This is a genomic window from Streptomyces massasporeus (assembly GCF_014648995.1).
GTDB classification, from domain to species: Bacteria; Actinomycetota; Actinomycetes; order Streptomycetales; family Streptomycetaceae; genus Streptomyces; species Streptomyces massasporeus.
This window is the reverse complement of sequence record NZ_BMSE01000001.1, coordinates 224,719-279,734: the sequence shown is the minus strand read 5'-3', so window position 1 is coordinate 279,734 and position 55,016 is coordinate 224,719. Positions and strand designations below refer to the sequence as shown.

Sequence of the window (55,016 nt, the reverse complement as noted above, 5' to 3'; positions counted from 1 at the left end):
ACCGGAGCGGGTCAAACCGCACGTGGACCAGGTGATGCGCTACCTCGCCGAGTACCAGCGCTGACCCGTACGACCGCGAGCGGTGGGCGGGGCCGAAGCCCTGCCCACCGCTCGTCCCCCGTTCCCGGCGCGGTCGCTACGCGGCGCACTCCGGGACGTTCGGCAGCCGGTTGTCCGGCGAGCTGATGTAGATGTTGGAGATGTAGCCGCCGTACTGGGGCAGATAGGCCCACCACTCGTTGGTGTAGGGCGGCACAGAGACCTCCTCGCCCCGGACCTGGCAGCCCACCAGCACCTCGACCCCGGCGGGCAGCTGCGTCATCCGGTCCCCGCCCGTGGCCGGCCCCCTGCGGACGTTCACGAACTCGCCCCAGGTGCCGAACCAGGTCCCGGCGGGCCGCTTCGCCCCCGGCACGTTCAGCGAGCGGGTCAGCCGGCCGATGTCGGTGTACGCCTTGCCGTACGAGGTGCCGACCGGGTGCAGCGTCAGCACGGCCACGATCGAGCGGTCGTTCGCGCCCACCGTGCCGGTGGAGTGCAGCGCGGGACGGGAGAGGTCCACGGCCGCGGCGGCCCGGGGAGCCGGGGCGGCCGAGTCCGCCTGAGCTCCCGAGGACGCGGCCTGGGAGCCGCACGTGCCCTTTGCGTACCTCCCGGACCAGCCCTGCTTCACCGCCCAGGGCTTGTCGAACGCCCCGGCGATGCCGAAGTGCTGGTCGAAGTGGTCGGTGGCCGAGCAGCGGGTGGAGCGGCGCAGGTTGTCCATGATGAAGTCACGGACGGGGGCGGGCGCCTTCTCCAGGATGTACCGGTAGATCGCCACGGTGTCCCGAGCGGAGAGGGCGGTGTAGCCCCAGAAGCCCGGGTGGTCGGCGGGCGGTGGCGCCGTGTCGCGCAGACCGAGCACGGTCCGGTCGGTCATCCGCTTGATGATCGCCGAGCCGCCGTACGTCGACCAGTAGTAGTCGGCGGCGTCGTCGTCGCTGCCGCGCAGCATCGGCTCCAGCCGGGCGCGGTCGGCCGGGGGGATGGTGTAGTCGGGCCCGCGGTCCCACAGGAAGTCCAGAGTCAGCAGGAGCTTGACGACCGAAGCGGACCGGAACTGTGCGCTGTCGTTGACCTGTTCGGTGAACCTGCCGGCCTCACGGTCGTAGACGGCCACGCCGGCGGTGACACCGGGCGGGATCTGGGCGGCCGCGGCGGCCCGGACGGCCTCGGCGGCCCGTCCCGTCCGGGGGTGTGCCGCCGCACCGCTCGTGAGTGACGCGACCGTGACGACGGCCGCGAGCGCGGCCGCGCCGCGCAGGAGCATGCGCATGGTTGCCCTTCCTGGATCGCCCGGGTGGTCCTACGGGGCCTTGGCCCGCGGCGCCACGATAGGAGCCCGGGTGCGACGGGCGGTCCTGACGTATGTCAGGGCCCCGCCCGGCGGGGGCGACCTGCGGCTTCGACCCTGATAAGTGTCAGGTGTCGGCGGTGCGGTGACGCCCCGTACGGTCACGACCAGCGAGCGACGGCCGGCCGGGGGCCGGTCGCCGCGCACGACCGCATCACCCGCCGACACACGAAAGAGGGCTCATGAGCCGCCGATCACTCACGACACTGCTGGCCGCGGGGGGCGCCGCCGCGGTGATGGCGCTCCTCCCGACCACCGCCCAGGCCCAGCCGTTCTCGGGCGGCAACTACGGAATCTACGGGCAGGAGGGGCAGTACCCCACCACCACGTTCTGCTCGGGTACGTTCCGGCAGATCGGAGCCACCAAGTACTTCGAGGGCATGGCCCTGAAGTACTTCTACTCCGACAAGTGCGGCTCGTTCGCCCGGATCGAGAACTCCCGGCCCGGCTGCGCGGCCGTGCTGCAGCGCTCCGACAACGGCGCGGGCCGCAACGACGGCTGGGTCTCCGAGACCGTCGACTCCGGCATCACCTACGCCTACACCAAGATGGGCAGCAACCTCAACGGCCGCGTCTCGCGCGCCCTGCTCTCGTGCGACGGCCACGACCTGGTGAACACCGGTTGGTACTGAGCCGCCCAACTCGCCGTACGGGGGCGGCCGGTGCTCCGGCCGCCCCTTCGGCGCGCACACGCCTGTGGCGGGCCACCGGTTTCCCGGTGGCCCGCCACAGGCGTGTGGAGGGTGCTGCGTGTCAGCAGTCCGGGACGCCGGCGATCTTCTCGCCGCCCCGGATGTACAGGTTGTTCACCCAGGCGATGTCGCTGCCCGAGAACTCCATGACGGCGGTCCACCAGTTGTTGGTGCCGACGGCCGGGTCGTGCACGGTCTGGCCCTGCGTCTGGCACAGGGCGTCGCCCCACCACTGCGAACGGACCGCGAGCCGCGGGGAGTCGGTGGTCGGCTGCTGGCGCAGGTTGACGTCGGTGGCCCAGATGTAGACGTCGGTGAGGGTCGGGTCGCCGTTGTTGGCGGCGGCCGGGGCAGCCTGGGCCGTGGTCGCGAGGCCGCCGACGGCGAGAGCGGTCACCGCGAGGCCCATGGCGGTACGGCTGATCAGTCGCTTCATGTGTGTCCCCCGAAGGACGAAGATGAGGATGGTGTGGCCGGAAGCGGTCCTGTTCCGGGTCCGCAGCACCCCGGGGCGGGCTGCTTGCCGACGTTCAGAACTGTAGAGAGCCCCGGAACCACACGGTCCTGACAATTGTCAGGATCAGTTCGGGACCCCGGGACGGGCCGCCCGCCCCGAAGTCCCGAACACGGCCGAAAACCGCTCGACGGCCTCCACGGCCGCTGTCTACGATCCACCGCGCGGCATCGCGTGCCGGTCACCGGCCGGGTGAGGCATGGAGGCGCCGCCGAGATGCCCGTGGAGGCATTCAACCGTGTCAGTCGAGTTCAACCACACCATCGTCCTGTCCAAGGACCGGCAGAAGTCCGCTCATTTCCTCGCAGAGATCCTGGGACTCGAGGTCGGGGCACCGACCGGGGTGTTCCTGCCCGTGACGACCGCCAACGGTGTCACGCTGGACTTCCTCACCATCGACGCCGACATCCCCATGCAGCACTACGCGTTCCTGGTCTCCGAGGAGGAGTTCGACGAGGCCCTGGCCCGTCTCGTCGAGGCCCGGATCCCCATCCAGGCCGACCCGCACGGCAACCACCCCCGCCGCATCAACCGCAACGACGGCGGCCGTGGTGTCTACTTCCTCGACCCGGCCGGCCACGGTCTGGAGATCCTCACCCGCCCGTACGGAACGGACCCGGCCTCCGCGTTGAACGGCGTCACGGAGGACGTGCCCGGGGCGGTCTGAGCCGCCCCGGCCGGGTCAGCCGCCGTCCGACTCGACCGCCGCGGGGGCCGGTTCATGGCCGGCCCCCGCGGCGTGGTCCCGGCGGGGCAGCAGCAACGGCGTGACCAGGAGCAGGACGCCGGCCACCGCGATCGCCGTGCGCGGAGTCGTCCAGGCGGCCAGTACGCCCCAGAGGGCCGTGACCGCCGCGGTGGTGGCCTTGCCGCTGGCCGACCAGGCGGACAGGGTGCGGGTGACCCGGCCCGTGGGGGTGCGGTCGAGACGGTGTGTGGCGAGGACCGGGTTGAACACGCCGCAGCAGGTGATCAGGCCGAACTCGACCACCATGACCCAGGCCAGGCCGGGCGCCCCGGGGCCGGTGAAGGCTAGGCCGACCGGCCAGCAGGCCCGCAGCATCCCCGTCGCGAGCAGGACCCGGTTCCGGCCATGGCGCGCGACGAGGCGTGGGGCCAGCCGGGAGCCGAGCAGGCCGCCGGTGCAGGGCACCGCGAACGCGAGGGCGTACTGCCAGGGCGCGAAGTGCAGGTCGTCCACCATGAGGATCAGCAGCGGGGGAGAGGCCGCCATGATCAGGGAGTTCACCAGAAGCGAGTTGAAGAAGAGCGGGCGCAGGACCGGGTCGGCCAGGATGTGGCGCCAGCCTTCCAGCAGGTCGCCGGCCCGGGTCACCGCGGGGCCCGGTCGTGGAGCGTGCTTCTCGGCGTCCCCGATCGCCCGGATGCCGAACGCCGAGACCAGGTAGCTCACCGCGTCGGCCACGACCGTCGTCACCGGACCGAACAGACCGATCGCGGCCCCGCCCAGCGGCGGACCGACCATGCTGGCGGTCCAGGTCGTCGCCTCGAACCGGCCGTTCGCCACGAGCAGGTCCTGCCGCGGCAGCAGGTCCTTCAGGAACGCCCCGGCCGCCGCGTTGAAGGTGATGTCGGCCGCCGCGACGGCCACCGACACCAGCAGCAACTGGCCGAAGCCCAGGCAGCCGAGCGCGAACGCCACGGGGACGCTCAGCAGCACCACGCACCGGACCAGGTCCGCCGTCATCATCACCGGCCGTTTGCGGCGGATCTCCACCCACGGCCCGAGGGGCACCGACACCGCCGCGCCGACCGCCGGCCCCACCGCCGCGAGCAGCGACACCTGCGTCGGCCCGGCGTCCAGCGCCAGGACCGCGATCAGGGCGAACGCTTCGAACGCGAGCCATGTGCCGGCCGTGCTGACCGCGTACGCGCCCCACAGCCACCCGAACCGCCGCCCCAGCGACCGCCTGCCCGCCATGTCCGGCGCACTCCCCGCTCTCCCGGACAACCCCGCGTTGTCCGGGAGTCATCCAAGCGAGAAGCGGGCGGGGCGGGCAAACAACCATCCGCCCCCGCACCACAACCAACCGTTGTGATGCGGGAGGCGGGGGGAAGGTCAGCGCTGGTACAGCCCGACCAGCGTCCCGTCCGCGAGCCGGCGCTTCTCCACCTCCGCGTGCACCTGGTCCGCACGCGGCGCGTCGGGCAGGACACACGGTTCGGACAGGGCGTAGAGCCGGAAGAAGTAGTGGTGGGCGTCGTCACCCGGCGGGGGGTGGGGGCCACCCCAGCCGTGCTGCCCGTAGCCGTTGACGAGTTCCGTGCCGCCCGGTGGGCTCTGTCCGGCCTCCACACCGTCGCTGTGCGGGTCGATGCCGACCACGACCCAGTGCGCGAACGTGCCCGAGGGGGCGTCGGGATCCTCGCACAGCAGGACCAGTTCGGCCGCGTCGTCCGGTACACCGCTCCAGGCCAGCGGCGGAGAGACGTTGGGTCCCTCGTACGCGTACCGGCGCGCGATGAACGAGTGGTCGTTGAACGCGTTGCTGCTGAGTTCGATGCCGGTCATGTGGCCCGGGGTACCCCCGAGGGCACCGGGGCACACGGTTCGGGACCCATTCCCCGGGTACCCGCCGGGGTGAGCCGGAACGAGGCGGCAGAGGGAGGAACCCGACGATGTCTCCCCTGGCAGAAGACCCCGCGGCGGACGTCCGGGAGGACCGGCGGGCCCCCGCCCGCACCGCCCGGCTGCGCAGCCGCATCCCCGAGCCGGACGAGGAACCGGACCTCCTCGGCCAGTACCTCGCGCAGATCTCCGCGACCCCCCTGCTCACCGCCGAGGACGAGGTGCGCCTGGCGCGGCGGATGGAGACCGGTGTGCGGGCGCTGGAGGAACTGGATCCGGCCGCCACCGGCGAACACGACCTCACGCCCGAGCGTCACCGGGACCTGGAGGAGCTCGTCCGTGACGGGCAGAGAGCCAAGGACCACATGGTCCGGGCCAATCTCCGGCTCGTGGTGTCGATGGCCAAACGGCACGCCCACCGCGGCCTGCCCATGCTGGACGTCATCCAGGAGGGCAACCTGGGGCTGATCCGGGCCGTGGAGAAGTTCGACCACACCAAGGGCTTCAAGTTCTCCACGTACGCGACCTGGTGGATCCGCCAGGCGATCGAACGGGGCCTGGCCGCGCACGCGCGCTCCGTCCGGCTGCCGATGCACGTCGTGGAGCAGCTGCAGAAGATCGCCAAGGTCGAGCGGCGGCTGCGGCTCGACCTGGAGCGCGAGCCGAGCGTCGAGGAGGTGGCCCGGGAGAGCGGCCTGGCCGAGGACAGGATCGCCTGGCTGCGCCATGTCGGACGGGACGCCGTCAGCCTGGACACGCCGGTGGACGACAAGGGCGAGACCGTCGTCGGCGACCTCATCGCCGACACCGAGGTGCTCCAGGCCCCGGAAGTGGCCGAGTTCCAGGCACTCGCCGAGGAACTCCGCGAGGCCGTCGGCACGCTCGCGCCCCGCGAGGCCATGATCCTCAGCCTGCGCTACGGGCTGCACGACGGTCACACCCGCACCCTCAACGAGGTCGCGCGGCGCGTCGGCCTGACCCGGGAGCGGGTACGCCAACTCGAGAAGGAGTCGCTGACCCGGCTGCGGGAGCCGGAGAACCGCGACCGGCTCGTGGCCTGGGCGGGCTGAACTCCCTGCGACCAGCCCGGGCAGGCCCGCTCTGCTGGCGGCCCCCCATCACGCGGCCGGCGCGGGAACGACCAGCGACCCGTCGGCCTCCTGCCGCACCCCTACCCCACCGCTGACCTGGTCCAGCGTGGCACGCAGCCAGGCACCGTCCTCCCGGGACGCGGGCTCGAGACGCATCCGCCGCACCCGGAACGGCACCATGCGCATCCCGGCCAGCCGTCCGCTGTCCGCCTCGACCGACACCAGGAACGCGAGCCGCAGGTCGTCGCGGTACTCCTCGTAACCGGAGATGCCCTCGTAGTCGTCGACGAAGTCGCCGCAGCCGTAGAGGATCAGCCGGTCCCGGTACACCTCCAGCGGGCGGGGATGGTGCGAGGAGTGCCCGTGGACGACGTCGACACCGCCGTCGATCAGCGCGTGCGCGAAGCGGACCTGCTCCCGGGGAACGCGATACCCCCAGTTCGAGCCCCAGTGCACCGACACCACGCTGATGTCCCCACCGGCCCGCCCCAGCCGCCGCAGCACGGTGCCGGCCGCACCGGACGAGAGGCGGGGAAGATACGCCACACCCGGCCGGTCCGCCGTGGCCGCCCAGTCGGCCGGGATGCCGCTGGAGCCCGCCCCGAGGGCGGACACCCGCAGCCGGCGGCCGCCGGGGAGCGAGATCACCGCGGGCGCGCAGGCCTCGTCGGTGTCGTGTCCCGCGCCCGCCGTCCGCAGGCCCGCCCGGGCCAGCGCGTCCAAGGTGTCCAGCAGGCCCGGCCTGCCGAAGTCCATGACGTGGTTGTTGGCGAGGACGGTCACGTCGGGCCGGGCCACGGCCAGCGCGGGCAGGTTCGCGGGGTGCATCCGGTAGTGGATCTCCTTGCCCGGTGCGAACGTGCCGCCGCCCGTCACGGAGGTCTCCAGATTCACGATCCGGGCGTCCGGGGCCGCCTCGTCCAGCACCCGTAGCGCCTCACCCCACGGCCACGACGGGTCCACGGGCGCGGGCACCGGCCCGTGCGCCGACTCCGCCAGCCGGACGTAGGACCGTGCGTCCGCGACGTACGCCTCCCGCAGTGCCGGGTCACCGGGGTGCGCGAGGATCTGGTCGACGCCGCGCCCGAGCATCACGTCACCGCACAGGAACAGCGTCACGACGCCGCCGCCCACCCCTCCACGGTAGGCGCACCCGGGCCGCCGGTGGCGGGCGTCGACCGTCACCGCTAGACCTGCCCGGGCCGCCGGGGTCAGGCGTCGACCGTCACCGCACACGACCACCCGTACGGATCCGGCCCGATCCGCAGCTCGTCCCACGCCACCGCCGTCGGCACCGCCCCCGTGATCTCCACGTCGGTGATGCCGGTGACGGCCAGCCGTACGTCCAGGCCGCCGTCGGCCTCGTCCGCCTCCACGTCCACGGGCACCTGCCCGTACGCCTCCAGCCGGAAGATGATCTCGTCCAGCAGCGAGGCGAGCAGGTCGTCGCTGCTCGCCTCGGGCAGCCGCACCCGGTCCACGGCGGTGGGCCGCACCCCGGAGACGTCCGCGAAACACTCGACCATCGCCAGGACGGCCTCCGCCAGGCAGTGCTCTCTGCATGCCGCCCACGCCTCGATCCGGATGTCCCCGGGATGCGGCACCGCCCGGTGCCCGCACTCGCCCGGCTGCCGCCCTTGCCCGCCGTCGCTCGTGTCACCGCCCATGAACATCGCCTGCCCGAGGCTCGCCCACCCATGCGGCCAAGGCACCGGACGGGTGAATCAGACGGGCTCCTCCGCCAGGTACGGCGGCGCCGGGTCGTACTGGATGTAGCGCCGCACGGCCCGCGCGTGATCCCGGCCGTGCAGCCTCCCGACCAGCCACAACGCGCTGTCGATCCCGGCCGAGACGCCCTGGCTGGTGACCAGGCCGCCGTCGACCACGTAGCGGGCGTCCCGGACCACCGTCACGTCCCCGCGCGCCTCCAGGGTGTCCTCCTGGCTCCAGTGCGTGGCCACCCGGCGCCCCCGGGCGGGCCCGGCGGCATGCAGCAGGAACGTGCCGGTGCACACGCCGTGCACCCAGGCGGCCCGCTCCGCCGTCTTGGCGATCCAGCCGGTGACCGCCGGGTTGTGCAGCTGGGTCTCACGCGCGCCCAGCCCGCCCGGCACGTGCAGCACGTCCAGCGGCGGATGGTCGTCGAAGGTGTGGTCGGGCAGCACGCGCAGGCCCTTGTTGCAGCGCACGGGGCCCGGGTGCTCGGAGACGAGCACGGCCGTGTCGCCGCTGTCCCGCAGCCGCGCGGAGACGGTGAAGACCTCCCACGGCCCCACGAAGTCCAGCTCCTCGGCATCCTCGAAGACCAGCAGGCCGTAGGTCGTCATGCGCTTGTTCCTTCCTCTGAGAGATCTGCGAGAGCGGCATCAGCTGCGCTGGTGGAGCGGAACCTGGCGCGGTAGTCCGACGGCGCGACACCGAGCCGGCGGTGGAACGTGCGGCGCAGGGTCTCGGCGGTGACGAAGCCGCAGCGCCGGGCGATGGCCTCGACCGGTTCGTCCCCGTCCGTCAGCGCCCGCCGGGCCGCCTCGACACGCACCCGCTCGACGTACGCCGCCGGCGGCACGCCGAGTTCGGCGGTGAAGCGCCGCTGAAGATGACGCGGGCTCAGCCCGGCGTGTGCGGCGAGACCCGCGATGTCGTGCCGGGCACCGGGATCGGCGTGGATCGCGCCGACGGCGGCCCGCACCGGGTCCGTCGCCGGCTGCCGCGACCACAGCGCCACGCTGAACTGCGACTGCCCTCCCGGGCGGCGCAGGAACAGCACCAGCCGGCGGGCCACCTCGTGCGCGACGTCCCGGCCGAGGTCGTCCTCCACGAGGGCGAGCGCCAGATCCATCCCGGCGGTCACCCCGGCCGACGTCCACACCCGCCCGTCCCGGACGAAGATCGGGTCGCAGTCCACGCGCACCTCGGGATGCTCCCGGGCCAGCTGCTCCCCACGCGCCCAGTGCGTGGTGACCCGCCGTCCGTCCAGCAGGCCGGCGGCCGCCAGCAGGAACACCCCGCTGCACACCGAGGCCACCCGCCGGGCGCCCGCCGCCGCGGCGGCGACCCAGGCGACGAGGGCCTCGTCCTCCCGGGCCCGGTCGACGCCCCGGCCGCCGACCACCACGACGGTGTCCGTCCCGGCCGGGTCGAGGTCCGTCACGCCGTGGGCGGCGTGCATGACCAGCCCGCTCACCGACCGGACCGGCCCCGCCCGGGTCGCCACGACCTCGCAGGCGTACCCGCCCGCGCTGTGGAACACCTCGTGCGGTCCGGTGAGGTCGAGCGGCTGGAAGCCGTCGAAGACGACGAAGACGACACGGCGATCGGTCACGCCCCTCACGCTCCACCGGCGCGCGGTACGGCGTCAACGACACGCACCCCACAGATCGCGCCATGGGACGTCCGTCGCGGTGTGGGTACCACGGGGACCGGGGGAGAGGAGGCTGACGATGAACTCCCGGACGGTCACCCTGCCCGCCGGCGGCGCGGACCTCACCGGCGACCTGGCCGTGCCCCCGGATGCCCGCGCGGTCGTGCTGTTCGCGCACGGCAGCGGCAGCTCCCGGCACAGCCCCCGCAACCGCGAGGTCGCCGCCGGTCTGCGCGCCGCGGGGTTCGGCACCCTGCTGATCGACCTGCTCACCCAGGAGGAGGAACACCAGGACGCCGTCACCGCCGAACTCCGCTTCGACATCCCCCTGCTGGGTCGCCGACTGGTCGCCGCCCTCGACTGGCTGGCGCAGGAGCCCGGCACCTCGGACCTGCCCGTCGTCCTGTTCGGCGCCAGCACCGGCGCGGGCGCGGCCCTGGTCGCCGCCGCGCAACGCCCCGACCGGGTACGGGCGGTCGTCTCGCGCGGTGGGCGGCCCGACCTGGCCGGTGACGCCCTGGACGCCGTACGGGCCCCGGTGCTGCTGATCGTGGGCGGCCGGGACACGCACGTGCTGCGGCTCAACGAGGAGGCGGCCCGGCGACTGCCCGGCCCGCACACCCTTCACGTGGTGCCCGGCGCCACCCACCTGTTCGAGGAACCGGGCGCGCTCGACCAGGTCACCGAGGCGGCCCGGCAGTGGTGCGACGAGCGGATACGGGCCGCCACAGGCCGGTGACCGGTCGGCGTGCTTCGTCCGGTGGGCCGGGGGGTACGCGGGAGCCGGACCGGCCGGGGCGGGGGTGCGCGGGGAGCCGGACCGCCCGGGGCCCTTTCGTGCGGGAAGCGGAGGTGACCGTCATGCGGTTCCGTGATCGCCGGCAGGCCGGCGAGGAACTGGCCGAAACACTGCGCACCCGGCAGCGCGAGGGGCACCTGCCCGATCCCCTCGTCCTCGCCCTGCCCCGCGGCGGAGTCGCCGTGGCCCGCGAGGTCGCCGCCGCGCTGGACGCCCCGCTCGACGTGCTCGTCGTACGGAAGATCGGGGCGCCCCACCAGGAGGAGCTCGGCGTCGGCGCGATGGCCGGGGACGAGGTGCCGCTCCTCGACGAGGACGCCCTGCGCCACCTCGGCATCGGCGAGGCCGCGCTCGCCCCCGTCATCGAGCGGGAGCGCGCCGAACTGCGGCGCCGTGAGCGGCTGTACCGGCAGGGCCGACCCGCCCCGGACCTGCGCGGACGGACCGTGATCGTCGTCGACGACGGCCTGGCGACCGGCTCCACGGCCCGCGCCGCGTTGCGCTTCGTACGCCGTCAGGTGCCCGGGAAGGTGCTGCTGGCCGCCCCCGTGTGCTCCCCCGAGGGCGCCGATCTGATGCGCGCCGAGGCCGACGAGGTCGTCTGCCTGCACCGGCCGGCCGCGTTCATGGCGGTGGGTCTCTGGTACGAGAACTTCGACCAGCTGACGGACCAGGACGTCCTGGAGGCGCTGCACGTGCAGCTTTGACGCAATGTTCACCTGACAGGAGTGGCGGAAACCGGCCGCGGCCGATCACGATGTCCCTTCCCCACACCTGCATCAGGAGCAACAAGTGAACGTCTCGCTGTCCGTGTGGCTGCTGACCGTGGCCGCCCTGTGCGTGCTGGTCGCCGTCGACTTCTTCGTGGGCCGCAAGCCGCACGACGTGTCCATCAAGGAAGCCGGGACGTGGACGGTGGTGTGGGTCGTCCTGGCGGTCCTGTTCGGCGTGGGGCTCTGGTACTTCGGTGGGAGCGGGCCCACGGGCGAGTTCTTCGCCGGGTACATCACCGAGAAGTCGCTCAGCGTCGACAACCTCTTCGTCTTCGTCCTGATCATGGGCAAGTTCGCGGTGCCCTCGCAGTACCAGCAGCGGGTGCTGATGATCGGCGTCCTGATGGCCCTGGTGCTGCGGGCCGTGTTCATCGCGGCCGGCGCGGCGATCATCTCCACCTTCTCCTGGGTGTTCTACCTCTTCGGCGCGTTCCTGATCTGGACCGCCTGGAAGCTGGTCCAGGACGCCCGTACGCAGGACCACGAGGAGGAGTACCAGGAGAACAAGCTGCTGAAGATGGCGGAACAGCGCTTCGGCGTGGCCGACCGCTATCACGGCACGAAGCTGTTCATCACCGAGAACGGCAAGCGGATCATGACCCCGATGCTGGTCGTGATGCTCGCGATCGGCTCCACCGACGTGCTGTTCGCCCTCGACTCCATCCCGGCCATCTACGGCCTCACCCAGGACCCGTACATCGTCTTCACCGCGAACGCCTTCGCCCTGATGGGCCTGCGCCAGCTGTACTTCCTCATCGGCGGCCTGCTGAAGAAGCTGGTCCACCTCTCCTACGGCCTGTCGATCATCCTGGGCTTCATCGGCGTGAAGCTGGTGCTGCACGCCCTGCACGAGTCGGGCGTCCACGTCCCCGAGATCGGCATCCCGTTCTCGCTGGGCTTCATCGTGCTGGTCCTGGCGGTCACGACGGTCACGAGCCTGCGCGCGTCGAAGAAGCAGGAGGCCGAGGCGGAGGCGGCGCAGCCGTCCGCTGAGTCCAGCTAGACCTCCGGGAGTGGCCCGCCGTCGGACGACGCCGTCAGACGACGCCGTCCGCGCGGAGGGCCGCCACCTCCTCGGCGGTGCGGCCCAGCTCGGTGAGGATGGCATCGGTGTGCTCGCCCACGGCCGGCACGGGGTCCATGCGCGCGGGCAGACCCGCGAGGTCGGCGGGCGGGAGCAGCGCCTCCACGGTGGCGCCCGGCACCTCGACCTCGCTCCAGCGGCCACGGGCGGCCAGCACGGGGTGGTCCAGGAACGCGGCGACGTCGTTGACCCCGGCGCAGGCGATGCCGATGCGCTCCAGGTCCTTGAGGATCTCGTCGGAGCCGGAGCGCGCGAACCGCTCGGCGACGACGGTGTTGAGTTCCTCGCGGTGCGCGACGCGGTCGGAGCCGGTGGCGAAACGCGGATCGGCGACCAGCTCCGGACGGCCGAGGAACTCGGTGCACAGCGCCACCCACTCCCGCTCGTTCTGGATGGAGAACAGCACCTCCTTGCCGTCGGCGGCGGGGTACGTCCCGTACGGCGCGATGGTGGCGTGCTGCGTGCCCAGACGCGGGGGCTGGGCGCCGCCGTACCGGGTGTAGTAGGCGGGCTGGCCCATCCACTCCGCGAGCGCCTCGAACAGGGACACCTCCACGGGGTGTGCCTCGCCGGTGGTGGCACGGGTGTACAGCGCGGTGAGGACGCCGCTGTAGGCGTACATCCCGGCGGCGATGTCGGCGACGGAGATCCCGGTCCGTGCGTTCCCTTCGGGCGTCCCGGTCAGCGACACGAGCCCGGTCTGGCACTGCACGAGCAGGTCGTAGGCCTTGCGGTCCGACCAGGGGCCGGTCGTGCCGTAGCCGGAGATCGTGCACGGGATCAGGTTCGGGCGGCGGCCGGTGACGGTGGCGGCGTCCAGCCCGAGCCGGGCGGCGGCGCCCGGGGCGAGGTTCTGCACGAACACGTCGGCGCCGTCGAGGAGGTCGTGCAGGATCTCGTGGCCGCGGGGGTCCTTCAGGTCGAGCGTGAGGGACTCCTTGGAGCGGTTGAGCCACACGAAATAGCTGGAGTGGCCGTGCACGGTCGTGTCGTAACGGCGGGCGAAATCGCCGCCGCCCGGCCGCTCCACCTTGATCACCCGGGCACCGAGGTCGGCGAGCTGCCGCGTGGCGTAGGGCGCGGCCACGGCCTGCTCCAGACTGACCACCGTGACCCCGGCCAGGGGATACCGCTGCACGCTCATGCCTCAAGCTCCTGAATCGTGTACGGGGGCGCTGGGACAGTCTGCCGCAGGGGGAGCGCGCGGGGGCGGGCCACCGACGCGATCCGGATCACGCCGGCGGGTGGTTTCACAGGCGGCGGGGCCGGTGGGGTGCGATTTCGCCGACTGGGCGCGGGTCACGGCCGGCGGGGCCGGGGGGACACGGCCGGGCGCACGAAGTTCACCCTCTCCCCAGTCGACGCATCGTGAGGGCCAGTTGCAGCCGCAGCCGACCCTGTGGGGTGCGGATCGGCCAGCCGAGGAGGTGCTCGGCGTGCGCCAGGCGGTCCTGGAGCGTGGAGTGGTGCACGTTGATCTCGGCGGACGCCGCCCGCAGGCTCGCCGTGGACACCACCGCGTGCAGCGTGGCCGACAGCCAGGGCGTGATCGCCGCCGCGGTCTCCAGGGCGCGGACGTCGGGTGGCGGTTCCGTGCCCGGCTCGACGATGCCGGCGAGGAGCGCGATACCGCCCAGTTCCTCGGCGTGCACGACCCGGGGGCCGGGGTCCTGCGGGGTGCCCTCGGCGGTGAACCGCAGGGCGGTACGGGCCTCGGCCCAGGACCGGGGCAGTTCGAGGACGGGGACGGCGGGCCCGACGCCGAGACGCCCGGCGGGGAGACGGGACTCCGGGGGAGCGGTGTGCCGGCCGGGGACGGGAGGGGCCGGGGCGGAGGCGGGGCCGGTGCGGGCGCGGGAGGTGGCCTGCGCGGTCGCGACATCCGCGGGCTGTCCCTGCGACGGGATCTGTGAGGCCCGAGGGCGGGCGGCGGCGTCCGCCGCGGCGTGGCCCCCGCCTAGGGGAACGGCCTCCGGGCCGGCGGGCACCACCCGTGGCCGGCCGTTCAGCGGGGCTAGGGCCCGGGCCGGTGCCGTGGGGTCCAGTCCGAGACGGCGGGCGGCGTGCAGGCGGGCCGGTTCGGGGGCTGTGGCGTCGAGGAGCGTCTCGACCAGCGCCGGGTCGTCGGCCGGGGCCCGGCCGCGGGTGCGGTCGAGGACCAGCCGCACGGCACCGGCGGCCCGTTCGAGGATCACGGCGTCGACCACGCTGAGGGTGCTTGGCGTCGGCACCTGCCCCGGGGCGGCGGTCTGGGCGGGCCGCGGATCGAGCACCGTCGCCGCCGGGCCGCCGGGCTCGGCGTCGCCCCCGCCACCTCGGGCGGTCGAGGCCGGTCCGGACACGGCCCCGGCCGTCCCCGCACGGTCCCCGTCACGCTCCAGCCACAGCATCGCCGTACCGTCAGGGCTCAGCCGGACGGCGGGCCAGGCCGGGTCGGGCGGGGTGCCGGTGTCGCGCCTGGTGCCGTCGGTCTCCACTCTGACGTGGACGCGCCGCTCCGGATCCACCAGTCGGGCCGGGCAGCCGGCCAGGACGGCTGCCCCGCGCACGAGCGCCTCCAGCCCGGCCCGGGACTCGGCCAGGCTGTCGAAGTAGGCGATGACCCGGACCGCGGCACCGGCGTCCGGGTCGAGGGCGGTCAGCCGCCCGGCCAGCTCTTTCATAGGCCCCATGGTGCGGTATGCGGCCGTTTTCGGGGACGGTCGGTGCGATGGTTTCCGGGCGGCACGGCCACGGACGACTCCGGGCGTCCGGACCCTCAGACCCCCAACAGTCTGCGCAGCCAACTCAGATGCGCTGACCGAGCCGCCTGCGACACCGCCGCCTGCGGCGCGAACCCGTCGAAACCGTGGAATCCGCCCGGCCACACATGCAGTTCGGCCATCCCACCGGCCTGCCAGATGCGCGAGGCGTAGGCCACGACCTCGTCGCGGAAGGTCTCCGCCGAGCCGACGTCGAGGAAGGCCGGAGGCAGTCCCGTGAGGTCCTCGGCCCGGGCCGGTGCCGCGTACGCCGGTACGTCGGGGCCACCGCGGCGCGAACCCAGCAGCGCGGTCCAGCCGGTCTCGTTGGCGGTCCGGTCCCACACCCCGAGGCCCGCCATCTGGTACGTCGAGGGCGAGTCGTTGCGGTCGTCGAGCATCGGGCACATCAGCACCTGTCCGATCGGCTGCGGCCCCTTGCGATCCCGGGTCAGCAGGGCCAGGGCCGCGCACAGCCCACCACCGGCGCTCGCGCCCGCGATGACGATCCGCTCGGGGTCGGCGCCGAGTTCGGCGGCGTGGTCCGCCGTCCACAACAGCCCGGCGTAGACGTCCTCGACCGGCGCGGGATGCGGGTGCTCAGGCGCCAGCCGGTACTCCACGGACACCACGACCGCGTCCAGCGCCTGCGCCCACGCCAGCGGGACGTCCACCCCGACCCGGTTGTTCCCGATGACCATGCCGCCGCCGTGCACGTGGTAGAGCACGGGGCGCGGCCCGGCCGTCTCCGGCGCGGCCGGGCGGCAGATGAGCAGCGAGATGTCCGGCTCGCCCTCCGGCCCCGGCACCCGCCGGTCCTCCACCTCGAACGTCCCGCCCATCGTCAGATCGAGCTCGGCCAGCATCTGGATGCCCGGGCCCTGGCGCACCTCGGCGATCTCGTCGAGCGTGAGCCCCGGACTGATCATGTCCTTGATCAGCTCAAGGGCGGCGGCGAGTTCGGGGTCGAACGGGGGCGGAACGTGCGTCATGGCGTCTCCTCACGCGAGGTGGCGGCGGCTCGTGCAGCCATGGTCGGCCGCGTGCCCCCGTCCGCGGGCGCCGCCGGGCGGCGGAACCTGCCCGCCGTATGGCGGGTGGCGACCACGGTGTGCGCGGCGGCCGAGCCCACCCCGATCCGCGCACCGCTCGACCCGCGCACACTCCGGGCACTCCGGCACTGAGACGAACGCGCTCGCGCCGCCACGAGCCGACGGCGTCCTCAAGATACGCGCAGGTCGCGAGCGGGCCGGGGTGAGCTGCCCGCACCCCGGCCCGCCCCTCCCGGCCCCCCCGGCATCCGCGTCGCGTCGGCGGACGCCGGGGCGCGGGCGGTCAGCCGCGGCAGCGGTTCGCCGTGTCCGGGCGGGCCGGAGCCGCGCCGGGCGCCGGGCCGCTGCGCGAGACGACGCGCGTTCCGCCGGCGTCGGCGACCCGGACCTGCAACGAACCGCATCCGCAGCGCGTCCACTCCGTGTGGCCCGTCGCGGTGGTGTGCCGGGACAGCACCCGGAACGGCTCGCCTCCGTCCGGCCAGCCGCAGTGCGGGCAGGCGGCGGTGGCCTCGGTGCTGGTCATGTCTGACTCCTCGTACGTCGTGATGATCGACCGTCGCGACACAACAGCCAGGGTGCGTCCGGAGATCCGTACACGTCCAGGTTGACTTTGTGGACGTCACTGTGAAGCCTGGCCTTCATGATTGACCTGCGCCGGCTGCACGTCCTCAGGGCGGTCGCCCACTACGGCACGGTCACCGCGGCCGCCCGAGCCCTGCACTTCACGCCGTCCGCCGCCTCCCAGCAGGTGCGGCAGCTGGCCCGCGACCTGGGCGTCGACCTGCTGGAGCCACAGGGGCGCGGGGTGCGTCTCACCCCGGCCGCCGAGAGCCTGCTCGCGCACGCCGACGCCATCCAGGCCCGCTGGGACCAGGCCGAACTGGATCTACGGGCCGACCACGGGGCGCCCTCCGGGGTGCTGCGGGTCACCGGCTTCCCGGTGGCCGTCTCGGTGCTGCTGGCTCCGATGGCGGCCCGGCTGGGGGAGCGGCACCCGCGGCTGTCCGTCCGGATCACCGAGGCGGGTGTCCCGGAGAGTTTCGACCTGCTCTTCGAGGGCGGGACCGACCTGGCGGTCGTCGAAGCGACCCCGCACAACCCGCCGTTGAGCGACACACGGTTCGACCAGCAGCCGCTGCTCGACGACCCGTTCGACCTGGTCGTGCCCGAAGGGCACCGGCTGGCGGGACGGGCCCGGGTCGATCTCGCCGAGGCGGCGCGGGAGGCGTGGATCGCGCCGGTGGAGGACAGTCCCTGCCGGCCGCACGTCCTCTCCGCCTGCGGCGCGGCCGGGTTCACCCCCGAGGTCGTCCATCACGCCCTCGACTGGAACGTCTGCGCCCACCTCGTGGCCCACCGGCTCGGCGTCGCCCTCATTCCGCGCCTGGCCCATCTGACCCCGCATCTGCCGATCACCCGGGTCCGCTGCACCGGCGATCCCCACCGCAAGCTCCTGACCTGCACCCGGACCGGCGGGCACGCCCGTCCGGCGGTGGCGGCGGCCCTGGCGGAACTAGGCGGTCTGGCCCGCACGGCGGTCGCTTGAGGAATAAGGCAGTCGCAGGCCCCGACCGACGGCCCGACGACTCGACGGCCCGACCGACCGACGGCCCGACGACTCGACGGCCCGACCGACCGACGGCCCGACGGCCCGCCCGACCGGCTGAGGCGGGTGGCGCGGCGGCACGCGAGCGGGGGGCCCGCATACGGCTCCCCGCAACGGCCGACTCGGTGACCCCGCCCGACCTTCCGCCTGCGCCCGCGGCGACCGGCCCGATGATCCTGGCCGCCTCCGCAACGGCCGACTCGGTGCCCCCCGCGTCTGCCCGCCTCTGCCCGCCTCTGCCCGTCTGCGCAGAGGCCGGGCTCGATGACCCTGCCCCGCCCGTCTCCCTCACGGCTGCGCGACGCGGCCCGTCCCCCGAGCCTTGCCGCCTCGAAGCCTCCCGCGTCACCCTCCGGCCGCTCCCACCCGCAGCCCGTCCATGACGAAGTCCAGCAGGCGAGTGGCGCGCGGCTGCCAGTCGGTGTGGGGGTCCATGGTCCAGAGTCCGCCGATGACGAGGAAGAGGTCGCTCGCGGTGACCCCGGGACGGATGGTGCCGGCCTCCTCCGCGGCCCGGAGGAGGAGTTCGGCCGCGTCGGTCACCGGGGCGTGGCCCGGCTTCTCCGGCTGACCGGGTGCGCTGGTGGCCTGGCGGATGGCGTCGGCCAGGCCCGCCTTGGTCATGGCGAACCGTGCCAGCCGGTCCATCCACTCGCGCAGCGCCCGGTCGGGCTCCCGGCTCTCCAGCAGCGCCGGGGCGGTGTCGGCGACCTGCTGCATCTCGTGCCGGTAGATCTCCAGGACGAGCGCCTCACGGGTGGGGAAGTGGCGGTAGAAGGTGCCCTGCCCGACGCCCGCCTTCTTGGCGATCGCGCTCAGCGGGACGCCCGCCGAGCGCGTCAGTTCCTCCAGCGCGACTTCCAGGATGCGCTCGCGGTTGCGCTGCGCGTCCGAGCGCAGGGGAGCGTCCTTCTTCTGCCGCACCGGCCCTCCTCCCGGGCCGTGGCCGAAACCAGCCCCTTGTTAAGCGGACAGTTGTCCGTTAAGTTTTCCGAGTAACGGACAACTGTCCGCTTGCCCATCGTATCGGCGTGCCGCGTGTGCGGACAGCCCGCGGCTGCCGTGCCCCGGGCCCGCCCGCCCCGCATCCCGCACGGTCGCGAACCGGCATCGCCTCCCGCAGCGGCCCTGCCCACCCCCGACCTCGCGATGTGAGAGAGAGAAGGCTTCCATGCCCCCATCGACGTCCAGCGACCTCACCCTGTCCGTCAACGGCGAGAAGTACACGCTGACCGTCGACCACCGCACCACCCTGCTCGACGCCCTGCGTGAACGACTCGACATGACGGGCACCAAGAAGGGCTGCGACCAGGGCCAGTGCGGTGCCTGCACGGTCCTGCTCGACGGCCGCCGGAGCGTGGCCTGCCTCCAGCTCGCCGTGGCAGCGGAAGGGCGCGAGATCACCACCATCGAAGGCGTGGCCGAGGGTGAGCGACTGCACCCCGTGCAGCAGGCGTTCCTCGACCTGGACGGCTTCCAGTGCGGCTACTGCACGCCGGGCCAGATCTGTTCGGCCATCGCCGTGATCGAGGAGCACGCGGCCGGCTGGCCGAGCGCCGTCACCGGCGACGTCCGGCCCGAGGCGGGACCACCACCGCTGACCCCGGAGGAGATCCGCGAGCGCATGAGCGGCAACCTGTGCCGCTGCGGCGCGTATGTGTCGATCGTCCAGGCCGTGGCCCGGGCCGCCGAGGAGAGCAACAAGGGAGCTGCGGCATGAGGGAGTTCGGCTACCAGCGGGCGTACGACGTCTCAGGCGCCGTCGCACTGCTCGACGGCGACGGGGAAGCCCGCTTCCTGGGAGGCGGCACGAACCTCGTCGACCTGATGAAGACCGGCGTCGAACGGCCCGCCCGGCTCGTCGACGTACGCGAACTGCCCCTGAACCGCGTCGAGCCGGCCGAGGACGGCGGGCTGCGCATCGGCGCCACCGTCACCAACAGCGACCTGGCCGCCCACCTCGAGGTCCGGCGCCGCTACCCGGCACTCGCGCAGGCCGTGCTGGCCGGAGCCTCCGGGCAACTGCGCAACATGGCCACCGTCGGCGGCAACCTCCTCCAGCGCACCCGCTGCGGCTACTTCGCCGACGTGACCTCCCCCTGCAACAAGCGTGATCCCGGCAGCGGCTGCCCCGCCATCACCGGAGAGCACCACAACCACGCCGTCCTGGGCGCCTCCGGCCACTGCGTGGCCACCCACCCCTCCGACATGGGCGTGGCACTGGCCGCCTTCGACGCGAGCGTGTCGTACGAAACGGCCGACGGGGCGGGGAAGTTGCCGCTCGCCGACTTCTACCTGCCGGTGGGGGAGACCCCGCATCTGGAGACCGCCCTGCCGCCGGGTGCGCTCATCACCGGCGTCACCCTGCCGCCCACCGCCACGGCGGCCAACTCCCGCTACCGCAAGGTGCGCGAGCGGGCCTCGTACGCCTTCGCCATCGGCTCCGTCGCCGCCGCGCTCGACGTCCGGGACGGCCTCGTCCACGACGTACGCCTGGCCTTCGGCGCGGTCGCCTCCCGCCCCTGGCGCGCCCGCGCGGCCGAACGGGCCCTGACCGGCAGCCCGGCCGACGCCGAACACTTCGCGGCCGCCGCGGACGCCGAACTGGCGGCCGCCAGGCCCCTGCCCCACAACGGATACAAGGTGACCCTGATGCGCAACCTCGTCGTGGCCGTGCTGAGCGAACTCGCCGAGGAGGCCGCCCGATGACCACCGCCACCAGGGGAGCCGTCGGCACCGCGCACCCGCGCGTGGAAGGCCGCGACAAGGTCACCGGAGCGGCCCGCTACGCCGGCGAGATCCCCTTCGCGGAGCTCGCCCACGGCTGGCTGGTGCTCTCCACCGTCGCCCGCGGACGCATCCGCGCCCTGGACACCGACGCCGTGCTCGCCATGCCCGGAGTGCTCACCGTGCTCCACCACCACAACGCCCCGCGTGTCGACACCGATTACACCGGCATGATGGGCAGCCCGCCGGACCCCACCGTCGGCCTCTTCCAGCACGACCGCGTGCCCCACATGGGCTGGCCGGTGGCCCTCGTCGTCGCCGAGACCTCCGAGCAGGCCAGGGAGGCCGCCGAGGCCCTCGTGGTGCACTACGACCGGGAGCCGCACGACGTCGCGTTCTCCGCCGGGCGCGAGGCCGAGGCGTACGCGCTCGACGGGCACATGCCGGCCGTGGTGGAGAAGGGTGACCTGGAGGCCGGGCTCGCCGCGTCCGCCGTGGTGGTGGACGCCGAGTACACCACCCCGGAGGAGCACCACAACCCGATGGAGCCGCACGCGGCGGCGGCCCGGTGGGACGGCGGCCGCTTGGAGGTCGTCGACTCCAACCAGGGCACCGGCTGGGTCGCCGGCGAGCTCGCGAGCCTGTTCTCCCTCGACCCGGCTTCGGTGCGGGTCCGGTCCGAGCACGTGGGCGGCGGCTTCGGCAGCAAGGGCGTTCGCGCGCACCAGGTGGCCGCGGTGATGGCGGCAACCGTGCTGCAGCGCCCGGTCCGGGTCGTCATGACCCGCCGGCAGATGTTCTCCCTCGCCGGTCACCGCAGCCCCACCGCCCAGCGGGTCAGGCTCGGCGCCGACGCGGACGGACGGCTGCTCGCGCTGGAGCACCGGTCGCTGAACCAGACATCGGCCTTCTACGACTTCGTCGAGCCCAGCGCGGCGTCGAGCCGGTCGATGTACGCTGCCGACGCCCACCACACGGCCAGCCGGCTCGTGAAACTCGACGTTCCCACCCCGACCTGGATGCGCGCCCCGGGCGAGGCGTCGGGCTCGTTCGCGCTGGAGTCGGCACTCGACGAGCTCGCCGAGCGGTGCGGCATCGACCCGATCGAGCTGCGGGTCCGCAACGAACCCGAGGTGGGCCCCGTGTCCGGGCTGCCGTTCGGCAGCCGCAACCTCATCCCCTGCTTCCGGGAAGGCGCCCGCAGGTTCGGCTGGGACGGGCGGGACCCGCGGCCCGGCGTGCGCCGGGAGGGCCGCTGGCTGCTCGGCACGGGCACCGCCGCCGCCTCCTTCCCCACGCTGGCCATGCCGTCCACGGCGGCCCTGACCGCGGAGGCCGACGGCACCTTCACCGTGCGGATCAACGCCGCGGACATCGGCACCGGCGCCCGCACCGCGCTCACGCTGGTCGCCGCCGACGTCCTGGAGGTGCCCGCGGACCGCGTCCGGGTGCGGATCGGGGACAGCGACCTCGGCGCCGCGTCGATCGCCGGCGGCTCGGCCGGCACCCGCTCCTGGGGCTGGGCCGTCACGGCCGCCGCCCAGGAACTGCGCCGGAGCCTCCCGCCGGGCGCGGACATCCCCCCGGAGGGCGTCACCGTACGGTCGAACACGGCCGAAGCCCTCGGCGCCCTCGCCCAGAAGGAGCGGCACGCCTACGGCGCGCAGTTCGCCGAGGTCGCCGTCGACCCCGCCACCGGAGAGGTCCGCGTGCGCCGCATGCTGGGCCTCTTCGCGGCCGGCCGGATCGTCAACCCGCTCACCGCCCGCAACCAGTTCGTCGGCGGCATGATCTGGGGCATCTCCATGGCCCTGCACGAGGAAGCCGTCCGGGACCGGGCGAGCGGCGGCCTCTACGGCGCCGACCTCGCCGGCTACCACGTCGCCGCGCACGCCGACATCCCGCACATCGAGGCCGACTGGGTGGACGACCCCGACCCGGACGACCCGGTCGGCATCAAGGGCATCGGCGAGGTCGGCATCGTGGGCGCGGCCGCGGCGGTCGCCAACGCGGTGTGGCACGCGACCGGTGTACGCCACCGTGACCTGCCGATCCGCCCCGACCGTGTGCTGCTGGCGGGCGGCGATGCTTGATCTCGCAGGACCTCTGCACGCGTGGATCGAGGAGGGCCGGGACTTCGCCGTCGCCACGGTCGTCGCCGTGGGCGGCAGCGCCCCGCGCCCTCCCGGCGCCGCGCTCGCCGTCGCCGCGGACGGCACGGCCGTCGGCTCGGTCTCCGGGGGCTGTGTGGAGGGAGCGGTGTACGACCTGTGCCTTCAGGCACTCCAGGACGGTGAGACGGTCGTCGAGCGATTCGGCTACAGCGACGAGGACGCCTTCGCGGTGGGGCTGACCTGCGGCGGGACGATCGACGTCATGATCACCCCGTTCGCGGGCGGGCGCCCGGCCGAGAGGGCGGCGCTGGCGGCGGCCACCCGGGCCGAGCCGGTGGCCCTGGCCCGGGTGGTGCGGGGCCCGTCCGGCCTCCTGGGCCAGGCCCTGCTGGTCCGCCCCGACGGCTCGTCCGACGGTGGCCTCGGCGGCGGCCCGCAGCTGGACCGCGCGGCGCTCGACCGGGCCGGGGCCCTGCTGGACACCGGCCGCACCGGCACGGTGGAGCTCTCCGAGGGCGGGTCGCACTGCCCGGGCGGCCTCACCCTGCTCGTCGAGTCCGCCGTTCCGCCGCCCCGCATGATCGTCTTCGGCGCGATCGACTTCGCGGCCGCCCTGGTACGGGCGGGCGCATTCCTCGGCTACCACGTCACCGTGTGCGACGCGCGCCCCGTCTTCGCGACCCGGGCCCGCTTCCCGCAGGCCGACGAGATCGTCGTCGACTGGCCCGACCGCTACCTCCGGCGCACGGAGACCGACGGGCGCACGGTGCTGTGCGTGCTCACCCACGACGCGAAGTTCGACATCCCCCTGCTGACGGAGGCGCTGCGGCTGCCCGTCGCCTATATCGGCGCGATGGGCTCCCGCCGCACCCACGAGGACCGCAACCGGCGGCTGCGGGAAGCGGGCGTGAGCGAGCGCGACCTGGCCAGGCTGAGATCACCGATCGGCCTCGACCTGGGAGCCCGAACGCCCGAGGAGACGGCCGTGTCGATCGCGGCGGAGATCATCGCAGCACGACACGGCGGCACGGGGGAGCCGCTCACGGGTTCGGCCACACCGATCCACAGGACCGCCCGACAGGCGCATCCGCAACCGGCCTGACGACCGTCCCGAGCCGGTCGGGTGCTTTCCCGGGGTGCTGCCGGGCCGCCTGGGGGCGGTCGGGTGCCGGCTGGAGGGCCGCGTGTCCGTCCCGGGGCCGGTGCTGGTCTCGCTCGGGGGCTGCTCGATCCTTGAGGCCGGCCAGGTGCCCGGTGCGTTGCCGCCTGCCGGACTCAACCCGTCCGGCGCTTGCCGGGGCGGGGCCGCCGCGGGCCGCTCCGGGCAAGCGCCGAGCCTGCTCTCGGCCCGGCCGGCCGGAGGCCCGCGCCGGAATGCCGAAGCGGCCGGGGCCGTCATCGGCCCCGGCCCCTCCACCGGTACGAACTGACGCGGTCAGGCCGCGGCGGGCTCCGACGCGTGGCCGTGCAGGCGGGCGATGACCTCGGTCAGCTGCTCGGCGACCTCGGCGTCGTCGGCCGGGTGCGTCTCGGCGAAGCGGGTCATCGAGCCGGGGATGGACAGCTTGACGTCCTCCAGGACCTTGCCGCCGGCCACGCCCACGGACTTGCGGGTCTCGTCGTGCGCCCAGACACCGCCGTACTGGCCGAACGCGGTGCCGACCACGGCGACCGGCTTGCCGCTGAGGGCACCGGCACCGTACGGGCGGGACAGCCAGTCGATGGCGTTCTTCAGGACGGCCGGGATGGTGCCGTTGTACTCGGGGGTGAAGAGGATCAGGCCGTCGGCGGCGTTCGCGGCCTCGCGCAGCCGGGCGGCGGCGGCCGGGAGGCTGCCCTCCACGTCGATGTCCTCGTTGTAGAAGGGAATCTCGGCCAGACCCTCGAACAGGTTCACCTCGGCCCCTTCGGGGGCGAGCTTGACGGCCGCCTCGGCGAGCTGGCGGTTGTGCGAACCGGCGCGAAGGCTGCCGACGAGGGCGAGGATACGAACGGACATGCTGACTCCCACATTAGGCACTGCTCTGATAACACTGGTGACGATCCGGACCGGGGTCCGTTTAACGTTCTAGCATCCTAACCGGACCGCGGTCCAGTTTTGTTCCCAATGCTTTACGCTGGCTTCATGTCCGCCGCGCCGCCCCCCGTCCCGACGCCCCAGGAGCCCGTCGACCACCCCGAGCTGCTCCAGCTCGGCACCTCCCTGGAGGAGGGCGAGCCGTGCCTGCGGGCCGACGCCGCGCGCAATCGTGCCCGGCTGCTGGAGGCCGCCGGGCGGCTGGTGGCGGAGCGCGGCGCGGAGGCCGTCACGATGGAGGCGGTGGCTGCCGAGGCCTGTGTCGGCAAGGGCACGGTCTTCCGCAGGTTCGGTGACCGCACCGGCCTGCTGACGGCGCTGCTCGACCACTCCGAGAAGAAGTTCCAGGCCGCGTTCCTCGGTGGCCCGCCGCCGCTCGGACCCGGAGCGCCGCCCGTGGAGCGGCTGCGGGCGTTCGGCTGCGCGATGCTGCGCCGCTCGACCGACGAACTCGAGCTGCAACTGGCCGCCGAGCCCGGCGCGAGCCGCCGCTACGTCGCCCCCGCCCGGCGTGTGCTGCGGCACCACATCGAGATGCTGTTGCGGCAGGCGGTCCCCGAAGCGGACTGCGAGCTCCTCTCCCACGCCCTGATGGGTCAGCTCGACCCCGCCCTCGTGCACCACTTGACCAGGCAGTGCGGCGTACCGCTGTCCCGCCTCGAGGATGCGTGGACCGACCTGGTCGACCGGGTGACGGGCGCGGGCGCCGCCCGCTGAAGGTTCTCCCCCCGCTCACCCCTCGTGAGCGCTCACGGGTTCGTCACAACTCCCCCGCCGGAAGGGCGCATTGGGGCTTCTGCCAAGATGCCGTACGTCATGGTGCAGATACCGAAAACGCCCGCGCCCCCGTCCCCCGCACCGTCGCGCTCCGTGCCCACGAGCGCCGATGTGGCCCGCCTGGCCGGCGTCTCGCGCGCGACCGTCTCCTACGTCCTCAACAACACCAGCGCCGTACGCATCAGCGAACCCACCCGCCGCCGTGTGCATGAGGCCGCGAGGGAGCTCGGATACGTACCGCACGCCGCGGCCCGCAGTCTGCGCGCCGGGCACAGCCGGATGGTCCTGATCCCCGCGCCGACCTTCCCCGTCGGCCCGCTCTACAACCGGTTCCTCAATGACCTCCAGGGATCGCTCGGCAGCCTGGACTACACGGTCGTGCAGTACGGCACCGGCGGCCCGCACGGCGACGAAGCGGCCCGCGCCTGGGCCGAGTTGAGGCCCGTGGCCGTACTCGTGCCCGGCTCCGGTCTCGGCCCGCGCGGAGTGGCGGTGCTCAAGCGCTCGGGAGCCCGGGCCGTGGTCACCCTCGGCCCCGAGACCATCGAGGGCGCGCACGCGCTGCTCATGGACCACGACGTCGTCGGCCACAGCGCGGGCGCCCACCTCTACGACCGCGGCCGGCGCCGGATCGGCGTCGTCGTCCCGCAGGAACCCGGCCTCGAGGCGTTCTCCGCGCCCCGCCTCGACGGCGTGCGCCAGTCGGTGCGCGGCACGGAGGCCACGGTGACCGAACTGCCCCTCGCCTACGACGAGCAGGCCGCGGCGCGCCTGGCCGCCCGCTGGCGCACCCTCGGCCTGGACGCCGTGTTCACCTACAACGACGAGTACGCGATGCTGCTGATGCGGGCCCTGCTGGACGAAGGCATCCGCATCCCCGAGGAGACCGCCGTGATCGGCGCCGACGACCTGATGCTCGGGCGGCTGCTGCGGCCCCGGCTGAGCACGGTCCACCTGGAGCTGCCCTGCGGCCGTGAACTCGCCGAACTCGTCGACCGTGCGGTGCGCAAGCCCGCCTCCGAGCCCGAGACGCACAAGGTGCTGGGGGCGACGGTGCTGCACCGCGAATCGAGCTGACCCGGCGCGGCACGACCGGCAGCGCACCACCGGCCACGCATGATCGGTCGGGACGTCCGGCCATGCAGGATCGGTCGGCACGACCGGCCGCGCACGATCGGTCGGCGCGACCGGGCCGCCGGGCCGACAGGCGGCCCGGCGGCCCGCTTTCGTGCCGAGGCACGGCTAGGATGTTGCATGCTCAACAAAACGGGGGCGCGTCTCGCGCGGGCCGCGGCACACCGCTGCGCCCGCTCGACGCGTCCCGCCATGTGACCGCCGAACCGGCCGCGCACGTACGGGAGTTGTGCCCAACCCGTCAGCCGGTGACCGATCGATCGGAGAGCCGTCATGCCGTTGCTCGACACCAGGACCTGGCAGCCCCGCCGCCTCGCGGGGGCCGGGTACACCGTCACCGAGCCCGCCACCGGCCAGCAACTCGGCACCCTCGCCCTCGCCACCCCCGAGGACGTCGGCGCCGCCTCAGGGCGGGCCGCCACCGCCCAGCGCACCTGGGCACGCACCCCGCACTTCGCCCGCGCCGCCGTGCTGCGCAAGGCCGGTGACCTGTTCACCGAGCACGCCGCCGAACTGCGTGAGTGGCTCGTCCGCGAATCGGGCTCCGTACCCGGCAAGGCCGACTTCGAACTGCACGTCGCCGCCCAGGAGTGCTACGAGGCCGCCGCGCTCGCCTCCCGCCCGGCCGGCCAGGTCCTGCCCAGCGAGGCGCCGCGCCTGTCGTACACGCGCCGCGTGCCGGCCGGTGTGGTCGGCGTGATCTCGCCGTTCAACGCCCCGCTGATCCTGTCGATCCGCTCCGTCGCTCCGGCGCTGGCGCTGGGCAACGCGGTCCTGCTCAAGCCGGATCCGCGCACGGCCGTCTGCGGCGGGCTGTCCCTCGCCGCGGTCTTCGCCGCCGCGGGCCTGCCGGAGGACCTGCTGCACGTGCTCCCCGGTGGCGCCGACGCCGGACAGGCCCTGGTCGCCGACCCGCGCGTGCCCGTCATCTCCTTCACCGGCTCCACCGCCGCCGGACGGGCCGTGGGCGAGGCCGCGGGCCGTCACCTCAAGCGGGCGCACCTGGAACTGGGCGGCAACTCGGCCATGATCGTGCTGGAGGACGCCGACCTCGACGCGGTCATCTCCACGGCCGCCTGGGGCTCGTTCTTCCACCAGGGCCAGATCTGCATGACCACCGGACGCCATCTGGTGCACGCGTCCCTCTACGACGAGTACGTCGAGCGGCTGGCCGCCAAGGCGGACTCACTCGCGGTCGGCGACCCGCACCGGGACCAGGTCCACCTGGGTCCCATCATCGACTCCGGCCAGCTCGGCAAGATCAGCGGTCTGGTCGAGGCCAGCACGGCCGCCGGTGCCAAGCTCGCCGCCGGCGGCACCCACGACCGGCTCTTCTACCGGCCGACGGTCCTCGCCCACGTGGACGACCGCACCCCCGCGTACACGGAGGAGGTCTTCGGCCCGGTGGCGCCCGTCCGCCCCTTCACCACCACCGACGAGGCGGCGACGCTGGCCGCACAGAGCCCGTACGGCCTCTCCCTGGGCATCGTCACCAGGGACCCGGCCCGCGGCCTGGACCTCGCCGACCGCATCCCGACCGGCATCGTCCACATCAACGACCAGACGGTGAACGACGAGGCCGTGGCGCCCTTCGGCGGAGTCGCCGCCTCCGGCACCGGCGCCCGCTTCGGCGGTGAGGCCAACCTGGAGGCCTTCACCGAGCTGCGCTGGACGACGGTACGCGGAGACGTCGCTCCGTACCCCTTCTAGGACCCGGCACCGCTCCAGGACCCGGCACCCCTTCCAGGAGCCGGCCCGACGGGCCCGGGGTCCCGGGACCCGTCACTCGGTCGGCTGCTGGGCCTGCTGCTCGGCGATCGACTTGCGCACCTCGTCCATGTCGAGGTTGCGGGCCTGCCCGATGACGTCCGTCAGGGCGGCCTCGGGCAGGGCGCCGGGCTGGGCGAACACGGCGACCTGGTCACGGACGATCATCAGCGTGGGAATGGACTGGATACCGAAGGCCGCGGCCAGCTCGGGCTGCGCCTCGGTGTCCACCTTGCCGAACACCAGGTCCGGGTTCTCCCCGGCCGCCTTCTCGTACACCGGGGCGAACTGCTTGCACGGCCCGCACCAGTCGGCCCAGAAGTCGATCAGGACGAACTCGTTGTCCGTGACCGTCTGGTCGAAGTTCTCCTTGGTGAGCTCCACGGTGCTGCTCATGGCGTAAATCCCTCTTCCTGGTGTGGGGTCAAGCCGTCGGCACAACACGGCCGACCGGGCACGTATTCCGCGCCCCTACCCATGTGGCCAGGGCGCACACCACCCACCAGACTGACCCCATGACGGAAACGGAAACCAACACGTACGACGTCGTGGTGCTCGGTGCCGGACCCGTGGGGGAGAACGTCGCCGACCGCACCCGCGCCGCCGGTCTGACCACCGCGGTCGTGGAGAGCGAACTGGTCGGCGGCGAGTGCTCCTACTGGGCCTGCATGCCCAGCAAGGCCCTGCTGCGGCCGGTCATCGCCCGCGCGGACGCCCGCCGCGTCCCCGGCCTGCGCCAGTCCGTCCAGGGCCCCCTCGACGCCTCCGCGGTCCTCGCCCACCGGGACTACTACACCTCGAACTGGAAGGACGACGGTCAGGTCGGCTGGCTCGACTCCATCGGCGCCGACCTGTACCGCGGCCACGGGCGCCTCACCGGCCCCCGCACCGTGACGGTCACCGGTCCGGACGGCGGCGAGCGCGTGCTGACCGCCCGGCAGGCCGTCGCCGTCTGCACCGGCAGCCGCGCCGCCCTGCCCGGCCTGCCCGGGCTCGACGCCGTCAAGCCGTGGACCAGCCGGGAGGCCACCAGCTCCAAGACCGTGCCCGGCCGGCTGATCGTGATCGGCGGCGGAGTGGTCGCCACCGAGATGGCCACGGTCTGGCAGGCCCTCGGCTCGCAGGTCACCCTGCTGGTCCGCGGCAAGGGCCTGCTGCCCCGCATGGAGCCGTTCGCCGGGGAACTGATCGCCGAGGCGCTCACGGAGGCCGGCGCGGACGTCCGTACGGGCACCTCGGTGGAGTCGGTGACCCGGGAGAACGGCACGGTCGTGGCCGTCACCGACACGGGCGACCGCATCGAGGCCGACGAGATCCTCTTCGCCACCGGCCGCGCCCCGCGCACCGACGACATCGGCCTGGAGACGATCGGCCTCGACCCCGGCTCCTGGCTGCCGGTCGACGACAGCCTCCGTGTGGACGGCCACGACTGGCTGTACGCGGTCGGTGACGTCAACCACCGCGCCCTCCTCACCCACCAGGGCAAGTACCAGGCCCGCATCGCGGGAGCCGCCATCGCCGCCCGCGCCACCGGGGAGACCCTCGTGGCCGAGCCGTGGGGCGCCCACGCCGCGACCGCCGACCACGCCGCCGTCCCGCAGGTCGTCTTCACCGACCCGGAAGCCGCGGCCGTGGGCCTGTCCCTGGCCGAGGCGGAACAGGCGGGGCACCGGGTGAAGGCCGTCGACGTGGACCTGTCCACCGTCGCCGGGGCCGGCCTGTACGCCGACGGCTACCAGGGCCGCGCCCGCATGATCGTCGACCTCGAGGCCGAGATCCTGCGCGGCGTCACCCTCGTCGGCCCCGGCGTCGGCGAACTCATCCACTCCGCGACCATCGCGGTCGCCGGCCAGGTCCCGATCAGCCGTCTGTGGCACGCCGTCCCCTCGTACCCCACGATCAGCGAGGTGTGGCTGCGGCTGCTGGAGGCCTACCGCGACGCCTGACCCGAGGCTCGTCCGGCGCCCCGCGCCGGACGGCCCCGGCCGGGGGTCACCAGTGCGCGGGCACCACCAGTTCCCGGTAGAAGCGAACACACGGGTGGCGTGGAAGTGGGTCCTCGGCTAGGAAATTCGGGGCGTAGACATGCGGTCACGGGAACGGAGACCCCGCCGCGGGCGCCTGCGAAATTTCGGCGGAGCGGCTCCGCGCGCTACGGGAGCTCGAAGCCGAGCGCCCGCGCCGCCTCCTCCGGCGTCGGCTGGGCCCAGCGCTCCGCCATCGCCAGATTGGACGACAGTGAACGCGGCTCGGCGCGGTCCAGGTACAGGACGCCGTCGAGATGGTCCGTCTCGTGCTGCACGATCCGTGCCGGCCAGCCCTCGAACACCTCGTCCAGGGCCTGCCCGTGCTCGTCCTGCCCCGTCAGCCACACCTCGGCGGGCCGCGCCACCACCGCCTGCCAGCCCGGCACGCTGAGGCAGCCCTCGAAGAACGCGGCCCGCGCGTCGCCGACGGGCTCGTAGGCGGGATTGACCAGCACCCGGAACGGCTGCGGCACCCGCCCGCGCGTGCGCCGCACCTCCTCCGGCACCGGCGCCGGATCCTCGATCACCGCGATCCTGAGCTCCACACCGACCTGCGGCGCCGCCAGACCGACCCCGGGCGCCGCGCGCATGGTCACCCGCAGGGCCTCGACGAACCGGGCCAGCAGCGCGGGCTCCAGCTGGCCGTCGTACGGCACGGTGCCCCGCCGCAGCACCGGGTCGCCGGCCGCGACGATGGTCAACGGGAGACCTCCGTCAAGGAGTTGCTCGACCCGCTCGGCCAGGGGTGCGTGATCGTTCGAGGTTCCCATCGCGTCAGGATGGCACGGCACCCCCCACCCATGCGTGACGCACGTCACACATGTTCCCCGGGAACTGAATCCCCTGCCGCCCCGACTACTGCACCGCAACGGCCACCGCCCACACCGCACCGGCCCTGACGACGTCCCCGGAGAAGCCCGCCGATGACCACCGCTCCCTCGACCACCACGGACGAGGCCCCGCAACCAGCTGCCCCGGCACCGTCGAAGAGCAGCTGGGCCCCCCTGCGCCCGCTGATCCTCCGCCTGCACTTCTACGCCGGGGTCCTGGTGGCGCCGTTCCTCCTCGTCGCCGCCGTCACCGGCCTGCTGTACGCCGGCTCGTTCCAGGCCGAGAAGCTCGTCTACGACCACGAACTGACCGTCCCCGTGGGCGAGCGGAAGCTCCCGATCGGCGAGCAGGTGACCGCCGCCCGCAAGGCGCACCCCGAGGGCACCGTCTCCGCCGTACGCCCCTCACCGGAGGCCGACGCGACGACCAGGGTGATGCTGTCCGGCGTCCCGGGCGTCGGTGAGGGCCACACGCTCGCCGTGTTCGTCGACCCGTACACCGCGAAGGTGCGCGGCTCGCTCGAACAGTACGGCTCCACCGGCGCGCTGCCGCTGCGCACCTGGATCGACGAGTTCCACCGGGACCTGCACCTGGGGGAGACGGGGCGGCTGTACAGCGAGCTGGCGGCCAGCTGGCTGTGGGTCATCTCGGCGGGCGGTCTGGCGCTGTGGTTCTCCCGCCGTCGCGCCCTGCGCAAGGTGCGGGGGGCGAAGGGGCGACGCCGCACCCTCGGGCTGCACGGCAGTGTGGGCGTATGGGCGGCGGCCGGGTTCTTCTTCCTCTCGGCGACCGGTCTGACCTGGTCGGCCTACGCCGGGGCCAACATCGACGAGCTGCGGACCTCGCTGGGCCAGGCCACCCCGTCGGTGTCGGCCGCCGCGGGCGGTGAGCACTCCGGCCACGGCTCCGCCGCCGGGCAGGCCGGCGACGCCGCACACGGTGTGGGCCTGGACAGGGTCCTGGCGGCGGCGCGGGCCGAGGGGCTCGGCGACCCGGTGGAGATCGTGCCCCCCGCCGACGCCACCTCGGCGTACGTCGTGAAGCAGGTGCAGCGCAGCTGGCCCACCAAGCAGGACGCCGTCGCGATCGACCCGGCCAGCGGTGAGGTCACCGACGTGCTGCGGTTCGAGGACCACCCGGTCCTCGCGAAGCTCACCCGGTGGGGCATCGACCTGCACACCGGCATCCTGTTCGGACTGGTCAACCAGATCGCCCTGATGCTGCTGGCGCTCTCCCTGATCCTGCTGATCGTCTGGGGCTACCGCATGTGGTGGCAGCGCGGCCGCGGCACCGCCTTCGGCCGTCCGATCCCGCGCGGCGCCTGGCAGCAGGCCCCGCCGCAGATCCTCGTGCCGCTGCTGGCGGGCATCGCCGTACTCGGGTACTTCATGCCCCTGTTCGGCATCCCGCTGGCGGCCTTCCTCGCCGTCGACATCCTGCTGGGGGAGATCGCCTACCGGCGCGGGCGGCGCTCGTACGGCACACCGGCCGGGTAGCGGACCCTCAGGCGCACGGATGCCCGGCTCCCACGGAGCCGGGCATCTTCATGTGCGGCGCGGGTCAGACCTGCTCGAAGTCACCCGCGAGCGCCGAGGCGATCCGCAGATGCGACTCCGCCTCCTCGTGCCGGCTCTGCCGCTGCAGGGTGCGGCCGAGCATCAGCCGGGCGTAGTGCTCCACCGGGTCCCGCTCGACGATCGTCCGCAACTCGGCCTCGGCGCGACGCAGTTGGGCCGAGTGGTAGTAGGAGCGCGCCAGGAGCAGCCGGGGCCCGGTCTGCTCGGGCACCTCCTCGACGAGCCCGACCAGGACGCGCGCGGCGGCGGCGTAGTCCCTGGCCTCGAAGAACAGCTGCGCGCGCTCCCAGCGCTCGGCCGGAGTCCCGTGGGCGTAGTACGTCGTGTCCTGGGTGGTGTTCACGTGTGGCCTCCTTCGAGGCCGACAACCGAACATGTCGGTTCACTATTCCACTACGTCATCGCGCTCACCGGCGCAGCGCCGTCAGCTCGGCGCCGGCCCGCTCCGTGATCAGACGCAGCACCCGGCCCGTCACGGCCAGGTCCTCCGCCGGTATGCCGTCGTAGATCCGGGCGGTGACGGGTGCCGTCTCGCCCGAGGTGGTGGCGTACAGCTCGCGCCCGGCGTCCGTGATCCGCACGTCGGACGCCCCGTCCGGGGTCAGCAGCTGCGCGGCGATCAGCTCGTCGACGACGCCGTGCACCTCGGCCGCGTCGATCTTCAGGGCGCCGGTGACACCGTCGACGAGCTGCTCGCGGCCGACCGGGCCGTCGGCGACGGCGGCGAGCCGGAGGGTGACGGACTGCTGGAAGGTGATGCCGTGCCGGGCCAGCACGGTCTCCAGGATGGCGCGGCCGGCGTAGTGGGCCAGGGCGATGTCACGGGGGTTGACCAGGGGCGTGGTGGTGGTCATGACTGCTCCGTCTCGTGCTCGCTGAAGGGATCAAGAGGTGCGTCGAGCAGGGCCGTCAGTTCGCGCTTGAACTCCCGGGTGCGCGCGCTGTCGAGGCCGCCGAGCGGGTCGAGGAGCTGCTGGAGGAGCCCGTGGACGACCTCGATCGCCCGCCGGGTGACCTCGCGGCCCTGCTCGGTGAGGGCCAGCTGCACCGCGCGCGGGTCGCGGGGGTCCTTCGTGCGCTCCAGGAGACCGGCGGTTTCCAGCGCACGGGCCAGCTTCGACACGTAGAGCGGCTCGAGGCCGGTGTGGTCGGCGAGGCGGCGTTGGCTGGGCCGTTCGCCGGAGTGCCGCATGCCGTACAGCGACGCGACCAGTGAGTACTGCGCGTGAGTGAGCCCCAGCGGGGCCACCGCGCGGTCGACCGCGACCCGCCACTTCATCGACAGCCGCCACACCAGGAAGCCGGGCGTCGCACCCTCGGAACCGTTGCCCATGACGGATACAGTACATAGCTACTATGCACATGGCTACTATTTTGCGCGGCTGCAGACGGGCCGCCGAGGGGGAGGTCGACGAGATACCGACGGGAGGCCGACGGGCGGTCGAGGAGACGCTGACGGGACACTCGCGGCGCGGCCCGAACGTGACGCTGACGGGGGCCCCGGTGCCGGACTAGGTTGTGCGCCATGAGCAATCTTGAGCGCGAAGCGGCACCCTCCCTGTGCGGTGGCCGTGGCTTCGTGGTGGCGGAGCCGGTGCGTGAACTCCTCAGCCCTCGCCGGGTGAAGCTGGGTGAGTCCGGCGAGGTCCGCCGGCTGCTGCCCAATCTCGGCCGCCGCATGGTCGGAGCCTGGTGCTTCGTCGACCACTACGGCCCCGACGACATCGCCGACGAGCCCGGCATGCAGGTGCCGCCGCACCCCCACATGGGTCTGCAGACCGTGAGCTGGCTGCACGAGGGGGAGGTGCTGCACCGCGACTCCACCGGCAGCCTCCAGACGATCCGCCCACGCGAACTCGGCCTGATGACCTCCGGCCGGGCCATCAGCCACTCGGAGGAGAGCCCGCGCTCGCACGCCCGCTTCCTGCACGGCGCGCAGCTGTGGGTCGCGCTCCCCGACAGCCACCGCCACACCGACCCGCGCTTCGAACACCACGCCGACCTGCCGGTCGTCACGGCACCCGGTGTCACGGCGACGCTGATCCTCGGCGATCTCGACGGCGCGACGTCACCCGGCACGGCCTACACCCCGATCGTCGGCGCCGACCTCGCCCTGACCCGGGGCGCGGACGTACGCCTCCCCCTGGAACCGGACTTCGAGCACGCCGTGCTGTCCATGTCCGGCGAGGCCCACGTCGACGGCGTCCCCGTCCTCCCCGGCTCCATGCTCTACCTCGGCTGCGGCCGTACCGAACTGCCCCTGCGGGCGGAGTCGGACGCGGGCCTGATGCTCCTGGGCGGTGAACCGTTCGAGGAGGAACTGATCATGTTCTGGAACTGGATCGGACGCACGCAGGAGGAGATCGAGCAGGCGCGGCGGGACTGGATGGAAGGTTCGCGGTTCGGGGAGGTGAAGGGGTACGACGGGGCTCCGCTGCCTGCTCCTGTGCTGCCTCCAGTGCCGCTTAAGCCGCGCGGAAGGGCTCGCTGACCTGTACGAATGGCCGACGGGTTGGTGACAGTCAGTCGGCCGGCCGTTCGGCGCTGTCCCTCACAGGCTTCTCGCGGGTGCTGTGAGGAGGTGTGCCTGCTGTAGCGGTGAGGCTCGTGGTGCTGCCTCCTGGAGGGGGCGTGCCCTGTCGCTGCGTCGCAGCTGGTTCTTCGTCTGCAGGTATTACACGGCTCAGATGCAGTTTGACCAGCGAAACAGCTCCGATCGCCACAAGCTGCGGACGGCTGGTCCGGGTATGGCCCGGATCTTGGTTCGAAGGTGCGTGGTGATGAGCCCTGCTCGCATGTTGCGCTTGTACGACGATGACGGCCTCGGCACTGATTCGAGAGGCGACGACAGGCCGCAGAAGACTGTCCTGACCGGGCTGCACCAAGGCTGGATCCGGCGCTGGCGGAGGCCGGCGGCGGTTTCTTCGGCCCGGCCCTACAACCGTGGCGCTGTCCTCGAAGGACCGGCACGGCGCGGGGCGCCGTGGGGGCGCGCCGCATGCTCGCGGCACAGTGCGCCGGGTGGCGAGTGCCAAGGAATCTTGGCCACACCAGAACACCGGCCCTCAGATTGCCTTGCGGACGAACGTTCGCCTCCGGCTCATTCTGTCGTCTCGGCCGCGAGTTCGTGGGGCGCCTGGCTCACCGCGCCAGCGGGTCCGCAGTGGGCCTCCACGGGCGGCAGAGGGCGAGGAAGCTGCCTGACGCGGCCAGCGCGAGGCCGAGGACCGATGTGGCCATGGGCAGGGCTGTGCCCTGGCCGCCGAGACCGGCCAAGGCCGGTGCGAGGGCACCCATGAGGAACTGGGTGGTGCCCAGCAGTGCGGAGGCGCTGCCCGGCGCGTGTGGGGCGCGCTGGAGGCACAGGGCCGTGGTGGTGGGAAGGATCATGCCGACGGGGCAGGCCGTGAGGAACAGCGCGGTGGCGATCCAGGGCAGACCCGCGTGTGTGGTGGTGACCAGGAGGAGCAGGGCGGTGCTGGCGGCTCCGAGTACGGCCAGGCCCGTTGCCAGGACGCGGTGCGAGGGGAAGCGGCCGAGCAGCAGCTTGCCGTTGAGCTGGCCGGTGACGACCATGCCGATCGAGTTGACGGCGAAGAGCAGGCTGTAGGTCTGCGGGGAGGCGCCGTAGATACGTTGGATGGTGAAGGACGAGCCGGCGATGTAGGCGAACAGGGCGGCGAAGCCGAGGCTGCCGGTGAGCAGGTAGCCGGTGAAGCGGCGGTCGCGGATCAGGTCGCGCATGGTGCGCAGCGTGGTGGTCAGCCCGCCGTGCCGTCGATGTGTGGTCGGCAGGGTCTCGGTGAGCAGGGTGGCGGTGGCGGCGAAGATGGCGAGGCCCAGCAGGGTGAGGGTGACGAAGACGCCGCGCCATGAGGTGAGGCGCAGCAGTTGGGCGCCGAGCACGGGGGCGAGGATCGGTGCCGTGCCGGAGACCAGCATCAGCGAGGACAGCAGGCGGGCGGCGGCGAGCCCGTCGTACAGGTCGCGTACGACGGCTCGGGCGATGACGATGCCAGCGGCGCCTGCCAGACCCTGGACCAGACGCATGCCGATGAGCACCGCAGGATCCGGGGCAAGGGCACACACGGCGCTCGCCACGACGTACACCGTCAACCCCGTCAGGAGGGGCCGTCGTCGGCCCAGGGTGTCGCTGAGCGGACCGAGGACCAGCTGACCGACCGCTATGCCGATCATGAAGGCGGTCAGGGTGAGCTGGGTGACGGTCTGTGAGACGTGCAGGTCCGCGCTGACCTGGGGGAGGGCCGGCAGATAGAGGTCGATGGTGAGTGGGCCGAGTGCGGTCAGGGAGCCCAGGACCAGGACGAGTGACAGACGGCGGGGTGTCGGAAGGCGGGGCACGTCTTCCGAGATGGCGGTGCCGGCCTGAGGGGTTTCGGGCATGTCCGTTTCCAGGGCTTCGGGGGCGAGTGGAGCGTGCGCGTCAGCGGTCGAGGTGCGCGACGAGGAGGTTGGGGTCCTTGTTCGTGAGGTACGCCGCGCTGGGGACGTACACCGTGTGGCCGTGGACGGCGACGGACGTGGGGGTCTGCAGGCCGTCGGGCGCGGTGAGGACCGCGGTGTGGGTGCCGTCCGGGCGGACCAGGTCGACCTGGTTGTCGTCGCGTGCGGCGAGGAGGGTGTCGCCGTGGCCGGTGAAGGCGAAGTCGTCGATGGACGGCATGCCGGTGGCGCGGACCTGGACGGGGCCGGCCGTGCCGCGGGGGGTGAGGGGGATGCGCAGGACGGTGCCCTTGTCGAGGTTGGTCGCCCACACCGCCCCGTGGTGCAGCTTGATCCCGTTGGCACCGGCGAAGGAGCTCGGCTCGAGGGCCTCGCCCTCGGCCCACACGACGGCCTCGCCGCCTCGTGCGGGAACACGGTAGACGACGCCGTGCACGGAGTCGGTGACGTACAGCCTGCCGGTGCGCCGGTCCAGGGCGAGACCGTTGGGCAGTCCGTCGGCGGGCAGGGCGGCGATGCGGTGCGGGCGGCTGCCGGGGCGGACGGCCCAGATGCCGGTGAGGTCGGCGGTGCCGGTGGCGTAGGTGACGTAGAGGGTGCCGTCGTCCGTGCGGGCGATGCCGCCGATGAACGCCTTGCCCAGGTTGGGGGTGCTGGCCTTGGCCGGGGCGGGCAGTGTCGCCAAGACGCGAGGACGGCCGCCCGGAGTGACGCGGACGATCTGCTGGGCGAAGGAGAAGGTCAGGTACGCCGTTCCGGCGTGGTCGACGGTGATGTTCTCGGGCTGCTGCGAGGCCGCCAGGTCGAAGTGGTTGGCGACGCGGGGTGCCGTGAGGGGCTCGGTGGCCGCGGTGGCGGTGGTCGCGGAGGCCAGCAGGGCCGCGGCGGCAGCGAGTGTCGTCAGGGAGGTGCGCAGGTGCATGGGGTGGTCCTCCTGGTGGGGGATCGGTGACGGTTCACCGCCGGCCCGTGGGGGTTGCGGGCCAGCAGGTGGGTGAAGGGAGTTGCGGCCGGGCGCTCAGGGGGCGACGATCTTGACGGTGCTGGCCCAACTGTGGCGCGGGCGGCCTCGTCGTCACCGGCGATGAAGACGTCGAGCGGAGCCCCGCTCACCTGTCCGGCGACCAGGGTGGTGGCGAACGTGGTGTTGAACGCCTTCACCACGTGGGTGCCCGGCGCGACGGCCTCGGCGATCTCTTCGGCGGCGGAGGTGCCCGGGGCGACGACGAGCGCGTCGAGGGGGGCGTCGACGGGGTTGCTGATGTCGATCAGCACCTTGCCGCTCAGCCGTACTCCGTAGGCGGTTGCGAGCTCCTTGGCGGCGTCGAAGGGGACCGCGAGCACCACGATGTCCGCGGTGTCCACGGCCGATGCGTCGGCGGCGGCGATCCGGCCTGCGCCGGTAGCCTGCACGCGCAGTTCGTCGACGAGTCGTACGGCCTTGCCGGGGTCCCTGGTGGTGACGGTGACCGTGTGTCCGCCCACCAGGGCGCGAGTGGCGATGCCGCGGGCCATGTTGCCGGCACCGACGATGGTGATCTGCATGAGAGTGGTGTCCTTTCTGGTCCTGCGCTGTGCCTGGTGTCTGTCAGACGTGGACCCGCACCACGTTGAACGGGAGCTTCGGGTCGGCGATCTGGAACTGGAAGTTGACGATCAGCAGGTCGTGGCCGTCGACGGCGGCCGTGGAGGGGCTGTGCATGCCGTGGCCGTGGATCGTGCGCACGAGCCCGGCCTTGGTGTAGTCGTGGCTCAGCTTCAGGACGCTGATCTGGCCCTCGGGGTGGTCGAGTTCGGTGACGGCGGTCAGGGTGTCGCCCCGCAGCAGCAGACCGTCGCCGGAGACGCCCCTGGCGCCACCGAGGTCGATCGGGACGACCCGGTGGGTGTTGAGGTCGACGCGGTAGAAGGCGTAGTCGTTGTAGTCGGCGAGCAGGACGTAGCGGCCGTCGCCGGTGACCACCAGGCCGTTGCCGTTGAAACCGTCGTCGTAGACCATCCGGGAGTTGGTGAGGTCCACGCCCACCTGCAGCGGCTGCTGGACCTTCTCGCTCTTCAGCTCGGCGGCGGTGATGTGCCACAGCGCTGGGTGGATCGAGTCGGAGATGTAGGCGTCGCCGTTGGGGGCGAGGGCCACGTCGTTGAGGAAGGTGTCGGTGCGGCCGGTGTCGAACACGTGCAGCAGGGCGCGGGTGCGGGTGTCGTAGACGAAGACCTTGCCGGTGGCGCCGCCGGCGACGATGAGCCGCCCCGCCCGGTCGGTCTTCATCCCGGCGACGGAGACGCGCCCGTCCTGGCTGCCGGGCAGGAACACCTGGGTCGCGCTCTGATGGACGTCGCCGCGGTAGATGGTGCCGTCGCTGGTGCTGCCGACGTAGAAGAAGGGCGTGCCGCTCTGGCGGGCGATGCCCTCGGGGTAGGTCTTGTCGCCGGGGATCGTGTAGCTGGTGGGCAGGTGGCCTCGGTGGTGCGGGAGGGGCGTGTGGGAGAGGTCGCCGCTGGGGGCGGCGAGGGCCTGGGCAGCGCCGCCCAGGACGAGAAGCGAGGCCACCGCGACGGCTGCGGCACGGGTACGGCGAAGACGGACTGACATGGCAAGTCTTTCTGAATGGGCGAGAGTTGAGGAGGGAGTCGGAGGCTCAGTGACCGGCGCCGAACAGGGACCGGTTGGCGATGTCGATGATGAACGGGCCGACATGGGAGGGGTAGCGGTCCACGATCGCCTTCTTGTACGCCTCGCCGTCGTCGCCGAGCAGTTCGCGGGCGTCGGCGAGGTACTGGCGGATCCCGGCGTAGACCTCCGGCCCCGCGGGCAGGCCGTGGCCGGCGAGGATCGTGTCGTAGCCGGTCTCGGCGGCCAGTGCGTCGACGGCCTGCTGCCAGCCCGTGATGTCGTTGTTGCCCATGTAGAGGTGGACGTCGTTGTAGACGAGGTCCTGGGCGATCAGGACGCCCTGGTCGGGCAGCTTGACGAGGAGTTCGTCTGCGGCCTCGCCACCGGAGACGGCCTCGAAGACGAACCGGACGCCGTCGATGACCTCGGTGCCCGGGGTGATGCCCACACTGGAGGGCAGGTCGGTGGCCGGTACGGCCAGACCGCTCGGCAGCTGGGCGGCGGGGCGCGCCGCGATCTGTTCACGCACCCGGGGCAGTACGTGGACCGGCGCGCCGAAGCGGTCGGCGCCGTTGTAGTGGTCGGGGTGGGCGTGGGTGATGATCAGGCGGTCCAGCGGCTTGCCGAGGCCCTTGGCGTAGGCGACGGCCTCGTCGGCGTAGGCGGGGTTCAGCTGGGCGTCGATCACGACGATCCGGGCCGGGGTCTCGATGAGCTGCGTGGTGGCGTGGAAGGTGTCCGCGGGGGACATGTAGCTGTGGATGCGGACCGGGTCCTTGTCGAGGACCGTGACCGTGCCGTTCATGGGGAGACTCCTTGCGGTGGAGGCGGCCTTGCGTCGCCTTGACGACCTCCACTCTCGCCGCGAAACCGCAGGCAGACGAGATACGCTGAAGACCCTGCATGGTGAATCGAGGACATCTGGAGACTGTGATGGTTCCCCCGGGCCTGGACGGCGGTGATCCCTCCCGGGGAGGTGCGATTCCCCGGCTCGACTTCAATCCGCCCGAGGAGCGCGTTCCGGGCTTCGAGATCGTCGATCTCGCCACCCTGCACGAACGGCGCCGACGACGGAACCGCCGTCCCGACGCGGTCCATCGGGTGGACTTCCACACCCTCACCCTGATCACCGAGGGCAGCGGGGAGCATGCGATCGACTTCGTGACCCATCCCTGCCGCCCCGGGACCTTGATATGGATCCGGCCCGGGCAGGTGCAGCGTTTCGTCGACCCCGGAACCACCAACGGCACGCACCTCCTCTTCACGCCCGCCTTTCCGCCGCACTTCAGCAGCGCCGAGAGGCTGGTGAACGAGTGGTACGGCCCCGTGTGCTGGCAACTCGGCGCCGACCCCTCGTACGCCGTCCTGTCCGCTTTGCTGGGCCAGCTGCGTGCTGAATACGACCGCACCGGGCAGGCCGTGTCGGCGGAGATCCTCCAACTCCTGCTGGCCACCGTGCTGTTGCAGATCGACCGGCTGCCCCACCCCGACGGCGGCACCGACCCGCAGGCAGGCGGCGAGGTGTATGCCCGCTTCCGCGCCGAGCTGGAGCGCTCCTACGCCACCACCCGCCGCGCCGCCGACTACGCCCACCGCCTCGGCTATACCGTCAAGACCCTCACCCGCGCCTGCACGGCCGCGACCGGACAACCCGTCAAGCACGTCATCGACGGCCGGGTCGCTCTGGAGGCCAGGCGGCTGCTCGCGCACACCGACGAGCCGGTGGCGACCATCGCGCGCCGCCTCGGTTTTCCCGAGCCCACCAACTTCGGCAAGTTCTTCACCCGCCACACCGGTGCGACGCCCGGCGCGTTCCGGCTGGTCCACCAGGGCCGGTAGCCGAGTCGGCGGATCGCCGCTCAGTCGGTGCGGCATGACCGGTGGTCGGGTGGAAGCAGGAATGGGAAGGGGCGTCAGGACCGTGGACGAGCATGCGGAGATCTCGACGGGTCGGGTCCTTAATCCCCGGGTCAGGGCCGGTGGACTTCTCAGCGTCGACATCGCCATGAGCCGTTCACGCGTCCCCCGGCACTGCCGGGGCGCAGACGCCGAACAAGATTGTTGAACGATGCTACGATCCTGCTTTTAGGTTGCTGCGGCATTCGGACAGTGAGAGGAAGCCCGTGACAAGCCACGAGGACCACCGAGCACCCGCGTCCTTGGATGTCGTGCGTGCCTGCGCCATCCGAGCCAAGCAGGGCGGCACCGCTCTCATCGGTGCCTCGGACGCCGAGATCGACTCGGCGCTGCGTGGCATGGCGGAGCGTCTGGGATCGGCGCAGTCGGCTCTCATGGCCGCCAACGAGAAGGACCTCGCGGCTGCCGTCTCCGTGGGCATGTCGTCCGCACTGCAGGATCGCCTGCGACTGACCTCGACGCGGTTGGAGGCAATGGCGGCGGAGCTGCGCACGCTGGCGGACACCGCGCACGAGCCGAGGGACAGGGTCGTCGAGGTGCGTCCGGACGGCCTCACTCTGTTGGAACGCAGGCGTCCGGTCGGGGTCATCGGCGCCAACTTCGAGGCTCGTCCGAACGTCACGCTCGACATCGCCTCCCAGCTCCTCAAGTCACGCAACGCGGGTGTGCTCCGCACGGGATCGGCTGCGCTCGGCTCGTCCCGGACGCTGGTGGATCAAGTGATCGCACCGGCGCTCGCCGACGCGGGGCTGGATCCTGACGCCATCCAGCTGGTGCCCAGCGAAGACCGCTCTGCGGCCTACGCGCTGGTGGCCCTGCCCGAGCTGATCCCGCTGGTCATCCTTCGGGGGAGTGGCGACAGCACGCGCGACCTCGGCCAGGAAGGCGCACGTCACGGTGTGCGGACCCTCGCCCATGCCGACGGCGGCGGAGTCCTGTACGTGGACTCGGCCGCCGCCGAAGCAGCAGCGCACCGGCTGATCGCCGACAGCCTCGACCGCCTGGGCGTGTGCAACCGCCTCAACCTGCTGCTCATCGACCGGCCTGTGTACGAGGAGCGGCTGCCCGGCGTTCTTCAGCTCCTGCACCGCCTGGGCATCACCGCTTCTCTTCCCCCGCACACCCATCCGCGCGGATTCGAATGGGCACTCGACTCGGAGCGTGCGGCAACCGTGACGATCGACGCCGCCGACGGTCCGTCGGACGCGGCGCGGATCGCGAACGAGGAGACGTCCGGGCTGGCTGCCGCGATCGCGACCGACGACCCGGCCGCCGCTGCCCGGTTCATTGATGCTTATGGCGGCTCCGGGGTTTTCTGGAATTCCCCCACGCGACTTCTCGACGGCTTCAAGCTGCTGCGACTGCCGGAGACCGGTATCAACATTGACCGGGTTCCCGGTCCGCGTGGGCCGGTGAGCTTCCGCGATTTGCACTTGCGGCAGTACGTGGTCGTGCCCAGCGCGGAGAATCTCGGCTAGAACCCGTTGGCTGCCCCGGTCATGCGAGCGCGTCCTGCCCAGTGGTGCCCGCGTCCTGGCCCAGGGATGCCAACCTCTGACGTCGTAGTGCCTCGGCCAGCGTCTGGTGTCCGGACTGCTCGGCGTGCACGACTCTGTCGCTGGGCAGGGCGCGCTGCCACCACTCGCCGGCTGCGGTGTCGGCCGAGGCGCGCAGTTCGACCAACGCGGCGCCGAGGCGACGTCGGGAGGCATTCAGCGCGCTGGACACGGGATCCGGCTCGGCGAGGAGAACCGCCGCGTGTTCCTGGGCGTGCTCGACGGCGGTGAGCGCGTGCTCGAGGCGGTCGCCTGCGCGCCGGTTGGTGACCGCCAAGGCTGCTGCGAAGCCGACGAGCGTGCCGACGAGAGTGTCCGTGATCCGTCCGGTGATCAGTTGGACGGAGTCCTGGGTCCGGGCGAACTCGGTGATGAGCAGGGCCATCGGGGTGACGCAGACGGTATGGAGCCAGTAGTTGGGGCCGATCAGTGCCGCGGCGGCGAAGCAGAAGGCGAGGAAGCACAGCACGAGGGCCGCCGGATGCAGGTGGGCGAGCGGAACGATCGCGGCGAAGGCGAGGACGCCGATGAGGTTGCCGACGACCCGCTCAACTGCTCGTCGTCGGGTGAGCGTGAGGTTGGCCTGGTACAGGGAGGCGGCGGTGACGAGGGCCCAGTACGGGCGCCCGATCCCGAGGGCGAGGGAGGCGTATCCGGCGAGCGCGCATCCGATCCCAGTGCGCACCGCGAGGGGGGCGAGCAGATTGTGCCGGCTCCACCAAGCCGCCCGTGGCGACGCGGTCGTCTCGGCGTCGAGGCCGAGGAGTTCCTCGCCTTCCGGCACCGGGTGGCCGACGTACGGGATCGGGCCCGAGCCGCGCAGGTTGCGTGCCCACGTCTGCAGACGCTCCGGGTCGGTATCCCCAGGGGCGGTGACGGCGACCTCGGCGCGCGCGACGAGCCGTGTGAGTGAGCGGCGTGTGAGGTCGCTTCGGGCGTCGGCGGCCGGCAGGCATTGCCAGGCGGCCTGCACAGCTGCCGCAGCGGCGGCGTGGGCCTTGACCTGGACCTCGGCCGTTCCGCTCACGGCGACGTACGCGGCGACCGTGTCGAGGGCGTGGGCGGTGGCGCGACGCTCGGGTCCGTGGGGGCGCAGCAGGCCGGGCGCCATACAGACCAGCCAGGCCCAGACACCCCCCAGCAGGGCCAGCCCGATATGGCCGGGGACCTGAGCGGGAGCCTGAGGCAAGAACAGAGCGGTCGAGCTGATGAAAGTGAGGACCACACTCGCGGGCGGTCCGATGCGGGTGGCGTCGCAGACGGCCTTCTGTAGGGCGGCCATGAGAGCGCCGACACCGACCAGGACAGCTGCATTGGTGGTGAGCGCCGCTGTGAGCAGCGCGACGGCGAGGCCACCGACCATGCCGAGCGCCACCCAAGCCAGGGCCCGGCACCGGGCAGCGTAGGGGCGGTTGTGGCAGTACAGCGCGGACATGGCACCGGCTATCGGGTATATCGCCAGGTCGAGCCTGCCCAGCACGAGCATGGACAGAGCGGGCAGGGCGGTAGCGGCGAGCACGCTCAGCGCGGGCTTGAACCAGATGTCGGAGGGCCGGGCGCATCGCAGCACCCCGGCGTGGGCCACGCGGCGCAGGGCCGCACGCGTACTCATCGATTCTCTCCGTGAAATGCGCCGTCGCCCGTAAGAGGGGCGATCGGCGCTTGGGGGTGTCGTGCCGCGCGGTGAAATGCGAGCCGCGAGGGGGGCGAACGCAGCCGGCTGTGAGCCTGCGCGCCGGGGCAAGCACCGAGATCGGAAGAACAGTTCTCAGATGCCGGCGCGCGAGCACGACCCGGCGGGCGAGGGCGTTCGCGGCAGAGAGGCGTCCCTCGACCGGCGGGCCGGTCGTCGAGCAGAGCGTTATCGCCCGGCGGCGGCCAGAGCGCGCTCCGCGATCCGGTTGGCGGTTGCCAGGGTGGTCGTCGCCTCTTCGGTACTCCGCCGGAGGATCTCGGCGGTCGTCGACTGAATCGACCTCAGCCGGTCCCGGGACTGCTCGGGGCTCAGGTGGTGCAGTTCGACCCCAGTCCCGTACATCACGCCGCCGGCGTTGGCCACGAAGTCGGGGGCCCAAGCGATTCCTGCCTTGGCGAGATCGGCGGCCACCTCGTCGGTGGCCAGCTGATTGTTGGCCGAGCCGACCACTGCGCGGCAGCGCAGCGCAGCCGCCAGCCCACTGGTGAACACTCCGCCCAGTGCGCATGGCGCCAGGATCTCCGTCTCCAGCGTGTAGGCGCCGTCGAGTTCCACCCACTGCGCTCCAGCCGTCTCCGCGGCTGCGCGACGGGTGATGTCGATGTCGGTTGCCCTGACCTGGGCCCCTGCGGCCACCAGGCGTCGGGTGAGTTCCTCGCCCACGGCTCCGAAGCCGACGACCACGACGTCCCGGCCCTTTAGATCGGCGGCACCCCACAGATGCTCGGCGGTGGCCAGCATCGCGTGCTCCACGCCCGCGGCCGTGCCGAATGTCGTCGCACCCAGTCCCTTTTCGGTGGTCGAGTAGCCGCCGACGTACGGCGTGCGGCGACGGATGCGAAGCATGTCGGCGGTGCTGCTGCCGACGTCCGGAGCCACGTGGTACGCGCCGTCGAGATCATGCACCACTTCGGCCAGGTCCATCAGCAGCCCGTCGCGCAGCGCCTCGTCCAGTTGCTGCGGGCCGCCGGGAAGCAGCGGTACGACAGCCTTGCCGCCGCCCGTACCGTTGCCGACGGCGGCGGCCTTGTACGTCATGCCGCGGCTCAGTCGAAGGCAGTCGACGAACGCGTCGGCCGGGGACGCGTAGCGGGTTATGCGGACGCCGCCCACCGCGGGTCCAAGACGGGTCGAGTGGACGGCGATCATCACAGGGAGGCCGGTCCGGCGGCCTGACCGGACCACCACCTGCTCGTGATCGAGAGTTGCTTCCAGGGCTGCAGCTGACATGGGGAACCTCCAGAGGTGGGCGGGATGCCTGACTTAACGTACCTTAAGTCAGGCTCCTCGTAGAGTGGAGTGGTGACGTCATCCCTGATTGGCCTGCTGGCCGACCGCGACAGCTGGCGGTCCGAGCGCTGTTCCGCCGCTCGTGCCCTGGAGGTGCTCGGCACCCCGGCGAACCTGCTGGTGCTGCGCGAGGCGTTCTACGGCACGACGTACTTCCAGGACTTCGTGCGGGAAACCCCGCTCAGCGAGCCCGCGATGTCCAAGCGGCTCAAAGAACTCGTGGACGTCGGGCTCCTGACCCGGGTGCCTTACCAGGAAGCCGGCCAGCGCACACGGCACCGCTACGAACTCACCCCGCCCGGCGAAGAGCTCATGGTTGCCTTCTTCGCCCTCATGGAGTGGGGCGACCGGCATGCCGCCCCTGACGGAGGTCCGGTACGTCTGCGGCACCGGGATTGCGGGGCACAGGTTCACCCACGGCTTTCCTGCGCCGAGGGCCACATCCTGCCGCCGGGCGAGGTCGAAGTGGTCGCGGCACCCGCCCTGCTGAGCACCGTGGCAGCCGACGACTGATCGATGCCCCGAGCACCCCTGCCCGCCTGGCGCACGAGCGTCACGTCCTAGCGGACCAGTCGAACGCGATGACGGAAGCGTTCAGTCCGTCGACTGTCTCGACGTCGCGGCCGGTCGGCTCCTTCCACCGATCGAGGCGGTATCAGGCGCTGTTCGGATGGATGTGCAGCCGACGGGCGGAGGCGCTCACGGAGTACCGGCATTCCGAGTAGGCCCGTACCGTCTCGGCCGGCTGCGGGTGCCGCCGCGCCACCCCATCGTCGGTTGGAGGACAGCCTCGAACCGGCGCTTGCCGGCGTTGAGGATGGACATCAGCCGGTCACGTTCGAATTCGACGACCCGATGCTCGTCGGTCGTGCGCGCGACGGAGCTCCTGGGCGTCCCGGAGAGCGACCGCGGCGCCGGCGAGTCCGGTACGTGGGATGCCGACGCCCCTCCTCGCTGCAGAGTTGATCGTCTCGACCGCTGCACACATCTGCGACACGTCGAGGCCCTGAGCGACGAGGACGTCGTACTCCTCGTGGTGCATGCAGGCGACTCGGTCACTTGTCTTGTTCAGGAGCTCCACCAGGCGCTCGCTGTCCAAGCCCGGTGACACAGATGACGCTGAAAGCGTCGTCGAGCTGAAAGCCGAGTCCGGTGGCGGTGGTGTCGTTGCGAGGCGCTTTGCCCATCAGTTGGTCGAGCGACTCCCGATCGAGGGTGAGCAGGACGGCCTGACCTCCTCCGTTCCAGGCAGGCTCCAGCGGAGCCGATCACCTGGCGGTCGGACTACGTGGTTGCGCGCACATGCGCCTATCCTGGAAGGCGGCATCCGGGAGGGACCATCATGACCGACAAAGCGTCCGCGACTGCCGCCACCACAGTGAGGGCGGGCGACGGACAGGCTCGACCGAAGGCACCGTTCGCCGCGACCCTCGCCGAGATGGACGGTCGGTGCAACTGCACAGCCAGCCGACGGGCGACCCGGTATCTGACTGCCGCCTACGACAAGGCGCTGACCCCGGTTGGGCTACGGACGACGCAGTTCAACATTCTGCACCGACTGGCACTGGGAGGCCGCACAACGATCACGGCACTCTCTCAGCGGATCGCGATGGATCGCACGACCCTCGCGACGAATCTCAAGCCGCTGGAGCGCGAGGGCTTGCTCGTCGTCCGGTCTTCGGACACCGACCGACGCGCTCGCGCAGTCGAGATCACGGAGGCAGGTCTGAAACGTCTGGAGGCGGCGGTGCCCCTGTGGAAGGCCGCTCAAGATCAGTTCGAGAGCACGTTCGGCGCGTCCGAGGCCGCTGAACTGCGAGCGGCGCTGCGGGCGGTGCTGGAGACGGGCTTCGACCCCTGGGCTGAGTGACGTCTCGGCGCATGCGTGCGGCGCTGTCGCGGCGCCACCCGTGCACATCGGCTTCACACGACTGCAGGGGCTAGCGGCGAAGCCAATACGAGCATATGCTCCCTTCTGTTCGAACGAGCAATGCTCCCTTTCCCTCAATGATCCGACTGCCGGAGACCGAGATGCAGAACGAGAAGATCCTGGCGGCGCTCGAGACCGCTTTCACCGGTTACGAGACGAACGACCGCGGTCCGTTGGTCGCGCTGCTGGCGGACGATTTCCAGTTCGAGATGTCGGACTCGCTGCCGTACGGCGGGGTCTACACCGGCGCGGCCGAGTTCACGGCGTTCTGGAAGGAGGTCGGCAAAGAGTGGCAGTACTTCCGGTACGAGGCCCACGAGATCATCGACGCCGGCGACACGATCGTCGTCCCGGTCCGCACGGATGCCCTGTCGATCCGCGGCATCCGCATGTGCAATGAGCACCTGTTCCTGTTCAAGGTCCGGGACGGCAAGGTTGTCTTCGGCCGGCTCTACGCAGACACGGCGCGCGGCCGGGACGTGATGGCGGGCCAGGAGCCGCGCCGCTACCCGCGGGCGACGCTCGCCTGAGCAGGCGATCTCGCTCCTCCCCAACCTGACGACTCCTCTCCCATCGTCAGCGATGCAGAGTCACCGTCGGGACCCAATCACGGTCGTTCAAGGAGAACCGCCATGACCGAACCCTCAGCCGGCATCACCTCCGTGGAAGAGACACCTGTGATCGCTCGTCGCACGGGCCAGGGCCCTACGGCGCTCGTCGTGCTTCCCGGATTCCTGGACGACGCCACTGTCTGGACCGTGTTCGCCGATCTGATCGCCGGGGCCGGCGTAGATGTGGTGCAGCTCGAGCCTGCCGGAGTCGGTGGTCGTGTGAACGCATCCGGCCCGTTCACCCTGCGGCGCATGGCCGAGGACGCCGGCGCGGTCGTCGACTCGCTCGGCAAACCCTGTGTCGTCCTCGGCCAGAGCATGGGAGCCCAGGTGGCCGAACTGGTGGCCGCATCGCGCGGTGACGCCGTGCAAGGGCTGATCCTCCTCACACCTGTGCCTCTCGCCGGCACCCGTCTTCCCGACCCGGACATCGCACCGTTCCGGGCACTCGGTGGGAATTCCGAAGCCCAACGCGCGGTCCGCTCACAGTTGACGGTGGCCCCGTCAGCCCAAACGATCGACCTGCAGGTCGCAGCGGGGGCCCGCATCCCGCCCGCGGTTGTCTCCCTGCTCGCCGACGCGTGGAACGACGGCGACCCCGCCGGAGAGGCGCCAAGTCGCTTCCAAGGACCGGTGCTCATCGTCCGTGGGGCAGGAGACGGCTTCGTCACCGACGACCTTCTCCAGCAAGTCACCCCGCGATTCAACGAACCGGCGACGGCCGTCATCGATCGCGCCGGGCACTGGCCGCACACCGAGCAGCCGAAGGCCCTCGCCGAGACCGTGCTGCCCTTCGTCATCCAGGCGGCCGCCCGGGCGACATCGCGCCTCTGACCCCGGCCAAGGTTCCACTGGCGCAGTCACGCCCTACCGCACTACACCTTGCAGCCACAGTGAAACCGTCGCGGGAAGGCTGTCGGCTCCCGCCGAAACGCGTGGCGTCAGGCCCCTCAGACACCTTGGACCAAACCACCCACCGTGCATGCCCGACCGCCTCCCCGCAGCACGACATCACGAGCAATTCCCACGCCATGATCGGAGCCGTATGGTCCGTATGGGCAGTGACAGCAGCACGCAACTCCAGCCCGAATCTGCAGACCTGGGCCCTTTCGCCAGCGCCCTGGTGGACCGCCTGGGCATCAACCTCGTCAAGGCGACCGCGCAGTGCGTTGTCGGCACGATGCCCGTAGAGGGCAACACGCAGCCCCACGGCCTCCTGCACGGCGGTGCCTCCCTCGCCCTCGCAGAGACCCTGGGCTCCGTCGGCGCCATGCTCCACGCCGCCCCCGACCGGATCGCGCTCGGCGTCGACATCAACGCCACCCACCATCGCGCCGTCGGCTCAGGCAGCGTCACCGGCGTGGCCACGCCCGTCCACCTGGGTCGCTCCGCCGCCACGTATGACATCGTCATCAGCGACGAACAAGACCGCCGCGTATGCTCCGCCCGACTCACATGCATGCTGCGCCCGGCGCCCGACACCGGGGCCGGCACCAATTGATCCTCGAAGCTTGAGCCAGATCGTTTCCCATGTCCCAGCCGGCCAATCGAGGAGCGCGTTCATGGCCTGACGACGTCTCGGACATCGGCGACACCGCTTCGTCCGCTGCCGTGTAGTCGTTGATCGCAGAAGGGCCCATGGGAGCAGGACGGCGCCCTGCGCACTGATGAAGTGCCAGAGCTGACCGGCATGGTGAACCTGGCAGGGCACGCTGGACGGCAGCCGGATCATCGTCCGCAGCGAGCGCACTCACCCCGGCGTATGGGTCGTCCCACTAGACGAGGCCATGCGCCACGAGGTCTCCTCACCGACACCCCCGACGGCAAAGGTTCCCTGTTATCTGGAGGTCCGCCACCGGAGCGCACGCCCGCGTCGAGGACCGCGTCCGCTGCGCCAAGACCACCGACTTCACCCTTCCCCTCCCGCCACTTCCAGATCAACGCCTCCCGGCTTGGGCTGTCCGTGACCGCCGTCGATCTGAGGGCCTGGGCACGGGCCCTCTTGCCGAACGGCGAGTTGGCCACCGGCGAACCGAAGAAGCTCCGCCACCGACTGCTACATGCAGCCGCCCGCATCACGGGCAGCGGCCGTCGCCTCCACCTGTGGATCGCCGTCGCCTGGCCTTGGCGCTTTGAGCTGGCCAACGCTCTGGCCCGCCTCGCGGTTCGGCCCAGGCCGGCCACCTGTACGGCGACGCTGTTCTGCCCGCCCCTGACCCGAGGAACCCTGGAGAATGCGACCCGCGCCTCGGGCCCCAGCCACGCCCGCCTGCCGACGATCCGCCGACGACCACAGCAGCCAACCCAGCCCAGCCGACCGAACCGAAAGGGGGGAGGCTAACGATGGCCGGGTGGGCGGGTGAGAGCCCGGGGTGGCCATCGCGCGGGTACAACGACGCGAAGTCCTCCTTCCGCCACAGCCTGATGAGGCGGTCCCGGACCCACATCGCCGTCGTGCCTCCTGGATTGCTCGCCCGCGCGACCTGCGCGGTCAGGGGTGCTGCAAGGGCTCGTCGCTCGAGACCTCTTCGCGGGATGCATCGTCGGCAGGACGGGCAGGCAGTCCTCGCCTCCTGCAACAGCGGCTTGCAGATCAACCAGGTACGAGCATATGCTCCTATTGGTGGTGGCCGCCGGCCTACCACAGCCGATCGGAGGTTTACTCATGCCCGTCTTTGAGGCTCACGTCCCGGCCGGACGCTTCTCTGTCGAGAAGAAGCGCGCCTTGGCGGACGCTCTGAACCAGTCCCTTGTCCAGGGCCTGGGGATCCCCGCCGGGGACCGCTTCATAGTGATCACCGAACACGGTGAAGGGGAGCTGCATCTGGACCCGTCCTTCATGGAGATGGAGCGGACAGAGGACGCCATGATCATCTCTGTGCTGTTCGGGGCGCACCGTCCGCTCTCGGACAAGCAGAAGGTCGTGTCAGCGATCAACCGGCTCGTTGTGGACGCGCTGGGCGTGTCGCCGGACGACATCTTCGTGGCGCTTGTCCCTGTACCGAACGAGAACTTCTCCTTCGGCCGGGGAGAGCTGCAGCTGGCGAACGGGGCGCCGCAGTGGTGACCGGACCACCCACTCGCCCCGAGGATGTGCCGGTCACGACGGGGATGAGTGATAGCCGTGTCGTGGAGGCTTCGAGAGCTGTGTCCACCGGGCTCGATCGGAACGACCAGTCCCGGCTGATCGAACTGCCTTCAGCCACTGGGGCGCAGTCGTGACCCGGCGGCATGAGGTCGAATTCCCTGGGGAGGATGGCAATACGCTGGCTGCCTGGCTGTACCTTCCCGCGCGGCCGGGGCCAAATCCGGCGGTCACCATGGCCCACGGGTTCGCCGCGACTCGAGAGCACGGGCTGGACCGGTTCGCCCGCGTATTGGCCGATGCGGGGTTCGTTGTGCTCGTCCATGACCATCGCGGTTTCGGCGGGAGTAGCGGCGTACCGCGGCATGACGTGGACCCCTGGACTCAGATCGCCGACTGGCGACGTGCGGTCTCGTTCCTTGAAACACGGCCCGAGGTGGATCCGGAGCGGATCGGAATCTGGGGAACCAGCTATGCGGGCGGGCATGCGGTCATTCTCGGAGCGACCGACAGCCGTCTGCGCTGTGTTGTCGCGCAGGTGCCGACGACCAGTGGTTTTGAGCAGAGCAGACGGCGCGTGCCGGCCTCGGCAGTCGCACAGTTGGAGAGTTCCTTCTGCGAGGACGACCGTGACCGCTTCCGCGGGGAGCTGCCCGCGCGGATCGCCGTGGTGGCCACGGCGCCCGGGATGCCCGCGGCGTACGACGACCCCCAGGCAGTCGCCTTCTACACCCAGCCCGCCGCGCAACACGCCTGGACCAATGAGCTCACCCTGCGTTCTTCTCGAACGGCACGGATGTACGAGCCGTCGATGTGGATCGCCCGGGTCTCACCGACGCCGCTCCTCATGATCGTCGCCCTGCAGGATGTGATCACCAACACCGACCTGCAGCTCGAGGCTTATGAGCGCGCGCTGGAGCCGAAGAGTCTGGTGACCGTGCCGGGAGGGCACTTCGCGCCGTACGACGCCCAATTCTCGGTCGCTTCTCAGGCTGCCGTGGACTGGTTCCTACGTCACCTCGATGCGCACGGCCATGACCCCCGAACTGAGTAGGCCCTTACACGTGACGCCCGCCGCCGGGTGTTGAGGAACGCGCATCAATAGTCCCGCCATTCCTACGGTGGCTTGCGAAAGCGCGAGGTTAAGCAGCGACAGTCCGGCACAGACTCCGAGCAGTCGGCGGTTCCAGACCCTGCCCCGCAAGACCCGCATCCTGCGGCGGCGGCCTGTCAGATGATCTCCGGCTCGGACTGTCGTCGCCGACCGGGCCAGTACGCCTGTCGCCGTTCATGCCAGCCCCTTTGAGCTGCTGCTTTGAGAATATGCAGTTTCAGAGGGTTGGGTGCGGCTGGGTTGCAGCACTCGAACGGGGGAGGTGGGCTGGGGCAGCTCCTTTGTGTCCTTCGCTCGGAGCTCCTTGAGTGTGACGATCTGTTGCCGCAGGCGGATCTCGGAGTCCGGAGTCTGTCCGCGTGCTCTGACCGGCGCGTAGAAGTCGTTCTTGAGGTCCGGGTGACGCTGGGTGAGCGCGTTGCGCGGTTACGCCGGCTTCCTGGGCCAGGGCGACGATCGTCAGCGCGCCGTCGGAGTGCTGTGCGGTTCCTTGCAGGATGCGGTCCTGGCCGCGCGGACGCAGGTCGCGGCGTTGGTCGATGTGCACTGCCGCAGGTCAGAGCCGCGGGGCCTTCATGTCTCCGGCTTCTGACCGTCCTGCAGTCCCTCGAGCACCACCAAAGAGCCGTCCTGCTCGAACCGCAGCAAGCGGGGCCGGGGAGTTTCCCGGGCCGCGTCGGGCTGTGGATGAAGCTCGCCGTATCGCTGATGGTAAAAATCAACCGCTTGGTGGAGGGAGCATCCTCGTGCCTCACGAATCGTCTTCACCGCGAGGATGCTGCGCCCCTCCAGGATGTCGCGATCCACACTCTCCGGCAGTTCTGCCACAGGTCCTCCCCGATCCGGCATCGCAGTAGAGCAACCGCGGGCCCTCCGGTCAACTGTGCTTCGTTCCCGGACCGCTCGCGGACGCGGACGCGGCCGGTCGAGAACGCGTCAGCCGACCCGGAGACCGACCGCCAGCGTCAGTTCAAGGACCCGGTGGGGCGACGCGAGATCCGGGAACAGCTCCCGCAGCTGCGCCATCCGGTACCGGACGGTCTGGGGATGGATGAACAACGCCGCCGCCACCTCCTCCCGCCTGCCCTGGTGCAGCAGCCACGCCCGCAACGTCTCCTCCAGGCGCCGCGCGGTCGTGACGGGCAAGGTCCGCAACGGTGCGAGGGCTCGGGCCCGCAGGTCCGCGTACGCTTCCGCGTCGGCGCTCATCACCAGCTCGGGCAGGTGGTCCTCGGTGTCGCGAATGTCAGTGGAGAGGGAGCGCGCGCGTACGGCCCGTTCGTACGAGGCGGACGCACGCGTCCATGGCCGGGCCGGGCCGACCACGGCGGTGCGGTCGGCCAGCCGCCTCAACAGATGTGATCGGTCGGCATCGGGCACGAGCAGCACGCCCAGGGCGTCCGGCAGATCGTCGAGGACGAGCGTGCTCGGGTCGAGAGCGCGGTAGGCGGGCCGGGCCTGGGCGGCGGGCAACAGGACCGCGGTCAGCGAAACCGGAGGCTGCCACCCTGCCCGTTGAGCGGCGGCCAGCAGCGCGTCCGGGCTCGCGCCGGTGAGGAGGTCGCGGACCAGTTGTTCCAGGTGGCGCTCATGAACCCGGCCCCGGGCGGCCAGTTCGTCGGCGTGGCCCGCGGCGCTGGCGGCGGAGAGCTCGTCGATGTAGGCGAAGGTCAGCTCGGCGAACTTGGCGACCTCGGAGGCGGGCAGGCCTGCGGGTACGGCACCCGCGGCCAGGCAACGCCAGGCCACGCGGGCGCCGACGCGGTAGGCGCTGAGCAGGGCGTCCATCGAACGGCCGTCGCGCACCTCGCCGCGGCCCAGCTCGTAGGCCGCGTCACCGGCGTCGCCGCCCGTGGCGTTCCCGCTCGCCACGTCCAGGTAGTGGCCCAGGGCGGTGCGGACGGCTCGGCGGATGGTGCCGCCCATGCTGCCCGAAAGGGCGTTGGCGTAGGAAGGGACCTCGTCGATGATCGCCTGGACGACCTCGTCGGCGGTGGTCTTCAGCG

Annotated in this window: 58 protein-coding genes (2 of these 58 only partly in view); 29 read left to right on the top strand and 29 right to left on the bottom strand. The window is 71.9% G+C overall.

From position 1 onward, the window contains the following. Positions 1-64, top strand: the 3' portion of a protein-coding gene (locus IE153_RS01355; protein WP_189587700.1) for a serine/threonine-protein kinase. 1,496 nt of this gene lie to the left of the window's left edge; the window shows 64 of its 1,560 coding nt (coding positions 1,497-1,560); its start codon lies off the left edge, out of view; its stop codon occupies positions 62-64. Positions 65-136: 72 nt separating this feature from the next. Here IE153_RS01355 and IE153_RS01350 read toward each other — a convergent pair whose 3' ends face one another. Beyond that, positions 137-1,318 carry an SH3 domain-containing protein gene (locus IE153_RS01350; RefSeq protein ID WP_189587699.1) on the bottom strand — a complete coding sequence of 394 codons (1,182 nt, stop codon included), beginning with the start codon at positions 1,316-1,318 and terminating at the stop codon, positions 137-139. Between the two features lie 260 nt (positions 1,319-1,578). On the opposite strand from IE153_RS01350, the gene IE153_RS01345 reads away from it, so the two are divergent. Next, a complete protein-coding gene (locus IE153_RS01345) occupies positions 1,579-2,028 on the top strand; it encodes a hypothetical protein (protein ID WP_189587698.1) in 450 nt (149 codons plus the stop codon). A gap of 121 nt (positions 2,029-2,149) precedes the next feature. Here the strand turns inward: IE153_RS01345 and IE153_RS01340 are convergent, their stop codons facing one another. Continuing rightward, positions 2,150-2,524 carry a peptidase M23 gene (locus tag IE153_RS01340; protein WP_189587697.1) on the bottom strand — a complete coding sequence of 125 codons (375 nt, stop codon included), beginning with the start codon at positions 2,522-2,524 and terminating at the stop codon, positions 2,150-2,152. 316 nt (positions 2,525-2,840) lie between these two features. Between IE153_RS01340 and IE153_RS01335 the strand changes: the two genes are divergently transcribed. Then, a complete protein-coding gene (locus tag IE153_RS01335) occupies positions 2,841-3,269 on the top strand; it encodes a VOC family protein (protein WP_189587696.1) in 429 nt (142 codons plus the stop codon). Positions 3,270-3,284: 15 nt separating this feature from the next. Here the strand turns inward: IE153_RS01335 and IE153_RS01330 are convergent, their stop codons facing one another. Continuing rightward, positions 3,285-4,544 (bottom strand): MFS transporter, encoded by a 1,260-nt coding sequence (locus tag IE153_RS01330; protein WP_189587695.1) that lies wholly within the window; start codon positions 4,542-4,544, stop codon positions 3,285-3,287. A 138-nt stretch (positions 4,545-4,682) separates the two neighbouring features. Next, entirely contained in the window at positions 4,683-5,135 is a 453-nt protein-coding gene (locus IE153_RS01325; protein ID WP_189587694.1) for a YbhB/YbcL family Raf kinase inhibitor-like protein, read from the bottom strand. A 107-nt stretch (positions 5,136-5,242) separates the two neighbouring features. On the opposite strand from IE153_RS01325, the gene IE153_RS01320 reads away from it, so the two are divergent. Beyond that, positions 5,243-6,262, top strand: a complete 1,020-nt coding sequence (locus IE153_RS01320; protein ID WP_189587693.1) for a sigma-70 family RNA polymerase sigma factor — start codon at positions 5,243-5,245, stop codon at positions 6,260-6,262. 48 nt (positions 6,263-6,310) lie between these two features. Here IE153_RS01320 and IE153_RS01315 read toward each other — a convergent pair whose 3' ends face one another. From IE153_RS01315 to IE153_RS01300, 4 genes are all read right to left on the bottom strand, one after another. Then, positions 6,311-7,417 (bottom strand): CapA family protein, encoded by a 1,107-nt coding sequence (locus tag IE153_RS01315; RefSeq protein WP_189587692.1) that lies wholly within the window; start codon positions 7,415-7,417, stop codon positions 6,311-6,313. 77 nt (positions 7,418-7,494) lie between these two features. Beyond that, on the bottom strand, positions 7,495-7,950 hold the full coding sequence (locus IE153_RS01310) for an archease (protein ID WP_031111370.1): 456 nt from the start codon (positions 7,948-7,950) through the stop codon (positions 7,495-7,497). Positions 7,951-8,007: 57 nt separating this feature from the next. After that, on the bottom strand, positions 8,008-8,610 hold the full coding sequence (locus IE153_RS01305) for a DJ-1/PfpI family protein (protein ID WP_189587691.1): 603 nt from the start codon (positions 8,608-8,610) through the stop codon (positions 8,008-8,010). After that, a complete protein-coding gene (locus IE153_RS01300) occupies positions 8,607-9,605 on the bottom strand; it encodes a GlxA family transcriptional regulator (protein WP_189587690.1) in 999 nt (332 codons plus the stop codon). The genes IE153_RS01305 and IE153_RS01300 overlap by 4 nt, the downstream gene beginning before the upstream one ends. A gap of 118 nt (positions 9,606-9,723) precedes the next feature. Here IE153_RS01300 and IE153_RS01295 point away from each other — a divergent pair, with 118 nt between their 5' ends. From IE153_RS01295 to IE153_RS01285, 3 genes are all read left to right on the top strand, one after another. Continuing rightward, a complete protein-coding gene (locus tag IE153_RS01295) occupies positions 9,724-10,383 on the top strand; it encodes a dienelactone hydrolase family protein (RefSeq protein WP_189587689.1) in 660 nt (219 codons plus the stop codon). A gap of 122 nt (positions 10,384-10,505) precedes the next feature. Further along, positions 10,506-11,150 (top strand): phosphoribosyltransferase, encoded by a 645-nt coding sequence (locus IE153_RS01290; RefSeq protein ID WP_189587688.1) that lies wholly within the window; start codon positions 10,506-10,508, stop codon positions 11,148-11,150. Between the two features lie 85 nt (positions 11,151-11,235). After that, a complete protein-coding gene (locus tag IE153_RS01285; protein ID WP_189587687.1) occupies positions 11,236-12,219 on the top strand; it encodes a TerC family protein in 984 nt (327 codons plus the stop codon). Between the two features lie 34 nt (positions 12,220-12,253). Here IE153_RS01285 and IE153_RS01280 read toward each other — a convergent pair whose 3' ends face one another. From IE153_RS01280 to IE153_RS01270, 3 genes are all read right to left on the bottom strand, one after another. Next, on the bottom strand, positions 12,254-13,444 hold the full coding sequence (locus IE153_RS01280; RefSeq protein ID WP_189587686.1) for a CaiB/BaiF CoA transferase family protein: 1,191 nt from the start codon (positions 13,442-13,444) through the stop codon (positions 12,254-12,256). 199 nt (positions 13,445-13,643) lie between these two features. Continuing rightward, on the bottom strand, positions 13,644-14,963 hold the full coding sequence (locus IE153_RS01275) for a helix-turn-helix domain-containing protein (RefSeq protein ID WP_189587685.1): 1,320 nt from the start codon (positions 14,961-14,963) through the stop codon (positions 13,644-13,646). Between the two features lie 95 nt (positions 14,964-15,058). Then, positions 15,059-16,033 (bottom strand): alpha/beta hydrolase, encoded by a 975-nt coding sequence (locus IE153_RS01270; RefSeq protein WP_189587684.1) that lies wholly within the window; start codon positions 16,031-16,033, stop codon positions 15,059-15,061. 51 nt (positions 16,034-16,084) lie between these two features. Between IE153_RS01270 and IE153_RS01265 the strand changes: the two genes are divergently transcribed. Further along, positions 16,085-16,225 carry a hypothetical protein gene (locus IE153_RS01265; RefSeq protein ID WP_189587683.1) on the top strand — a complete coding sequence of 47 codons (141 nt, stop codon included), beginning with the start codon at positions 16,085-16,087 and terminating at the stop codon, positions 16,223-16,225. Between the two features lie 151 nt (positions 16,226-16,376). On the opposite strand, the gene IE153_RS01260 is transcribed toward IE153_RS01265, so the two are convergent. Further along, a complete protein-coding gene (locus IE153_RS01260; RefSeq protein WP_189587682.1) occupies positions 16,377-16,619 on the bottom strand; it encodes a hypothetical protein in 243 nt (80 codons plus the stop codon). Between the two features lie 117 nt (positions 16,620-16,736). Between IE153_RS01260 and IE153_RS01255 the strand changes: the two genes are divergently transcribed. After that, positions 16,737-17,642 (top strand): LysR family transcriptional regulator, encoded by a 906-nt coding sequence (locus IE153_RS01255; protein WP_189587681.1) that lies wholly within the window; start codon positions 16,737-16,739, stop codon positions 17,640-17,642. Between the two features lie 405 nt (positions 17,643-18,047). Here the strand turns inward: IE153_RS01255 and IE153_RS01250 are convergent, their stop codons facing one another. Then, entirely contained in the window at positions 18,048-18,626 is a 579-nt protein-coding gene (locus IE153_RS01250) for a TetR/AcrR family transcriptional regulator (protein ID WP_189587680.1), read from the bottom strand. A gap of 247 nt (positions 18,627-18,873) precedes the next feature. Between IE153_RS01250 and IE153_RS01245 the strand changes: the two genes are divergently transcribed. Genes IE153_RS01245 through IE153_RS01230 form a run of 4 tightly spaced genes read left to right on the top strand, consistent with a single transcriptional unit; the run spans position 18,874 to position 23,645 of the window. Then, positions 18,874-19,422, top strand: a complete 549-nt coding sequence (locus IE153_RS01245; protein WP_185005919.1) for a (2Fe-2S)-binding protein — start codon at positions 18,874-18,876, stop codon at positions 19,420-19,422. Next, entirely contained in the window at positions 19,419-20,411 is a 993-nt protein-coding gene (locus IE153_RS01240; RefSeq protein ID WP_189587679.1) for an FAD binding domain-containing protein, read from the top strand. Before IE153_RS01245 ends, IE153_RS01240 begins: the two co-directional genes overlap by 4 nt. After that, complete coding sequence (locus tag IE153_RS01235; RefSeq protein WP_189587678.1) at positions 20,408-22,522, top strand: xanthine dehydrogenase family protein molybdopterin-binding subunit; 2,115 nt, start codon at positions 20,408-20,410, stop codon at positions 22,520-22,522. The genes IE153_RS01240 and IE153_RS01235 overlap by 4 nt, the downstream gene beginning before the upstream one ends. Further along, positions 22,515-23,645: an XdhC family protein gene (locus IE153_RS01230; RefSeq protein ID WP_189587677.1), complete on the top strand. Its 1,131-nt coding sequence runs from the start codon at positions 22,515-22,517 to the stop codon at positions 23,643-23,645. Before IE153_RS01235 ends, IE153_RS01230 begins: the two co-directional genes overlap by 8 nt. Positions 23,646-23,978: 333 nt before the next feature. On the opposite strand, the gene IE153_RS01225 is transcribed toward IE153_RS01230, so the two are convergent. Then, complete coding sequence (locus IE153_RS01225) at positions 23,979-24,542, bottom strand: NAD(P)H-dependent oxidoreductase (RefSeq protein ID WP_189587676.1); 564 nt, start codon at positions 24,540-24,542, stop codon at positions 23,979-23,981. Positions 24,543-24,668: 126 nt separating this feature from the next. On the opposite strand from IE153_RS01225, the gene IE153_RS01220 reads away from it, so the two are divergent. The 3 genes from IE153_RS01220 (at position 24,669) to IE153_RS01210 (ending at position 28,241) form a co-directional block, all read left to right on the top strand. After that, positions 24,669-25,337, top strand: a complete 669-nt coding sequence (locus IE153_RS01220; RefSeq protein WP_189587675.1) for a TetR/AcrR family transcriptional regulator — start codon at positions 24,669-24,671, stop codon at positions 25,335-25,337. 87 nt (positions 25,338-25,424) lie between these two features. Continuing rightward, on the top strand, positions 25,425-26,474 hold the full coding sequence (locus IE153_RS01215) for a LacI family DNA-binding transcriptional regulator (protein ID WP_438817887.1): 1,050 nt from the start codon (positions 25,425-25,427) through the stop codon (positions 26,472-26,474). A gap of 330 nt (positions 26,475-26,804) precedes the next feature. Then, positions 26,805-28,241 carry a benzaldehyde dehydrogenase gene (locus IE153_RS01210; protein WP_189587673.1) on the top strand — a complete coding sequence of 479 codons (1,437 nt, stop codon included), beginning with the start codon at positions 26,805-26,807 and terminating at the stop codon, positions 28,239-28,241. A gap of 72 nt (positions 28,242-28,313) precedes the next feature. Here the strand turns inward: IE153_RS01210 and trxA are convergent, their stop codons facing one another. After that, positions 28,314-28,694, bottom strand: coding sequence for a thioredoxin (trxA, locus tag IE153_RS01205; protein ID WP_031103862.1), 381 nt, complete (start codon positions 28,692-28,694; stop codon positions 28,314-28,316). Positions 28,695-28,813: 119 nt separating this feature from the next. Between trxA and IE153_RS01200 the strand changes: the two genes are divergently transcribed. Next, the gene (locus tag IE153_RS01200) at positions 28,814-30,244 is read left to right on the top strand and encodes a dihydrolipoyl dehydrogenase family protein (RefSeq protein WP_189587672.1); all 1,431 of its coding nucleotides are present in this window, start codon (positions 28,814-28,816) and stop codon (positions 30,242-30,244) included. Positions 30,245-30,450: 206 nt separating this feature from the next. On the opposite strand, the gene IE153_RS01195 is transcribed toward IE153_RS01200, so the two are convergent. Continuing rightward, positions 30,451-31,095 (bottom strand): peptide deformylase, encoded by a 645-nt coding sequence (locus IE153_RS01195; RefSeq protein ID WP_189587671.1) that lies wholly within the window; start codon positions 31,093-31,095, stop codon positions 30,451-30,453. A gap of 153 nt (positions 31,096-31,248) precedes the next feature. Here IE153_RS01195 and IE153_RS01190 point away from each other — a divergent pair, with 153 nt between their 5' ends. After that, the gene (locus IE153_RS01190) at positions 31,249-32,652 is read left to right on the top strand and encodes a PepSY-associated TM helix domain-containing protein (RefSeq protein ID WP_189587670.1); all 1,404 of its coding nucleotides are present in this window, start codon (positions 31,249-31,251) and stop codon (positions 32,650-32,652) included. 64 nt (positions 32,653-32,716) lie between these two features. Here the strand turns inward: IE153_RS01190 and IE153_RS01185 are convergent, their stop codons facing one another. The 3 genes from IE153_RS01185 to IE153_RS01175 form a co-directional block, all read right to left on the bottom strand. Then, complete coding sequence (locus IE153_RS01185) at positions 32,717-33,076, bottom strand: tetratricopeptide repeat protein (RefSeq protein WP_229828617.1); 360 nt, start codon at positions 33,074-33,076, stop codon at positions 32,717-32,719. Between the two features lie 64 nt (positions 33,077-33,140). Further along, positions 33,141-33,587, bottom strand: coding sequence for a winged helix DNA-binding protein (locus IE153_RS01180; protein ID WP_189587668.1), 447 nt, complete (start codon positions 33,585-33,587; stop codon positions 33,141-33,143). Then, entirely contained in the window at positions 33,584-34,066 is a 483-nt protein-coding gene (locus tag IE153_RS01175; RefSeq protein ID WP_189587667.1) for a MarR family winged helix-turn-helix transcriptional regulator, read from the bottom strand. The genes IE153_RS01180 and IE153_RS01175 overlap by 4 nt, the downstream gene beginning before the upstream one ends. A 192-nt stretch (positions 34,067-34,258) precedes the next feature. Between IE153_RS01175 and IE153_RS01170 the strand changes: the two genes are divergently transcribed. Beyond that, positions 34,259-35,224 (top strand): pirin family protein, encoded by a 966-nt coding sequence (locus IE153_RS01170; RefSeq protein ID WP_189587666.1) that lies wholly within the window; start codon positions 34,259-34,261, stop codon positions 35,222-35,224. A 650-nt stretch (positions 35,225-35,874) separates the two neighbouring features. Here IE153_RS01170 and IE153_RS01165 read toward each other — a convergent pair. Genes IE153_RS01165 through IE153_RS01145 form a run of 5 tightly spaced genes read right to left on the bottom strand, consistent with a single transcriptional unit; the run spans position 35,875 to position 40,616 of the window. Next, on the bottom strand, positions 35,875-37,137 hold the full coding sequence (locus tag IE153_RS01165; RefSeq protein WP_189587665.1) for a multidrug effflux MFS transporter: 1,263 nt from the start codon (positions 37,135-37,137) through the stop codon (positions 35,875-35,877). A gap of 40 nt (positions 37,138-37,177) precedes the next feature. Beyond that, the gene (locus tag IE153_RS01160) at positions 37,178-38,119 is read right to left on the bottom strand and encodes an SMP-30/gluconolactonase/LRE family protein (RefSeq protein WP_189587664.1); all 942 of its coding nucleotides are present in this window, start codon (positions 38,117-38,119) and stop codon (positions 37,178-37,180) included. Next, a complete protein-coding gene (locus IE153_RS01155; protein WP_189587663.1) occupies positions 38,098-38,742 on the bottom strand; it encodes an NADPH-dependent F420 reductase in 645 nt (214 codons plus the stop codon). The genes IE153_RS01160 and IE153_RS01155 overlap by 22 nt, the downstream gene beginning before the upstream one ends. A gap of 43 nt (positions 38,743-38,785) precedes the next feature. After that, complete coding sequence (locus IE153_RS01150) at positions 38,786-39,790, bottom strand: SMP-30/gluconolactonase/LRE family protein (protein ID WP_189587662.1); 1,005 nt, start codon at positions 39,788-39,790, stop codon at positions 38,786-38,788. Between the two features lie 46 nt (positions 39,791-39,836). Beyond that, entirely contained in the window at positions 39,837-40,616 is a 780-nt protein-coding gene (locus IE153_RS01145) for an MBL fold metallo-hydrolase (RefSeq protein ID WP_189587661.1), read from the bottom strand. A 128-nt stretch (positions 40,617-40,744) separates the two neighbouring features. Between IE153_RS01145 and IE153_RS01140 the strand changes: the two genes are divergently transcribed. Continuing rightward, positions 40,745-41,650: an AraC family transcriptional regulator gene (locus tag IE153_RS01140; RefSeq protein ID WP_189587660.1), complete on the top strand. Its 906-nt coding sequence runs from the start codon at positions 40,745-40,747 to the stop codon at positions 41,648-41,650. A 284-nt stretch (positions 41,651-41,934) separates the two neighbouring features. After that, positions 41,935-43,206, top strand: a complete 1,272-nt coding sequence (locus tag IE153_RS01135) for an aldehyde dehydrogenase family protein (RefSeq protein WP_189587659.1) — start codon at positions 41,935-41,937, stop codon at positions 43,204-43,206. 19 nt (positions 43,207-43,225) lie between these two features. Here IE153_RS01135 and IE153_RS01130 read toward each other — a convergent pair whose 3' ends face one another. Together IE153_RS01130 and IE153_RS01125 are read right to left on the bottom strand one after the other, a co-directional pair. Then, a complete protein-coding gene (locus IE153_RS01130) occupies positions 43,226-44,896 on the bottom strand; it encodes an FUSC family protein (protein ID WP_189587658.1) in 1,671 nt (556 codons plus the stop codon). A 249-nt stretch (positions 44,897-45,145) separates the two neighbouring features. After that, positions 45,146-46,210 (bottom strand): Glu/Leu/Phe/Val dehydrogenase dimerization domain-containing protein, encoded by a 1,065-nt coding sequence (locus tag IE153_RS01125; RefSeq protein WP_189587657.1) that lies wholly within the window; start codon positions 46,208-46,210, stop codon positions 45,146-45,148. A 72-nt stretch (positions 46,211-46,282) separates the two neighbouring features. Between IE153_RS01125 and IE153_RS01120 the strand changes: the two genes are divergently transcribed. Continuing rightward, complete coding sequence (locus IE153_RS01120; protein WP_229828613.1) at positions 46,283-46,783, top strand: winged helix-turn-helix transcriptional regulator; 501 nt, start codon at positions 46,283-46,285, stop codon at positions 46,781-46,783. Between the two features lie 142 nt (positions 46,784-46,925). Here the strand turns inward: IE153_RS01120 and IE153_RS42680 are convergent, their stop codons facing one another. Beyond that, complete coding sequence (locus IE153_RS42680; RefSeq protein WP_189587656.1) at positions 46,926-47,036, bottom strand: helix-turn-helix domain-containing protein; 111 nt, start codon at positions 47,034-47,036, stop codon at positions 46,926-46,928. 576 nt (positions 47,037-47,612) lie between these two features. On the opposite strand from IE153_RS42680, the gene IE153_RS01110 reads away from it, so the two are divergent. The 7 genes from IE153_RS01110 to IE153_RS01080 all read left to right on the top strand — a co-directional run bounded on the left by IE153_RS01110 (position 47,613) and on the right by IE153_RS01080 (position 52,950). Next, a complete protein-coding gene (locus IE153_RS01110) occupies positions 47,613-48,140 on the top strand; it encodes a MarR family winged helix-turn-helix transcriptional regulator (protein WP_229828611.1) in 528 nt (175 codons plus the stop codon). A 137-nt stretch (positions 48,141-48,277) separates the two neighbouring features. After that, the gene (locus tag IE153_RS01105) at positions 48,278-48,730 is read left to right on the top strand and encodes a nuclear transport factor 2 family protein (RefSeq protein WP_229828609.1); all 453 of its coding nucleotides are present in this window, start codon (positions 48,278-48,280) and stop codon (positions 48,728-48,730) included. A 102-nt stretch (positions 48,731-48,832) separates the two neighbouring features. Continuing rightward, positions 48,833-49,645, top strand: coding sequence for an alpha/beta fold hydrolase (locus tag IE153_RS01100; RefSeq protein ID WP_189587655.1), 813 nt, complete (start codon positions 48,833-48,835; stop codon positions 49,643-49,645). 220 nt (positions 49,646-49,865) lie between these two features. Next, positions 49,866-50,312: a hotdog fold thioesterase gene (locus tag IE153_RS01095; protein WP_189587654.1), complete on the top strand. Its 447-nt coding sequence runs from the start codon at positions 49,866-49,868 to the stop codon at positions 50,310-50,312. Between the two features lie 189 nt (positions 50,313-50,501). After that, positions 50,502-51,152: a transposase gene (locus tag IE153_RS42675; RefSeq protein WP_368858380.1), complete on the top strand. Its 651-nt coding sequence runs from the start codon at positions 50,502-50,504 to the stop codon at positions 51,150-51,152. A 324-nt stretch (positions 51,153-51,476) separates the two neighbouring features. Next, complete coding sequence (locus tag IE153_RS01085) at positions 51,477-51,878, top strand: tautomerase family protein (protein WP_189587652.1); 402 nt, start codon at positions 51,477-51,479, stop codon at positions 51,876-51,878. Between the two features lie 151 nt (positions 51,879-52,029). Next, positions 52,030-52,950, top strand: a complete 921-nt coding sequence (locus tag IE153_RS01080; protein ID WP_189587651.1) for an alpha/beta hydrolase — start codon at positions 52,030-52,032, stop codon at positions 52,948-52,950. 633 nt (positions 52,951-53,583) lie between these two features. Here the strand turns inward: IE153_RS01080 and IE153_RS01075 are convergent. Together IE153_RS01075 and IE153_RS01070 are read right to left on the bottom strand one after the other, a co-directional pair. Then, a complete protein-coding gene (locus IE153_RS01075; protein WP_189587650.1) occupies positions 53,584-53,838 on the bottom strand; it encodes a hypothetical protein in 255 nt (84 codons plus the stop codon). A 108-nt stretch (positions 53,839-53,946) separates the two neighbouring features. After that, positions 53,947-55,016, bottom strand: the 3' portion of a protein-coding gene (locus IE153_RS01070; RefSeq protein ID WP_189587649.1) for a PucR family transcriptional regulator. It continues 70 nt past the right edge of the window; the window shows 1,070 of its 1,140 coding nt (coding positions 71-1,140); the start codon falls outside the window, past its right edge — the gene reads right to left on this strand; it ends in the stop codon at positions 53,947-53,949.

Coding starts and splice junctions, on each gene's coding strand:
- IE153_RS01350 (WP_189587699.1), bottom strand. CDS start 1,318: ATGCGCATGCTCCTGCGCGGCGCGGCCGCGCTCGCGGCCGTCGTCACG.
- IE153_RS01345 (WP_189587698.1), top strand. CDS start 1,579: ATGAGCCGCCGATCACTCACGACACTGCTGGCCGCGGGGGGCGCCGCC.
- IE153_RS01340 (WP_189587697.1), bottom strand. CDS start 2,524: ATGAAGCGACTGATCAGCCGTACCGCCATGGGCCTCGCGGTGACCGCT.
- IE153_RS01330 (WP_189587695.1), bottom strand. CDS start 4,544: ATGGCGGGCAGGCGGTCGCTGGGGCGGCGGTTCGGGTGGCTGTGGGGC.
- IE153_RS01325 (WP_189587694.1), bottom strand. CDS start 5,135: ATGACCGGCATCGAACTCAGCAGCAACGCGTTCAACGACCACTCGTTC.
- IE153_RS01320 (WP_189587693.1), top strand. CDS start 5,243: ATGTCTCCCCTGGCAGAAGACCCCGCGGCGGACGTCCGGGAGGACCGG.
- IE153_RS01310 (WP_031111370.1), bottom strand. CDS start 7,950: ATGGGCGGTGACACGAGCGACGGCGGGCAAGGGCGGCAGCCGGGCGAG.
- IE153_RS01305 (WP_189587691.1), bottom strand. CDS start 8,610: ATGACGACCTACGGCCTGCTGGTCTTCGAGGATGCCGAGGAGCTGGAC.
- IE153_RS01295 (WP_189587689.1), top strand. CDS start 9,724: ATGAACTCCCGGACGGTCACCCTGCCCGCCGGCGGCGCGGACCTCACC.
- IE153_RS01290 (WP_189587688.1), top strand. CDS start 10,506: ATGCGGTTCCGTGATCGCCGGCAGGCCGGCGAGGAACTGGCCGAAACA.
- IE153_RS01280 (WP_189587686.1), bottom strand. CDS start 13,444: ATGAGCGTGCAGCGGTATCCCCTGGCCGGGGTCACGGTGGTCAGTCTG.
- IE153_RS01275 (WP_189587685.1), bottom strand. CDS start 14,963: ATGAAAGAGCTGGCCGGGCGGCTGACCGCCCTCGACCCGGACGCCGGT.
- IE153_RS01270 (WP_189587684.1), bottom strand. CDS start 16,033: ATGACGCACGTTCCGCCCCCGTTCGACCCCGAACTCGCCGCCGCCCTT.
- IE153_RS01260 (WP_189587682.1), bottom strand. CDS start 16,619: ATGACCAGCACCGAGGCCACCGCCGCCTGCCCGCACTGCGGCTGGCCG.
- IE153_RS01255 (WP_189587681.1), top strand. CDS start 16,737: ATGATTGACCTGCGCCGGCTGCACGTCCTCAGGGCGGTCGCCCACTAC.
- IE153_RS01245 (WP_185005919.1), top strand. CDS start 18,874: ATGCCCCCATCGACGTCCAGCGACCTCACCCTGTCCGTCAACGGCGAG.
- IE153_RS01240 (WP_189587679.1), top strand. CDS start 19,419: ATGAGGGAGTTCGGCTACCAGCGGGCGTACGACGTCTCAGGCGCCGTC.
- IE153_RS01235 (WP_189587678.1), top strand. CDS start 20,408: ATGACCACCGCCACCAGGGGAGCCGTCGGCACCGCGCACCCGCGCGTG.
- IE153_RS01230 (WP_189587677.1), top strand. CDS start 22,515: ATGCTTGATCTCGCAGGACCTCTGCACGCGTGGATCGAGGAGGGCCGG.
- IE153_RS01225 (WP_189587676.1), bottom strand. CDS start 24,542: ATGTCCGTTCGTATCCTCGCCCTCGTCGGCAGCCTTCGCGCCGGTTCG.
- IE153_RS01220 (WP_189587675.1), top strand. CDS start 24,669: ATGTCCGCCGCGCCGCCCCCCGTCCCGACGCCCCAGGAGCCCGTCGAC.
- IE153_RS01215 (WP_438817887.1), top strand. CDS start 25,425: ATGCCGTACGTCATGGTGCAGATACCGAAAACGCCCGCGCCCCCGTCC.
- IE153_RS01210 (WP_189587673.1), top strand. CDS start 26,805: ATGCCGTTGCTCGACACCAGGACCTGGCAGCCCCGCCGCCTCGCGGGG.
- trxA (WP_031103862.1), bottom strand. CDS start 28,694: ATGAGCAGCACCGTGGAGCTCACCAAGGAGAACTTCGACCAGACGGTC.
- IE153_RS01200 (WP_189587672.1), top strand. CDS start 28,814: ATGACGGAAACGGAAACCAACACGTACGACGTCGTGGTGCTCGGTGCC.
- IE153_RS01195 (WP_189587671.1), bottom strand. CDS start 31,095: ATGGGAACCTCGAACGATCACGCACCCCTGGCCGAGCGGGTCGAGCAA.
- IE153_RS01190 (WP_189587670.1), top strand. CDS start 31,249: ATGACCACCGCTCCCTCGACCACCACGGACGAGGCCCCGCAACCAGCT.
- IE153_RS01180 (WP_189587668.1), bottom strand. CDS start 33,587: ATGACCACCACCACGCCCCTGGTCAACCCCCGTGACATCGCCCTGGCC.
- IE153_RS01175 (WP_189587667.1), bottom strand. CDS start 34,066: ATGGGCAACGGTTCCGAGGGTGCGACGCCCGGCTTCCTGGTGTGGCGG.
- IE153_RS01170 (WP_189587666.1), top strand. CDS start 34,259: ATGAGCAATCTTGAGCGCGAAGCGGCACCCTCCCTGTGCGGTGGCCGT.
- IE153_RS01165 (WP_189587665.1), bottom strand. CDS start 37,137: ATGCCCGAAACCCCTCAGGCCGGCACCGCCATCTCGGAAGACGTGCCC.
- IE153_RS01160 (WP_189587664.1), bottom strand. CDS start 38,119: ATGCACCTGCGCACCTCCCTGACGACACTCGCTGCCGCCGCGGCCCTG.
- IE153_RS01155 (WP_189587663.1), bottom strand. CDS start 38,742: ATGCAGATCACCATCGTCGGTGCCGGCAACATGGCCCGCGGCATCGCC.
- IE153_RS01150 (WP_189587662.1), bottom strand. CDS start 39,790: ATGTCAGTCCGTCTTCGCCGTACCCGTGCCGCAGCCGTCGCGGTGGCC.
- IE153_RS01145 (WP_189587661.1), bottom strand. CDS start 40,616: ATGAACGGCACGGTCACGGTCCTCGACAAGGACCCGGTCCGCATCCAC.
- IE153_RS01140 (WP_189587660.1), top strand. CDS start 40,745: ATGGTTCCCCCGGGCCTGGACGGCGGTGATCCCTCCCGGGGAGGTGCG.
- IE153_RS01130 (WP_189587658.1), bottom strand. CDS start 44,896: ATGAGTACGCGTGCGGCCCTGCGCCGCGTGGCCCACGCCGGGGTGCTG.
- IE153_RS01125 (WP_189587657.1), bottom strand. CDS start 46,210: ATGTCAGCTGCAGCCCTGGAAGCAACTCTCGATCACGAGCAGGTGGTG.
- IE153_RS01110 (WP_229828611.1), top strand. CDS start 47,613: ATGACCGACAAAGCGTCCGCGACTGCCGCCACCACAGTGAGGGCGGGC.
- IE153_RS01105 (WP_229828609.1), top strand. CDS start 48,278: ATGATCCGACTGCCGGAGACCGAGATGCAGAACGAGAAGATCCTGGCG.
- IE153_RS01100 (WP_189587655.1), top strand. CDS start 48,833: ATGACCGAACCCTCAGCCGGCATCACCTCCGTGGAAGAGACACCTGTG.
- IE153_RS01095 (WP_189587654.1), top strand. CDS start 49,866: ATGGGCAGTGACAGCAGCACGCAACTCCAGCCCGAATCTGCAGACCTG.
- IE153_RS42675 (WP_368858380.1), top strand. CDS start 50,502: ATGGTGAACCTGGCAGGGCACGCTGGACGGCAGCCGGATCATCGTCCG.
- IE153_RS01085 (WP_189587652.1), top strand. CDS start 51,477: ATGCCCGTCTTTGAGGCTCACGTCCCGGCCGGACGCTTCTCTGTCGAG.